Source organism: Streptomyces exfoliatus (assembly GCF_000725545.1).
Lineage (GTDB): Bacteria > Actinomycetota > Actinomycetes > Streptomycetales > Streptomycetaceae > Streptomyces > Streptomyces exfoliatus.
This window is the reverse complement of sequence record NZ_JNZP01000012.1, coordinates 115,343-173,013: the sequence shown is the minus strand read 5'-3', so window position 1 is coordinate 173,013 and position 57,671 is coordinate 115,343. Positions and strand designations below refer to the sequence as shown.

The following is a 57,671-nucleotide window of genomic DNA, read 5'->3' as shown; positions in this document are numbered from 1 at the left end:
GCAGGTTGTAGATGTGCGGCGGGATCCACGTACGCCAGTTGTTCGCGACGATGATGTCCGGGTCCGCCTCCTTGAGGCGGGCGAACAGCTCCTCGTCGTCGGGCCTGTTGCGGATGACGACCGGGACGCCGTGCTCCGTCGCGAGGTCGGCGACCGAGTCGCTCCAGATCTTCTCGTACGCGTGCTCGCTCTTGGGGTGCGTCACGACGAGCACCACATCGTGTTCGGAGTCCAGGAGCGCCCGGAGGGTGCGATGGCCCCAGGTCTGATAACCGAACATGACGACCCGCATCGGGTTTCCTCCTCGGAAGGCGACTGACCGTCAGAAGTAAAGCAAGCCTTACCTAACAGTGCAACTACCTTGATTCATGTGGCTGTTGGAATTGCCTGCACTTCGTCAGGTCCGATTTGTCCGGTCGACAGCGCCGTCGGATCAGGTTAGCTTTACCTAAGTTCTGCGCGGCTGCCGCGACGTCGGCGTGCCCGATGCCCGTTCCCCCTCAGCCTCTTTCCCGCACGATGGGAGTGACATGTCGCAGGTTCCTCCTGGTGACGCACCTCTGGTCCACGACCTCATAGGCATCGGCTTCGGGCCGTCCAATGTGGCCATGGCGATAGCGCTCAGCGAGCACAACGCCCGCGTCGGAAGGCAGGAAGCGGTCACCGCCCACTTCTTCGAGCGCCAGCCCCGGTTCGGCTGGCACCGCGGCATGCTGATCGACGACGCGACCATGCAGGTGTCCTTCCTCAAGGACCTGGTGACGCTGCGCAACCCGACCAGCGAATACAGCTTCCTCTGTTACCTGCAGAGCAAGGGCCGGCTGATCGACTTCGTCAACCACAAGAACCTCTTCCCGCTCCGCGTCGAGTTCCACGACTACTTCGAGTGGGCCGCGTCCAAGGTGGACGACATGGTCTCCTACGGCCACGAGATCATCTCCGTCGAACCGGTCGAGCGCGACGGCGTCGTGGAGTACCTGGACGTGACCGCCCGGTCCGGATCCGAGACCGTGGTGCACCGCGCCCGGAACCTCGTCCTCGGTACGGGACTTCGCCCTCGCATGCCGGAAGGCGTCGAGCGCAGCGACCGGGTCTGGCACAACTCCGACCTGCTCGCCAAGGTGGAGGGCCTCGAAGGCACCTCTCCCGAGCGCTTCGTCGTCGTCGGCGCCGGACAGAGCGCCGCAGAGAACGTGGCCTACCTGCACCGCAGGTTCCCCGCGGCCGAGATCTGCGCTGTCTTCTCCCGCTACGGCTACAGCCCCGCCGACGACAGCGCCTTCGCCAACCGGATCTTCGACCCGGACGCCGTCGACGAGTACTTCACGGCCCCCGACGACACCAAGCGCAAGCTGATGGAGTACCACGGGAACACCAACTACTCCGTGGTGGACATCGACCTCATCGACGACCTCTACCGCCAGGCGTACCAGGAGAAGGTCCTCGGCACCGAGCGGCTGCGCTTCATCAACATCTCCCGGCTCACCGGCGTCGAGGACGGCCCGGACAAGGTGCGCGCCTTCGTCACCTCGCTCGTCACCGGCGAGGAGAGCACTCTCGACGCCGACGTCGTCGTCTACGCCACCGGATACGACCCCGCCGAACCCCTCGGCCTCCTCGGCCCGGTCGCCGACCGCTGCCACCGCGACGACCAGGGACGGGTCCGCGTCGAACGGGACTACCGGCTCGCCACCGACCCCGAACTGCGCTGCGGCATCTACCTCCAGGGCGGCACCGAGCACACCCACGGCATCACCTCGTCCCTGCTTTCCAACACCGCGATCAGGGTCGGCGAGATCCTCGCCTCGGTCCTCGACCGGGCCCCTGCCACCTCCGCCGCCGAGGCCGCCACGACAGCCGGGGCGGTACGGCCGATGGCCGACGGCGTCGGCACGGCGCGATAGGGGGTGTCTTGCCGATCAGGCCGGGCTCGCGGCGTCCGGCACCGCGCCTCGCCGCGTTGTCGTCACTCCCCATGGCTCCGCCATGACTCCCTCCTCCGCCTTGCGATCCACGGCACCGAACGCCGCTCCCTGATCCGGCCTGATCGCCAAGACACCCCCTAGCGCCCCTCCGTCCCACCCCCCCCCACGCACGAACGCCACCCCCGGCCGGCCGGCGGCCCTGTCGTCCCGGCGGGCGTGGCACGCACTGTGAATCCCCCGAAAGGAACGTCCGTGTCCGCTGGTGCACGTCCCGCTCTGGCGCGGTTCGCCAGATCTGCCCCCCGTGTGGCCGTCGTCGCGGTGGCGGCACTCGCCCTCGCCGCCTGCGGCGGCGGGTCGGAGAAGTCCGAGTCGCCCGCCACCACCACCCCGACGGCATCGGCCGACGGCGGCGGCAAGCCCGCCGCGTTCCCCGTCACCGTCGAGCACAAGTACGGCTCCACGACGATCGACAAGGAGCCGAAGACCGTCGTCACCCTGGGCCTGTCCGACCAGGACGCGGTGCTCGCGCTCGGCGTCAAGCCGGCCGGCGCGGTCGACTGGTTCAAGGAGAAGCCGTACGGCAAGTGGCCCTGGGCCAAGGACAAGTGGGGATCCACCCAGCCGCAGATCGTGGGTGAGCGCGACGAGTACAACATCGAGAAGATCGCGGCGCTCAAGCCCGACCTCGTCATCGCCCAGTACTCGGGGATGAAGAAGGAGCAGTACGACACGCTCTCCAAGTTCACCAAGGTCGTCGCCCAGCCCAAGGACCACCCCGACTACGGGGCGCCCTGGCAGCTGATGACCCAGCAGATCGGCAAGGCGCTGGGCAAGGACGCCGAGGCCGGCAAACTGATCACGGACATCGACGCCCGCTTCAAGGCCGTCCGCGACAAGCACCCCGAGTTCGCCACCAAGACCCTGGCCGTCGCCGACAGCTTCGAGGCCGGCAAGTACTCGGCGTTCACGAAGACCGACCCCAAGTCGATCTTCTTCGCCGGACTGGGCTTCAAGCTGAAGCCGGAGATCGACACCCTGGCCAAGCCGGGCTGGAACGTCGCCGAACTCAGCGCCGAGAAGCTGAACGTCCTCGACGTCGACCGGCTCGTCTGGGTCACCTCCAGCACCGAGGCCAACGACCGCATCAAGGGCGAGCCGCTCTACAAGAAGCTGAAGGTCCACCAGGAGAAGCGCGACCTGTTCGTGCCCTACCAGGACCCGGACATCGGCGCCGCGTTCTCCTTCAACACCGTTCTCTCGATCCCCTACGCCATCGACGAGATCGAGCCCCTGCTCGCAGCCATCAAGTGACGACCACCGGCTGACGCGCCACCAGCCCGGAGCCGACCCGACCGACGGCGTGGCGGAACCTCGCCACGCCGTCGGCGTCATCCGGGCCGCCCCGCCACGCACCTCCAGGGAAAGGCCACTTCGTACGATGTTTGACGTCGAGTCGGACCGGGACACCTCCGGCCTCCCCGTCACCGGCGGGCAATCCGGCATCTGGCTGGCCCAGCAGATCGAACCGGACAGCTCCGCCTACAACATCGTCTTCGCGCTCCACCTCCGCGGCGCCGTCGACCTCGGCCGGCTCACCGCCGCCGTCCGCCGGGCCCTGGACGAGGCCGAGTGCCTCCACGTCGGCGTCACCCCCGGCGAGGACGGGCCGCGCCAGACCCCCCGTCCCGTCCCCTTCGACCTTCCCGTCGTGGACCTTCGCGCCACCGCCGACCCCGACGAGGCCGCCGCCGCGTGGATGGCCACCGACCGCGACCGGCCCGTCGACCTCGCCCGTGACCCGCTCTTCGCCCACGCCCTGCTGCGGCTCGCCGACGACCGCGTGCTGTGGTGCCAGCGGTACCACCACATCGTGACGGACGGCATGGGCGTCGCCCTGATCACCCGACGCGCCGGCGAGCTCTACTCGGCCGCCGACGCCGCGGACGGGGTCGCCGCACCCCTCGACCGGTCCCTGTCCCGTCTCGTCGCCGCCGACCGCGCGTACCGCGCGTCGGAGCGGCACGCCGCAGACCGGACGTGGTGGCTGGAGCGCATGGCGGGCAGGACCGAGCCCGTGCGGCTCGTCGACCGGGCCCCGGCCCCCATGACCCGACGGCTCCGGCGGACCACCGAACTGCCCCCGGTGACCGTCGAGCGGCTGACCGCCGCCGCCCGCGGCGCCGGGGTACGGCCGTCCCGGATCCTCGTCGCGGCCGTCGCCGCCCATCTGCACCGGGCGAGCGGCGAACAGGACCTCGTCCTCGGCCTGCCCGTCGCCGCCCGCGACGACGAGATCTCCGCGCGGGTCCCCGGCATGGTCTCCAACATCGTCCCGCTGCGCCTCACCGTCCGCCCCGGCACCACCGGCCGCGCCCTCGTGACACAGGTGCGCGACACGGTCGCCGACGCCGTCGCCCACGGGCGGTACCGCGCCGAGGACCTGGCCAGGGAACTGGGCCTGGTCGACGGCGTACCGGAGCTCGTCGGCCCGACCGTCAACATCCTGCCCCGCTCCGGGGACCTCCGGTTCGCGGACCACGAGGCCGAACTGCGCCCCGAGTGGCTCGGACCGGTCAGCGACCTGGCGTTCAGCTTCGCCGAGGGCGCGGCGGGCCGGGGTGTCACCCTCCACCTCGACGCCGACGCCGACGTCTGTGACGCGGCCACGCTCGCCGACCACGAACGGCGCTTCCTCGGCCTGCTCCACGCCTTCACCGAGGACCTCGACCGCCCCCTGGGCCGCATCGAGCTGACCTCGGACGCCGAACGCGCCCTCCTGCTCGACCGGTTCGGCACCGCACCCCGCGAGGTGCCCGAGCTGTCCTGGCCCGCCGCCTTCGAGCGCCAGGTCCGCCGGACCCCCGAGGCCGTCGCGCTCGTCTGCGAGGAGCGGGAACTGACGTACGCCGCACTCGACGACGCCGCCGACCGGCTCGCCCGCCTGCTCCGTTCCCGTGGCGTCGGCGCCGAGGACGTGGTGGGCGTCGCCCTGCCCCGCTCACCGGAACTCGTCGTCGCCCTGCTCGCCGTGATGAAGGCCGGCGCGGCCTATCTGCCGCTGGACGCCGACCACCCCCGGGACCGCATCGCCTACATGCTGACCGACGCCGGGGCGCGCACCGTCGTCACCGTGACCGAACTCGCCGGCGACCTGCCCGCGGCCGAGGGCGTCACCCTGCTGCGGCTCGACGCCCCGGACACCGTGGCCGCCCTCGCCGCCCCTGCCGACCCCGAGCCGCTGCCACCGGTCTCCCTGGACCAGGCCGCGTACGTCATCTACACCTCCGGCTCGACCGGCCGCCCGAAGGGCGTCGTCGTCCCGCACGACGGCGTCGGCAGCCTCATCGCCACGGCCACCGACCGGATCGGCGTCACCGCCGAGAGCCGCGTCGTGCAGTTCGCCTCCGTGGGCTTCGACGTCACGGTGTGGGACCTGATCATGTCGCTCTGCGTCGGGGGACGGATCATCGTCGTCCCCGCCGAGCGCCGCGTGGCGGGCCCCGCCCTCACCGAGTACATCGCGCGCCACCGCGCCACCCACATGATCCTGCCGCCCTCGCTCGTATCCGCCCTGCCGCAGGAGTGCGAACTCCCGCCCGGCGCGGTGCTCGTCGTCGGCACCGAGGCCGTCCCCGGCGAACTGATCGCCCGCTGGGACGGACGCCTCCGGGTCGTCGTCGCGTACGGCCTCACCGAGGCGAGCGTCAACTCCACGCTCTGGCTCGCCGACCCCGACCGGCCGGGCCCGGCCCCCATCGGACGCCCCGACCCCAACACCCGCGCCTACGTCCTCGACACGGCGCTCCGGCCCGTCCCCGTCGGCACGGAGGGCGAGCTGTACGTCGCCGGGCGCGGCCTCGCCCGGGGCTACCTCGGCCGCGAGGGGCTCACCTCGGAACGGTTCGTCGCCGACCCGTACGGCGCCCCCGGCACCCGGATGTACCGCACGGGGGACCGGGTCCGCTGGGGCGCCGACGGCAACCTGGAGTTCCTCGGCCGCGCCGACGGCCAGATCAAGATCCGCGGCCACCGCGTCGAGCCGGGCGAGATCGAGAGCGCCTTCATGGCCTGCCCGGGCATCGCCCAGGCCGCCGTCCTCGCCCGCGAGGACCACCGGGGCGTCAAGCGTCTCGTCGCGTACCTCGTCCCGGAGGCGGCGGAGACCCCCGCCGAGGCGGGCACGGGAACGAACGCGGGCACGGGAACGAACGCGGGTACGGGAACGAACACCGGCGCCGACGGCACTGACGCCGCCGTCACCGCCGCACGCGCGCGCGTGACGGACACCCTGCCCGACCACATGGTGCCCTCGGCCGTCGTCGTCCTCGACGGCCCGCTGCCGCTGACCCCCAACGGCAAGCTCGACGCCAAGGCCCTGCCCGAGCCCCGCTGGACGTCGATGACCGGCACCGACGCCCCGGGCACCCCCGCCGAGACCGCGCTCGCCGCCCTGTTCGCCGAGGTCCTCGGCCTGCCGGCGGTCGGCGTCCACGACAGCTTCTTCGAGCTGGGCGGTGACAGCATCGTCGCCATCCAGCTGGTCAACCGCGCCCGCGAGGCCGGACTCGCGATCACCCCGCGCGAGGTGTTCCGGAACCGGACCGTGGCGGCCCTCGCCAGAACCGCCCGCGAGGAGGTCGCCGCCCCGGCGCGACGGGTCGACCTCGACCCGGACGCGCTGCCCGTCTCGCCCCTCCAGGAAGGTTTCTTCTTCCACGCGGAGTACGACGACCGGTCCACCGACCTCTACCTCGTCCAGGAACTCCTCGACCTCGAGGGCCCCGTCGAACCGGACCGCCTCCGCGGCGCCCTGCAGGCGCTCCTCGACCGGCACCCGCTGCTGCGCGCCTCGTTCCGCCAGCTCCCCGGCGGCCAGGTCGTCCAGCGGCTCGCCGACCAGGCGACCCTCCCGTGGCGGGAGGCCGACACCGCCACGACCGCCCTGGACGACATCCTCCGCGCCGACCGTGCCGAAACGTTCGACCTCGCCCGTCCGCCCCTGCTGCGCGCCACCCTCATCAGGGACGGCCGACGGCACCGGCTGCTGCTCACCCTGCACCACATCGTCGCCGACGGCTGGTCCGTCGCCGTCCTGCTGCGCGAACTGACCGCCGCCCTCCGGGGCGCCGAACTGCCCGCGCCCCCGGCCCCCGAGCCGTACCTCTCCTGGCTGGCGGGCCGTGACCTGGACGCCGCCCGTGAGGCCTGGCGCCGGGCGCTCGACGGCCTCGCGGGCCCCACCCGGCTTCCCGCGCTCTCTCCCGGATACGACGCCGCCCCGGCACCCGCCCGTCCCGAGCACGTCGACACACGGCTGCCGCGGGACCTCGTCGACGCGCTGACCGGCTACGCCAGGAACCACGGGCTGACCCTGAGCAGCGTCTTCCACGGTCTGTGGGGTCTGCTGCTCGGCGGTCTCACCGGCGGTCGTGACGTCGTCTTCGGCACCACCGTGTCCGGCCGGACGACGGAGGTCCCGGGGCTCGACGCGGCCGTGGGCCTGTTCATCAACACCGTGCCCGCCCGGGTGACCCTCCGTCCGGGGGAGACGCTCACCGAACTCCTCCGCCGCGTCCAGGACGAGCACTCCGCGCTCCTCGACCACCAACACCTCGGACTCGCCGACATCCAGCGGACCACGGGCGGCGGCGAACTCTTCGACACGCTCGTGGTCTTCGAGAACCACCCGACCGACGACACCACGGCCGGGCAGGCGACCGACGCGCCGCTCATCACCGGCGTCGAGGTCTTCGACGCCGTCCACTACCCGCTCGCGCTCGTCGTCGAGCCCACCGACGCCGGACTGCTGCTGCGGTTCAAGCACGACGCCGCCCGCCTCGACCAGGTGGCGGTGGCCGTCCTCGCCCACCGCTTCACGGCCCTCCTGCGGACCGTGGTCGCCGACCCCGGCCGCGCCGTCGCCCGGACCGACCTGCTGTCCCCCCGCGAGCGCGCGCACCTCGACGAGCTCAACGCCACCGCGCACCCCGTCCCCGACGCGACCCTCGCCGGCCTCTTCGCCGCGTGGGCGGACCGCACCCCGGACGCGCCCGCCGTCGTCTTCGAGGACACCACCCTCAGCTACGCCGAACTCGACCGGCGGGCCGAGGCACTGGCCCGGCGGCTCCGGGCACACGGCGCGGGCCCCGAGCGGTACGTCGCCGTCGCCGTCCCGCGCTCGGCCGAACTGATGGTCGCGCTGCTCGGAGTCCTCAAGGCGGGCGCCGCCTACCTGCCCGTCGACCTGGACTACCCCGCCGACCGGGTGGCGTTCATGCTCGCCGACTCCGGGACGCGTCTCGTCGTGACGACCGCCGAAGCGGTCGGGCGGCTGCCCCGCGTAACGGATCTGCGGCACCTCGTCGTCGGCACGGAGGAGCACGAGAACACCGCTCCCGGCAGCCCCGACGGGGGTGACGCGGCGGCGCTCGACACCCCGCCCCGGCCGGCGGGGCCCGACCACCCGGCGTACCTCATCTACACCTCGGGCTCCACCGGCCGCCCCAAGGGCGTCGCCGTCACCCACCGGGCCGTCGTGAACCGGCTCGCCTGGATGCGGAGCGCGTACGGGCTGACCGCCGACGACCGCGTCCTGCAGAAGACCCCGTCCAGCTTCGACGTGTCGGTGTGGGAGTTCTTCTGGGCCCTGACCGAGGGCGCGACCGTCGTCCTCGCCCGCCCCGACGGCCACCGCGACCCGGCCTACCTGGCCCGCCTGATCGCCGACCGGCGCGTCACCACGACCCACTTCGTGCCGTCGATGCTGGCGGCCTTCGTACAGGTCATGGAGGCCGACGCAGGTACGGGTCCCGACTGGGCGGCGAGCCTGCGCCGGGTGTTCTGCAGCGGCGAGGCGCTCACCGGCGCCGACGCCCGCCGCTGGTGGGAGCTGACCTCCAGCCCGGGGCGCGCCCCCGTGCCGCTGCACAACCTGTACGGCCCGACCGAGGCGGCCGTCGACGTCACCTTCTTCCCGTACGAGGGCGGCACCGAGCCCGCCGTCCCGATCGGCCGGCCCGTCTGGAACACCCGCCTGTACGTGCTTGACCCGTTCCTCCGGCCGGTCCCGGAAGGGGTGCCGGGCGAGCTGTACCTCGCGGGCGTCCAGCTGGCCCGCGCCTACCACGACCGGCCCGGCCTCACCGCCGAACGCTTCGTGGCCGATCCGTTCGGGGGAGCGGGGGAGCGCATGTACCGCACCGGCGACCTGGTGCGCCGCCGCGCCGACGGGGCCGTCGAGTACCTCGGCCGCACCGACCGCCAGGTCAAGATCCGCGGCAACCGGATCGAGCTCGGCGAGATCGAGACCGCCCTCGCCGCACTGCCCGGCGTGGCCCGCGCGGCCGTCGTCGTCCGCGAAGGCGCCCTCGTCGGCTACGCCGTCCCGGCCCCCGGCGCCGCGCCCGCCCCCGACGACCTGCACGCGGCGCTCGGCGGGGCGCTGCCCGCCGCGATGGTGCCGAGCGCCGTCGTCGTCCTCGCCGAACTGCCGCTGACCCCCAGCGGCAAGCTCGACCAGAACGCCCTGCCCGCCCCCGGGGCCGCGCCCCGCGCCGGCGGTCGCGCACCCCGCGACGCACGCGAGCACGCCCTGTGCGAGATCTTCGACGAGGTCCTCGGCGTACCCGGGACGGGCGTCGACGACGACTTCTTCGTGCTCGGCGGCGACAGCCTCAGCTCGATCACCGTCGCCACGCGCGCGCGTGCCCGGGGGCTGACGCTCAGCCCCCGCGACGTGTTCGAGTGCCGCACGCCCGCCGCCCTCGCCGCCGCCGCGACCGTCCACGGGGACGCCGGAGCACCCCCGGCCCCCGACTCGCCCGAGACACCCGAGGTACCCGTGCACCCAGACGGAGTGACCGTCTCCGCCTCCGACGCCGGGCAGGCCGCCGCCGCCCTCCAGGCCGTCCTGACGCTCCAGCAGCAGTCCGGCGCCGCCGTCGACCCCGCCCTCAAGGCACTGCTCGACCAGCTGACCGCCGCCGCGCCGCCCGAGCCCCCGGCGCCGGAGCCCGCGGCCCCGCTCGGCGGGCTCGACCTCACCCCCGAGGAGACCGCGCGCGTCCACGCCGCGGCCGGGCTTCCCGTCGCGGACGTCTGGCCGCTCTCCCCGCTCCAGGAGGGCATGTACTTCCACGCCACCTACGACGCCGGCGACGCACTCGACGTCTACCAGTCGCAGGAGACCCTGGACCTCGACCGCCGGATCGACGCCGACCGGCTCCGCGCCGCCTGCCGGACCCTCCTCGACCGCAACACCGGGCTCCGTGCCGGGTTCACCAGCGACGGCCTGCCCCGCCCCGTCCAGTTCATCGCGGACGGCGCCGAGATCCCCCTCGTCGAGGCCGACCTGTCCGACCTGCCCGCCGAAGAACAGCGGACCAGGACCGAGGAACTGCTCGCCGCCGACCGCAGGCAGCGCTTCGACCTGTCCTCGGCGCCGCTCTGCCGGCTGCTCCTCATCCGGCTCGGCGACGGCCGGGACCGGCTCGTCGTCACCCACCACCTCATCCTGTGGGACGGCTGGTCCGCCTGGCTGTTCCTGGAGGAGCTGTTCACGCTGTACGAGCGGGCCGGTGACCCCACCGGCCTGCCGATGCCCGGCTCCTACCGCGACCACCTCGCCTGGCTCGACGCGCAGGACACCACGGTCGCCCTCGACGCCTGGCGCCGGGCGCTCGCCGGCTTCGACGAGCCGACGCTGCTCGCCCCCTCGGGACGCGACACCGGACCGGTCATACCGGTGGACATCGACGCGCTCCTCACCCAGGAGACCGGCGACCGGCTGCGTGCCGCCGCCCGCCGGCACGGGCTCACCCTCAACACCGTCCTCAACGTGGCCTGGGCGCTGGTGCTCTCGGCGATGACCGGCCGCAACGACATCGCCTTCGGCACGGCGGTATCCGGCCGCCCGGCGGACGTCCCGAACGTGGCCGGCATCATCGGCATGTTCCTCAACACGATCCCCGCCCGTGTCACCTTCACTCCGGACGAGCCCCTGCTCGACCTGCTGCGCCGCACACAGTCCGAGCGCGCCGCCGTCATGCCGTACGAGTACGTGGGCCTCGGCGCCCTGCAGCAGGAGTCCGGCCACCGCCGCCTCTTCGACACCCTGTTCGTGCTCCGCTCGGCCGACGGCGAGGACCGGGCCGCGGCGCTCCGCGAACGGCACGGCATCACCGGCGTGTCCAACGTGGACGGCACCCACTTCCCGCTCACCCTCATCGTGACGCCCGGAGCCCGGCTGCGGATCACCCTCGCCGCCAGGCCCGACCTCTTCGACGCCGAGGCCGCCGCCACGATCCTGGCCCGGTTCACCACGGTCCTCGACCGGCTCGGCACGGCCCTCGACGGGCCCACCGCCGGGGCCGCCAGGACCGTCGGCGTGGACCTGCTGCTCCCCGCCGAGCGCAGCGCCCTGGCCGACGGCCGGGAGGCCACACGCGAGCCGGTGCCGGACGAGACCGTCGCCGACATGCTCACGGCGCAGGTCGCCCGTACCCCTGACGCCGTCGCCCTCGTCTTCGGCGACCGCGCCCTCACCTACGCCGAGCTCGACGCCCAGGTCAACCGGCTCGCCCGGCTGCTGCTCGCCCGGGGCGCGGGCCCCGAGAAGGTCGTGGCGCTGGCGCTGCCCCGCTCCATCGAGATGGTCGCCGCGCTGTTCGCCGTCCTGCGGACCGGCGCCGCCTACCTGCCGCTCGACCTCGACCACCCCGCCGACCGGCTGCGCCTCATGGCAGAGGACACCGGCCCGCTCTGCCTGGTGTCCACGACCGCCGTCGCCCCGACGCTGCGGCGCGCCGACGGCCCCGTCGCCCCCGAACTCCTCCTCGACGACCCGGCCGTGACCGCGGAACTGGCCGCCCTGTCCGGCGACGAGGTCACCGACGCCGAACGGCCCGCTTTCGCCCACGGACTGCCGGACCGTCTGGACCACCCGGCGTACGTCATCTACACCTCCGGCTCCACCGGCCGCCCCAAGGGCGTCGTCACCCCGTACAGGGGACTGACGAACATGCAGCTCAACCACCAGAAGGAGATCTTCGACCCGGCCATCGCCTCGGCCGGCGGGCGACGCCTGCGCATCGCGCACACCGTCTCCTTCGCCTTCGACATGTCGTGGGAGGAACTCCTCTGGCTCGTCGAGGGCCACGAGGTCCACGTCTGCGACGAGGAGCTCCGCCGCGACGCGGAGGCACTGGTCGCCTACTGCGACGAGCACCGCGTCGACGTCGTCAACGTGACGCCCACCTACGCCCAGCTGCTCATCGAGGAAGGCCTCCTCGACCAGGACGACACCGCGGGCAGGCACCGGCCCTCGCTCGTCCTGCTCGGCGGCGAGGCCGTGTCCGACACCGTCTGGACCCAGCTGCGCCGCACCGAGGGCACGTACGGCTACAACCTCTACGGCCCCACCGAGTACACGATCAACACCCTCGGCGGCTCCACCACCGAGAGCGCCACGCCCACCGTCGGCAGGCCCATCCGCAACACCCGCGCCCACGTCCTCGACGCCATGCTGCGTCCCGTGCCGCCCGGCTGCCCCGGCGAGCTGTACATCGCGGGCACCGGCCTGGCCCGCGGCTACCACGACCGGGCCGCGCTGACCGCCGAACGCTTCGTCGCCGACCCGTTCGGCGCACCCGGCGAGCGCATGTACCGCACCGGGGACCTCGTACGGCAGCGCCCCGACGGCCTGCTCGACTTCCTCGGCCGCACCGACGACCAGGTCAAGATCCGCGGCTACCGCGTCGAACTCGGCGAGATCTCCACCGCCCTGACCACCCACCCCGAGGTGGCCCACGCCGCCGTCGTCGTCCACGAGACCGCCGGGACCAAGCGCCTCGTCGGCTACGTCGTACGGGAGGAGGCCGCCCCGGCCGACGACACGCTGCCCCAGCGGCTCCGCGACCACCTCAAGCCCCAGCTGCCCGACTACATGGTCCCGTCCGCCCTGGTCACCGTCGCGACCCTGCCGCTGACCGTCAACGGCAAGCTCGACGTCAAGGCCCTGCCCGCCCCCGATCTCACCGGCACGGGCATCAGCCGCGCCCCGCGCACGCCCCACGAGGAGACCTTGTGCGGGCTCTTCGCCGAGGTCCTCGGCCTCCCCGAGGGAAGCGTCGGCATCGACAGCGACTTCTTCGACCTCGGCGGGCACTCGCTCCTCGCGACCCGGCTCGTCAGCCGCGCCCGCACCGCCCTCGACGCCGAACTGGCGATCCGCGACCTGTTCGAGGCACCCACCGTCGCCGAACTCGTCGCCCGCGCGACCGCCTCGCACGGCGCCGCCCGTCCGGCGCTCGTCGCCGCGGAGCGCCCCGAGGAACTGCCGCTCTCCCACGCCCAGCAGCGCCTGTGGGTCATCCAGCAGATCGAGTGCACCTCGGCCGCGTACAACTTCCCGCTGGTCATGCGCCTGCACGGCCCCTTCGACCGGGAGGCGTGGCGCGCCGCCCTCGCCGACGTGACCGACCGTCACGAGGCCCTGCGCACCCTCTTCGCCGAGCGGGACGGCCAGGCGTACCAGCGGATCCTGCCCGCCGGATCGGCCGCCCCGGTCGTCGAGCACCTGCGCGCCACGGAGGACGAGGTGCCCGGCATCGTGGACACCGCCGTCCACCGGCCGTTCGACCTCGCCGCCGAACTGCCGCTGCGCGCCACCGTCGTGGAGGTGGCGCCCGACGAGCACGTCGTCGTGCTGCTGCTCCACCACATCACCACCGACGAGTGGTCCGACCGACCGTTCCTCCAGGACCTCACCACCGCCTACACGGCCCGCCTCGAAGGCGCCGCACCCGCCTGGGAGCCGCTGCCCGTCCAGTACGCCGACTACGCCCTCTGGCAGCAGCGGCTCCTCGGCGACCCGGCCGACCCGGACAGCCTCGCCGCCCGGCAGCTGGAGCACTGGCGGACCGCCCTGGCCGGCGCCCCCGAGGAACTCGACCTGCCCACCGACCGGCCGCGGCCCGCCCGCCCCACGTTCAGCGGCGCCGAACTCGACATCACCTTCGATCGCACGGTCCACGACGGTCTCAGGCGCCTCGCCCGGGACTCCGGCACCAGCATGTTCATGGTCGTGCACGCGGCCGTGGCCGCCCTGCTCCACCGCCTCGGCGCCGGCACCGACATCCCCCTCGGCGCCCCCATCGCGGGACGCGGCGACGAGGCCCTCGACGACCTCGTCGGCTTCTTCGTGAACACGCTCGTGCTCCGCACCGACCTCGCGGGCGACCCCAGCTTCACCGAACTCCTCGCCCGGGTCCGCGCGACCGACCTCGCCGCCTTCTCCCACGCCGACGTCCCCTTCGAGGCCGTCGTCGAGAAGCTCAACCCGACCCGCTCGCTCTCCAGGAACCCGCTGTTCCAGGTGATGGTCGGCCACCACGTCCGCACGGAAGGATCGCTGCGCCTGCCGGGGCTCAGGGCCCACTACCTGCCGCACCGGATCGGCACCGCCAAGTTCGACCTCGTGTTCAGCTTCACCGAGCACACCACCGCCGACGGCGCCGGCGACTCCCTCGGCTGCCGCCTGGAGTTCTCCACCGAACTCTTCGACCGGGAGACCGCCGAGCGCGTCGGCGACCGTCTCCGCAGGCTCGTCGGCGCCCTCGTCGAGGCCCCCGACCGGCCGTTGTCCGGCGCCACCATCCTCACCGACGAGGAGCACCGCCTCGTCCTCGACGGCTTCAACGGCCTGCCCCGCGAGGTCGACGAGGAGACCTTGCCCGCGCTCTTCGCCCGCCGGGTCGACGAGCACCCCGACGCGGTCGCCGTCGTCGACCGCTCCCGCCCGACGACGTACGCCCAGCTCGACGCCCGCGCCAACCGCCTCGCCCGGCTGCTCGCCGCCCACGGGGTCGGCGCCGAGAGCGTCGTCGGCGTGGCCGTCCCGCGCTCGGCGGACATGGTCGCCGCCGTCCTCGCCGCCCTGAAGCTCGGCGCCGCCTTCCTGCCGCTCGACCTCGTCCACCCCGGCGACCGCCTCAGCTACATGATCGAGAACTCGGGCGCGGCCGTCGTGGTCGGCACCGAGTCCGTCGCCGGCAAGATCCCGGACGTTCCCGGCGTCACCGTGCTGCTCCTCGACGCCCCCGACACGGGCGCCGCACTCGCCACGCTGCCCGGCACACCGCCGCCCGCCGCACCGGCCGCCCTCGACGGGGCCGCGTACGTGATCTACACCTCCGGCTCGACCGGCCGCCCCAAGGGCGTCGTCGTCCCGCACGAGGGCATCGCCAGCCTCGTCGCCACCGCCGTCGACCGGATGGGCCTCCGGCACGACAGCCACGTCCTGCAGTTCGCGTCCATCGGCTTCGACGTCTTCGTGTTCGAACTCGCCATGGCGCTCTGCCACGGCGGACGGCTCGTCCTCATCACCGACGAGGCCCGCGTCGCCGGACCCGCCCTCACCGACTTCCTCGCGGACCAGCGGATCACCCACATGATCCTGCCGCCGTCCCTGGTGTCGGCCCTTCCCGCCGAGTGCCGGCTGCCCGAGGGGTCGACCGTCCTGGTCGGCACCGAGACCGTGCCCCCGGACCTCTTCGAACGCTTCGGCGCCACCGCCGACCTGATCTGCGCGTACGGACTCACCGAGGCCACCGTCAACTCCACCCTGTGGCCCGCCCGCGAACACGGCGGACGCGCCACCGGCCGGGTGCCGATCGGCCGCCCGGACCCCAACACCCGCTGCTACGTCCTCGACGAGCACCTGCGCCCCGTGCCGCCCGGCGTGGTCGGTGAGCTGTACGTGGCCGGGCGCGGCCTCGCCCGCGGCTACCTCGGACAGCCCGCGCTCAGCTCGGAACGGTTCGTCGCCGACCCGTACGGCACACCCGGCAGCCGCATGTACCGCACCGGCGACCGAGCCCGCTGGCGCGCCGACGGGAACCTCGACTTCCTCGGCCGGGTCGACACCCAGGTGAAGATCCGCGGCTTCCGCATCGAACTGGGCGAGATCGAGGCCGCCCTCGCCGGACACCCGTCGGTCGCCCAGGCCGCCGTCCTGCCCGACCGCGCCGGCGACATCGTCCGCCTGGTGGGCTACGCCGTACCCGAGCCGGGCACCGGCACGGCAGGGGAACTCGACCCGCAGGCCCTGCGCGCCCACGTCGCCGCGCTGCTCCCCGAGTACATGGTCCCCGCCCTCGTCGTGCCGCTCGACGGCCCGCTGCCGCTCACTCCCAACGGCAAGCTCGACCACAAGGCGCTGCCCGCGCCCGACTGGTCGGCGATGACCGGGGACGCCCGTCCCGCGACGGAGACACAGGCCCGGATCGCCGCGCTGTTCCGCGAGATCCTCAGGCTCGACACGGTCGGCGTGCACGACAGCTTCTTCGCCCTCGGCGGCCACTCCATGGCCTCCATGCGGCTCCTCGGGCGCATCCGCGCCGAGTTCGGCGTCGAGCTGAGCATCCGCGACGTCTTCGACGCGCTGACGGTCGCCGGAATCGCCGGCAAGCTGGACGGCGCCTCCGCCGCACGGCCGCCGCTGCGCGCCGCCGAGGGCCCGGCCGCCGAAGGCACCGAGCCGCCTGCCGCCCCCGTACAGCGGTGGCAGTGGCAGGCGTACCGCCGGAGCCCCGGCTTCGACCACGCCCTGGTCCTGCGCTCGGCCGGCGGCCTCGACGAGGACGCCCTCACCGCCGCGCTCGCCGACGTCACCGCCCGGCACGAACCCCTGCGCACGGCCTTCGCCGTACGTACGGGAGACCTGGTCCGCCGGGCCGTCGCGGCCCCGGACCTGGCCGTGGAGCACTGCGCGGACCTGGACGCCCGGCTCGCCCAACTCGCCGCCACCGCACCGGACCTGGAGCGGGAGGCCCCGCTCCGGGCCCACCTGCTCACCGGCCCCGACGGGGCCCAGGCGGTCCTGCTCACCCCGCACTACCTGGCCGTCGACGAGTGGTCGGTCGTCCCGCTGTTCCGTGACCTCACCACGGCGTACGGCGCGCGCACGGCCGGCCGTGCGCCCGACTGGCGGCCGCTCCCCGTCACCTACGGCGACTACGCCCGCTGGGCGCGCGAGGTCCTCGGCGACCCCGCCGATCCCGACAGCAGGGGCGCCCGGCAACTGGCCTACTGGCGGCGGGCGCTGGAGGACGCGCCGCGGGAGCTCGCCCTGCCGGCGGAGCCGGGAGCGATCACCGGCCAGGGCGGCCGCCGGGCGGCGGGAGTCGTCGAGTTCGTCCTCGACGAGCGGCTCCACGCGGCCGTGGACCGGCTGGCGAGGGCCACCGGCACCAGCATGTTCATGGTGCTGCACGCGGCCCTCGCGGCCCTGCTCACCGCCCACGGATCCGGCACCGACCTGCCCATCGGCACCATGGTCGCGGGACGCGACGACGACCAGCTAGCCGACCTCGTCGGATGCTTCCTCAACACGGTCGTGCTGCGCACCGACACCGCGGGCGACCCCACCTTCACGGAGCTCCTGACCCGTGTACGGGAGACCACGCTGAGCGCCCTCGACCGGCAGGACGTCCCCTTCGACGAGGTGGTCCGCGCGGCCGGGCTGCGGCCGGAGGGCCCCCAGGTGATGGTGGTCCACCACGAACAGGCGGACCTCGAACGCCTTGAGGGCGGCATGGGCACGCTCGTGACCGTCCCGACCGGCGCGACCCGGGCCGACCTGACGCTCGGCTTCCACGAACCCCGGGGCGAAGGGCCCGTGCACTGCGGCCTGATCCACGCGACGGACCGGCTCGGCCCGGCGAAGGCCCGGGCGCTCGCGGAGGAGTTCCGGACCCTGCTGCGCGCGGTGACGGCCGACCCCGAGCAGCCCCTGTCCCGGCTGTCCCGCGTGACACACGGCTGACCACGCACTACGAATGACCACACATGACGCCCGACCACGCATGAGGAGTGAGAACGCATGAGCACGAACCCGTTCGAGGACCCGCAGGGCCGCTTCCTGGTTCTGGTCAACGACGAGAACCAGCACTCGCTGTGGCCGTCCTTCGCCGAGGTCCCCGCCGGATGGCGGACCGTGTTCGGCGAGGACACCCGTGAGGGCTGCCTGGCCTACGTGGAGAGCCACTGGACCGACCTGCGTCCGGCGAGCCTCATAGCCCGGCAGGACTGACCCACGGCAGCGGAAGGGGGGCGGCACGACGTGACGTCGTGCCGCCCCCCTTCGTATGCGCGGGAGCCTTCCTAGACGGTCGGCGCGACCGGCGCGTCCGCATCCGAGTCCGCCTGCGCGTCCGGGGCCTGGTGCGGCACCCTGTCGCCGGGATCCCTGCGGCTGGCGGACCAGGCCGCCCACAGGTCGGAGTACCGGCCGCCCGCGGCCACCAGCTCCTCGTGGGTGCCGGTCTCCACGACCCGGCCCTGGTCGAGCACGACGATCCGGTCGGCCGCGGCGGCCTGCGGCAGCCGGTGGGCGACGAGCAGCCCCGTACGGCCCTCCAGGGCGCGGGCGGCCGCCTCCTCCAGGACCCGCGCGCCGGCGCTCCCCGCGTCGGCGGTGGCCTCGTCGAGGATCGCGATGGGCGGATCCGCGAGCACGAGCCGGGCCAGGGCGAGATGCTGCGCCTGGGTGACCGTCAGCCGGTGCCCGCCCTCCCCGACGACCGTGTCCACGCCCTCGGGCAGCGCCAGCGCCCACTCGAGCGCCCCGACCCGGTCGAGCGCCGCCCGCAGGGCCTGGTCGTCGGCCTCGGGCCGGGCCAGGCGCAGATCGTCGGCGAGGGTCCCGGCGAAGACGTGCACCTCCTGGCTGATGAGCGCGACCGCGCGCCGGACCCCGGCCGGGCCGAGCTCCCCGGAGTCCACCCCACCCAGCCTGATCGAGCCGCCGGTGGGGGTGTGGACGCCCGCGACGAGCTTGGCCAGGGTGGTCTTTCCGGCCCCGCTCGCGCCCACGAGGGCGACCCGTTCCCCGCTCCGCACCCAGAGGTCGACCTCGTGCAGCACGGGGGCTCCGGAGCCGTACGCGTGGCTGAGCGCGGAGACCTCGACCGAGCCGTCCGCGAGGGCGTGGTGGTCGGCGGCCGGCCGCTCCGCCGGCAGGTTCGAGACCCCGACCAGGCGGGCGAAGCTGGCCCCCGCCGACTGGGCGTCGTCCAGGAGGAACAGGGTCGCGTTGATCGGGTTGAAGAGACTGTGGAAGTACAGCGCGGCGGCCGTGGCCGTACCGATGCTGACCGCACCCCGGTCGACCAGGACGAACCCGGTGCCGAGCATCGCGGCGAGCCCGATGAACTCGGCCAGGTTGAGCCGGGAGAAGAAGCCGGTGACGATGTGGATGCCCCGCAGTCCCAGGTCGCGCGCCGCCGCGGAGCGCCGCTCCAGGAGCTCGGTGTGCGTCCCGTTCAGGCGGAACGCCCGTACGGTCCGCACCCCGCCGACGCTGTCGAGCAGCTGGTGCTGCAACGCGCCCGTGGCGACCCGGTGTTCGCCGTACACGGGGGCCGCCCGGCGCAGGTACCAGCGCACCGACAGCACCTGGACGGGCGCGGCGAGCAGCGCCGCGAGCAGGAAGCGCCAGTCGAGGACGGCGAGTCCGACGAGGGTGAGCACGATCGTGAGGGCGGAGCGGCTGAACTCCGGCAGCGCCTGCCGCACCGACTTCCCGATCATCGACACGTCGCTGGTGACCCGGGATACGAGGTCGCCCGAACCGGCCGCCTCGACGCGGTCCAGCGGCAGCCGGAGCGCCCGCTCGATGAACTGCTCGCGCAGGGCGGCGAGTACGGTCTCGCCGAGCCGCGCCACGAGGGTGCTGCCGACGGTCGCGGCGGCGCCGCGCGCCACCGCGACCACGACGAGCAGGACCAGTGGCAGCGTCAGGGCGGGCGCGCCCTCCCGGTCCACCACGAGGTCGACGATGTGCCCGAGGAGGGGAGCGGTGAGCAGTCCGACGCCCGTGCCCGCGACCAGGACGGTGATCGCCCCCACGGCGAGGAGCCGGTGGCCGTGCAGCATGGCGCGGAGCGCCGCGAGGGACTCGGCCCCGGTGGCGGTCGGGAGGAGCACACGGTCGGGGCGGGTACCGCTCATGGACTGTTCCGTCCCTTTCGTGTCCGTCTCTCGCGTACGGCCTTCGGAGGCCTGAGCCGGGCCCTCGGACTTCGTCACGTCGGCGGTCGTCATGCCAGCACCGCCGCACGGTACGCCGCGTCGGCGGCGAGGAGTTCGGTGTGGTGCCCCGCGGCCCGTACGGTCCCGTCCTCCAGGACCACCACCCGGTCGGTCACCGCGAGGAGCGCGGGGCTCGTGGTGACCAGGACCGTGGTGCGGTCGCGGCGGATCTCGCGCAGCCGGGCGGCGATCCGTGACTCGGTGACGGTGTCCACGGCGGTCGTCGGGTCGTGCAGCACCAGGACGGGCCGGTCGGCGGCGAGCGCGCGGGCGAGCGCGACGCGCTGGCGCTGGCCGCCCGAGAGCGACCGCCCGCGTTCGGCGAGCAGGGTGTCGCCGCCGTCCGGCAGGAGCCGGGCGACGTCATCGGCAGCCGAGGCCCTGAGCGCCCGCTCGACCGACGTGGTGCCGCCGTCCGCCCCGGCCCGGACGTTGTCGAGCAGCGTGCTCTCGAACAGGTCCGCGTCATGGTGGGCGACCAGCACGACCCGGCGCAGCGCGTCGGGATCGAGCGAGGTCAGCGGTGTGCCGTCGAGTTCGATCGCGCCCTCGGCGGGGTCCGCCTCCCGGGCCAGACAGAAGAGGAGGTCACGGGCGGCCGCCGGGTCCTGGGCGACGATCCCGGTCAGGCTGCCGGCCGGGAGGTCGAGGTCGACGCCCCGTAGCGCGCCGAGCGTCACCCCGCGCAGGGCCAGTTGTCCCGCGGCCCGGTCGGCGGGCACCTCGTGCCCGGCCTCGACGGTGACGGGCGCGGCGAGCACCTCGGCGATCCGCCGGGCCGACGCACGGCCCTGGGCGAGTTCGGCGTTGACGTAGGTGAGGAGCTGGAAGGGGCCGAGGAGGAACTGCGCGAGGCCCACCGCGGCCACCAGGTCACCGACGCTGATGCTGCCGTCCATGGCGAGGTACGCGCCCACCACGGCGATCACGGCGATGAAGACGCCGGTGAGCGCGAGGACCGCGCCCTCGTGCCCGGCCCGGCTGCGGGCGGCCCGCAGCGCGGCGGCCAGCGAGTCCTGACTGGTGGTCCGGTAGCGGGCCACGGCCGCCGACTCCGCGCCCATGCCCTTGAGGACGCGCAGCCCCGAGACGAGGTCGGCGGCGACGCCCGAGGCGTGGGCGGCGCGCTCCTGCTCGGTCTCGCTGCGCCGTTCGAGCGGTCGGCTGATGCGGTGCCCGAGCCACAGGAGCGGGGGGATGCCGAGCAGGACGAGCAGGCCGAGCGGGACGGAGATGTCGAGGAGTGCGACGGCGCTGATCACCAGCGCGGCGACGGCCGACACCCCGTACGAGATGACGGTGGCCACCGAACCCACGCGGCGGGCGTCGTTGGTGGCGATGCTGGTCAGCGCGCCGGGGAGCCGGTCGGCGTCGGCGCCGCCCCGGGGGTCGAGCACCCGCGCGGCCAGATCGAGCCGCAGCCGGTGCGCGGCGATTTCGCCGGTGCCCTCGGTGATGCGGGCGCTGGTGCGGTAACAGGTCGACAGGACCAGGAAGAGCACGGCGAGCACGAGCAGCAGACGCAGCAGCTGCTCGGAGGAACCGGTCGCCACCGCCGTGTCGATGGCGGCGCCGATGACCACCGGCACCAGGGCCTCGCAGCCCTGATGGGTCATGCCGAGCAGGGAGGCCGCGATGACGCGGCGGCGCTGTCCTCTGATCGCTCGGCGGAGGACAAGTCCCCCCGTCAGTCCGCCCGTTGGCATGTGACTCCTTCACGGAGATGAGCGAATGGTTAGGTAAGCCTACTCTGACCGGAGGGCCTGGGGGCGGGCTCCGCGGCGAGTCGCGCGCGAAGCCGTGCGGGGGCTCGTCCGGGGCCCGCCGGGCGCGTTGACCGCTCGATTCGGTTCGGTTAGCCTCGCCTAAGTCGTGATCCGTCGGTCCGTGCGCCGTGGGGCTCTCGTCGTACATCTGAACCGCCGCCAGGGGGAGTTGTCGTTGTCCGTCGAATCCCGGGTGGTGTCGGGACAGCAGCCCCGTCCGCTGGAAGGGGCCTCCGATCCGGCCGCACCGCCTCCGACGGGCCGCACCGGCGCCGCGTTCCGCGGCTTAGGCCTGGTCCTCGCCCTCGCCGCACTGGTCCTGGTCGGACTCCTCAGCATCTGGGTGGGCACCCGGGGCATTCCCTTCACCGCCACCTGGAACGTCCTGTGGAACCCGGACGGTTCGGAGACCTCGGTGATCATCCACGACTACCGCATCCCCCGGACGGTCCTCGGCCTGCTCGTCGGCACGGCCCTCGGCCTGGCCGGGGCCCTGATGCAGGCCCTGACCCGCAACCCGCTCGCCGACCCCGGCATGCTCGGCGTCAACCTGGGCGCCTCCGCCGGCGTGGTCGTGGCCATCGCCTTCTTGGGCATCGCGGCGCCCCTCGGCTACGTGTGGTTCGCCCTCGCGGGCGCCGCCGCCGCGTCCGTCGGCGTCTTCCTCCTCGGCTCGTCCGGCCGGAAACTCGCCTCCCCCGAACGGCTCGTCGTCGCGGGCGCCGCCGTCACCGCCGTCCTGTACGCCTTCAACTGGGCGATCCTGCTGCTCAACCCGAGGGCCTTCGACCAGTTCCGCTTCTGGACCGTGGGCTCCCTCGCCGGCCGCTACCACGACATCGTCCTGATGTCCCTCCCCTTCATCGCCGTCGGCCTCGTCATCGCCCTCGTCCTCGCCCCGTCGCTCAACGCCCTGGCCATGGGCGACCAGATGGGCCGGGCCCTCGGGGTGAACGTCGGCCGGACCCGCGCCCTCGGCGCCGTCGCCGTGATGCTCCTGTGCGGGGCCGCCACCGCCGCCGCGGGACCCATCGGCTTCGTGGGCCTGGCCGTACCGCACATCGCCCGGTTCGTCGTCGGCCCCGACCAGCGCTGGGTGTTCGCGTACTCGATGCTGATCGCCCCCGTCCTGCTCATCGGCTCGGACGTCCTCGGCCGGGTGCTCGGCGCCCCCGGCGAGGTGCAGGTCGGCATCGTGACCGCCTTCATCGGCGCCCCCCTCTTCATCGCCCTGTGCCGCCGCCGAAAGCTGGTCATGTTGTGACTGCCGTACGGGAGGCGAAGGCCTCCGCGCCCGAACCGTCGCCCGGCTCCCGGCCCGGGCCCGCGACCGCCCGGGACCTGCCCCGTGTCGTCACCGGCCGGGTCGTCCGCACCCGATCCGGCGGTGTCTCGCTGCTCGTACGGCGCCGTACCGTCGCCGTCACCGCGGCCCTGCTCGTCGCGCTCGTCGCCGTCATGGGCGTCACCCTGACCACCGGCGACTTCGACCTGACCGTCACAGAGGTCCTCCAGGCCCTCACCGGCGACGGCACCGGGATCGCCGACTTCGTCGTCAACACCCTGCGCATGCCCCGGCTCGTGACCGCGCTGTGCGTCGGCGCGGCCCTCGCCGTGAGCGGCGCCATCCTGCAGAGCATCACGGGCAACCCGCTGGGCAGCCCGGACATCATCGGCTTCACCAACGGCTCCGCCGTGGGCGCCCTCGTCGTCATCGTCGTGCTGCACGGCAGCATGACCCAGATCGCGCTCGGCGCGCTGATCGGCGGCCTCGCCACGGCCCTCGCCGTCCACCTCCTCATGATCGGCCGGGGGATCCAGGGCTTCCGCCTCGTCGTCGTCGGCATCGGCGTCAGTGCCCTGCTCCTCGCCGTCAACTCGTACCTGATCACCAGGGCCACCTTCCAGGAAGCCCTGGAGGCGCAGGCCTGGCTGATCGGCAGCCTCGGAAACCGGCTCTGGACGCACGCCCACGCCATCGGCATCGCCGTCGCCGTCCTCCTGCCCCTCGCGCTCCTCCTCTCCCGCCGCCTCTCCATGGTCGAGATGGGCGACACCACCGCCATGGCCCTCGGCGTCGACGTGACCCGCACCTGCACCGTGCTCCTCGTCATCAGCGTCGCCCTGGCCGCGTTCGCCACCGCCGTGACCGGCCCCATCTGGTTCATCGCCCTGGCCGCGCCCCAGGTCGCCCGCAGGATCACCGGATCGTCCGGGCCCGCGCTGCTGCCGTCCGCCCTCATGGGCGCCGTCATGCTCGCCCTGAGCGACCTCGCCGTACAACGCCTCTTCGCCCCCGCACTGCTCCCGGTGGGCACGGCCACCGGCTGCGTCGGCGGCCTCTACCTCATCTGGCTACTGGTCACCGAGTCGCGAAAGAGCCGCGCATGACAGCAACGAACCGTTCGGCCCCCCGCCCCGCCACCCGCCTGCGCGCCGAGAACCTCACCCTCTCCTACGACCAGCGGACCGTGGCGACCGGCCTCGGCGTCGACATCCCCGACCATTCCTTCACCGTGATCATCGGGCCGAACGCCTGCGGCAAGTCCACGCTGCTCACCGCCCTCGCCCGGATGCTCAAGCCGCGCGCCGGCCAGGTCTACCTCGATGGCGCGGCCATCGCCTCGTACCGCTCCCGCGAGGTCGCCCGCCGGCTCGGACTGCTCCCGCAGTCCTCGACCGCCCCCGGCGGCATCACGGTGGGCGATCTGGTGGCCCGTGGCCGCTACCCCCACCAGGGCCTCCTGAAGCAGTGGTCCGCCGACGACGAGGCCGCAGTGGTCGAGGCGATGCGCCAGACCGGTGTGCTCGAACTCGCCGACCGCCCGGTCGACGACCTGTCCGGCGGCCAGCGCCAGCGCGTCTGGCTCGCCATGGTCCTCGCCCAGCAGACCTCGATCCTGCTCCTCGACGAACCGACCACGTTCCTGGACATCGCGCACCAGGTCGAGGTCCTCGACCTGTGCGCCGAACTCCACGCCCGCAAGGGCCACACGATCGTGGCGGTCCTCCACGACCTCAACCAGGCCTGCCGCTACGCCACCCACCTCATCGTGATGCGGCCCGGGGGAGTGATCGCGGCCGAGGGCGACCCCTCGACCGTCATGACCGCCGAACTGGTCGAGGACGTCTTCGGGCTGCCCTGCCGGATCATCGACGACCCGGAGACGGGAACGCCGCTGATGGTGCCCGCGGCACCCAAGCGATACCCGGTGGACGCGGACACCGATACGGACACCGATACGGACACTCCGAGCACCGTGATGGCCAAGACCTCCTGACCACGGCGGCAGCGACGAGCGACAGCGACCGACGACAGCTCAAGCGACCCGGGAACGGACTGCCCATGCTCTGTACGAGGCTGACGAACGCGCGCTTTCTCACCATGGACCCGGACCACCCGGTCGCCCACGACCTCGGCATCTGGCGGGGACGCGTCGTGGGCCTGGACGAGGCCGTCACCTCACTGCCCGCCCGCGAGGTCGTCGACCTCCAGGGAGCCACCGTGCTCCCCGGCTTCATCGACAGCCACGTCCACCTCGCCTGGGCGGGACTCAAGGCGAACACCCCGAGCATCGCGCCCTGCGAGCGCGTCGAGGACGTCCTCGCCGTCGTCGCGGACGCCGTCTCCCGGCATCCCGCGCCCGGCGCCTGGGTGGACATCGCGGGCTACGACCAGCGGGCCCTGGGTCGCCATCTCACCGCCGCCGAACTCGACCGGGTCGGCCAGGGCCGCAAGATCTTCCTCATGCACGACTCCGGGCACGCCTGCGTCGTCAACAGCGCCGTCCTCGACCTGCTCCCGGCCGAGGTCCCCCACGAGAAAGGCTTCCTCGCCGAGAGCGCCATGACCGCCGTACGGCGACTCCGGCTGCCGTACTCCCAGGACGAACTCGCCGACGCCATCGAGCGCGCCGGCCGCGCCTGCCTCACCGAAGGCATCACCGCCTGCGCCGAGGCGGGCATCGGCGGCGGCCTCCTCGGCCACAGCCCCGTGGAACTCGGTGCGTACCAACTCCTCAGGGACCGGGGCCGGCTGCCCCTGCGCGTCCAGCTCATGGCCGCGGGCGACACCCTCCGGCCGCGCGCCGCCCACCGCGACGACGGCATCCCGCGCGCCCTCGACCTCGGCCTGCGCACCGGCTTCGGCGACGACTGGCTCTCCCTCGGCGCCCTGAAGATCTACACCGACGGCGGCATGATGGCGCGTACGGCGGCGCTCACCGACCCGTACGAGGGCATGTCGCACACCGGACAGTTCCAGGACGACCCCGAGCGGATCGCGGACCTCGTCGTCGACGGCCACCTCGCCGGCTGGCAGCTCGCCGTCCACGCCATCGGGGACCGGGCCGCCGACCTCGCCCTGGACGCCCTGGAGCGGGCCCAGGAGCGCCGGCCCCGCCCCGACGCCCGGCACCGGATGGAGCACGCCGGCCTGATCCGCCCGGACCAGCTCCCGCGCTTCGCCCGGCTCGGCGTCAGCGCCGTGGTCCAGCCCAACTTCCTCCGCTACTTCGGCGACGACTACGCCGACGTCATGGGGGAGCGGCGGGCGCCGTGGATGTACCGGGGCCGGGGATTCCTCGACCACGGCGTCACGCTGGTCGGCAGCTCGGACCGGCCGGTGACGGACGGCTCGCCGCTGCGCGCGATCCAGTTCATGGTCGAACGCGCCTCCACGTCCGGCCGGCTGATCGGACCGGACGAGGGCGTCACGGTCGACGAGGCCCTCTACGCCTACACCGTCGCGGGTGCGTACGCCTGCCACTGGGACGACAGCGCGGGCAGTCTCACCCCGGGCAAGCGTGCCGACCTCGTGGTCCTCGGGGATGATCCCCGGCGGGTCGACACCGCACGGATCGGGGACATCGAGGTCGTGGCGACGTACGTCGACGGCCGCACCGAGAAGGGAACCCCGTGAGTACGGGAGAAGAGAAGGACCTCGCACCGTTCGCGGCCCTGTGGGCCGCCCCGGCGTCGCCGCCCCGGTGGGTGATCTGGCACCCGGACGCGGACACCATGGTCTTCGACACGGAGTCCAACGTGCCCGTGGACGTCGACGACGCGTCCCTGGACGAGGTCCTGCGCCGGATGCGCGAGGCCGGCGTACCGGAGAGCGCCGACTACCCGGGACGGGCGTGCGGATAGCGGCGCGCCCTGCGTGGCGGGCGGCGAGGCTTGCGTGGCGGGTGGCGGGGCCTGCGTGGCGGGTGGCGGGGCCTGCGTGGCGGGCGGCGGGGCCTGCCCGCCACCCGCGCTCCGCAGCTCCCGGTCCTTACGCGTCGCCGTCGAGGCTCGCGTCCAGGATCGCCGGGAGCGCCTCGACCAGTTCCCCGACCTGACGCGCCGAGACCGTGAGCGCCGGAGCCAGCCGTACGGTTCCGGGGCCGGCGGCGTTGACGAGGAACCCGGCCTCCTGCGCCGCCCCCTGGACCCGGGCGGCGACGGGCTCGGTCAGCACGACGCCGAGCAGCAGCCCGGCACCCCGTACCTCGTCCACCAGGGGGTGCTTCAGCGCCGCCACACCGTCCCGCAGGAGCTCACCCATGCGGGCGGCGTGCCCGAGGAGTCCCTCCGACGCGATGGTGTCGAGGACGGCCGAACCGGCCGCGCAGGCCACCGGGTTGCCGCCGAAGGTGGACCCGTGCTGCCCGGGGCCGAGCAGCTCCGCCGCCGCGCCGAACGCCACCGTGGCACCGATCGGGAGGCCGCCTCCCAGGCCCTTGGCCAGGGTCACCAGGTCCGGGTCCACGCCCGCCTCCGCCTGGTGCGCGAACCAGTGCCCGGTGCGGCCGATCCCGGTCTGCACCTCGTCGAGGACGAGGAGGCTTCCCGTCGCGCGGGTGATCGCGCGGGCGGCCCGCAGGTAGCCGTCGGGAGCGGGGATCACGCCCGCCTCCCCCTGTACGGGTTCGACGAACACCGCCGCGGTGTCCCGCGACACGGCCGCGCGCAGGGCCTCGACGTCCCCGAACGGCACGTGGGTCACCGCCCCGGGCAGCGGCAGGAACGGCTCGCGTTTCGCGGGCTGCCCCGTGAGCGCCAGGGCTCCCATGGTGCGGCCGTGGAAGGCACCCTCCATCGCGACGACGTGGGTCCTTCCGGTGCGGCGGGCCGCCTTGAAGGCCCCCTCCACCGCCTCCGCCCCGGAGTTGGAGAAGAACACCCGCCCCGGCCTGCCGAAGAGCCCGAGGAGCCGTTCGGCCAGCGCGACCGGCGGTTCGGCGACGAACAGGTTCGAGACGTGTCCGAGCCGTGCGATCTGGTCGGTGACGGCGGCGACCACGGCCGGATGGGCGTGTCCGAGAGTGTTGACCGCGATGCCGCCGGTGAAGTCCGTGTACGCGCGACCGGTCTCGTCCCGGACCGTGCAGCCCTCACCGCGGACCAGGGCCAGCGGGGGAGTGCCGTACGTGTCCATCATGACCGCCCGCCAGCGGTCCGTGAGCGGTGGAGCGGGCAGTGGGGCGGTCATACGCGGATCTCCCGGTCGTTCGTCGCGTCGTCCGCCGCGTCGTCAGTCGCGTCGTCCGCCGGGCCGTCGGTCGCGCCGTCCTTCGCGCCGTCGGGCAGGACCGTGGTGCCGGGGCTCTCCTCGGTGAGGACGCCCCGCAGGACGGCGTGCGGCGTCCGCCCGTCGAGGACGTGGACGCGCCCGACCCCGGACCGGACCGCACGCAGACAGCCCTCCATCTTCGGCAGCATCCCGCCCGTGAGCCCGGGGAGCAGCGCGTCCAGCTCGCCGGCCGTCAGACGGGGGATCACCTCGGTGCGGCGCGGCCAGTCCGCGCAGAGGCCCGGGACGTCCGTGAGCATCACGAGCCGGTCGGCGCCGAGGGCGACGGCCAGCGCCGACGCCGCGAGATCGGCGTTGACGTTGTAGATCTGCCCGTCCGCGCCGCGTGCGACGGGCGAGACGACCGGGATACGGCCCCCGGCCAGGAGGTCCCGTACGGTGTCGGGGGCCACAGCCACGATGTCGCCGACGAGACCGATGTCGACGGCCCGGCCGTCCACCCAGGCCGGGCGCCGCTCGGCGGTCAGGGTGTGGGCGTCCTCGCCCGACATGCCGACGGCGAAGGGCCCGTGGGCGTTGATGGCCCCCACCAGCTCCCGCTGCACGCGACCGGTGAGCACCATGCGGACCACGTCCATGGCCTCCGGCGTGGTCACCCGCATCCCCGCCTCGAACCTGACCTCCAGGGCGAGGCGGTCGAGCATCTCGCTGATCTGGGGGCCGCCGCCGTGCACGACGACCGGGTGCAGCCCGGCGTGCCACAGTTCGACGACGTCCTGCGCGAACGACCGCCGGAGCGCGGGGTCGATCAGGGTGCTGCCGCCGCACTTGAGGACGACGGTCCGGCCCTGCAGCTCCTCCGACCAGGGGACGTCCCTGGCGGTCACGTCCCCGGGGTCCACGGCGGACGCGCCCTCCACGCCGTCGGTGACGGTCGTCCTCATCCCCGTTCCTCCTCCGCTCATGAGCTGTAGGCGCTGTTCTCGTGCACGTACGCGGCCGTGAGGTCGTTGGTCCAGATCTCGGCCGACGCCTCTCCGGCGCGCAGGTCGACCGTGATCGTGACGCGGCGGCCCGTCAGGTCGACCTTCTCCCTCGGCTCCCCGGCCGCGCCGTCCCGGCAGACCCAGACCCCGTTGACGGCGACGTCCAGGTGGTCGGGGTCGAAGACCGCGTCGGTCGTGCCGATGGCCGAGAGCACCCGGCCCCAGTTCGGGTCCTCGCCGTGCAGGGCGCACTTGAGGAGGTTGTTCCTGGCCACCGAGCGGCCCACGGTCACGGCGTCCTCCTCGGAGGCGGCGCCGACGACCGCGATCTCGATCTCCTTCGACGCGCCCTCGGCGTCCGCGATCAGCTGCCGGGCCAGGTCGAGGCAGACGGCGTGCACGGCCTCGGTGAGGTCCGCGGCCGAAGGGGTGACACCGGACGCGCCCGAGGCGAGCAGGAGAACGGTGTCGTTCGTGGACATGCAGCCGTCGGAGTCGACCCGGTCGAACGTGGTGCGGACGGCCGTGCGCAGCGCGGTGTCGAGCAGCGGGGCGTCGGCCACGGCGTCGGTGGTGAGGACCACGAGCATGGTGGCGAGGCCGGGCGCGAGCATGCCGGCGCCCTTCGCCATGCCGCCGACGGTCCAGCCGGACCGGGACGCGACCGCCGTCTTGTGCACGGAGTCGGTCGTCCTGATGGCCACGGCCGCGTCCAGTCCCCCGTCGGACGTCAGCCGCGCCGCCGCGAGCGCGATGCCCGCCGTGACGCGGTCCATCGGCAGCGGGACACCGATGAGCCCGGTCGAGCAGACGGCCACGTCCTCCGGGGCGATCCCGACGGCCAGCGCGGTCCGTCCGGCCATCGTCCGTGCGTCGTCGGCTCCGGCCGCGCCCGTGCACGCGTTGGCGCCGCCGGAGTTCAGCACGACCGCGGAGACGGTTCCGCGCGCGAGGGCCTGCCGTGACCAGCGGACGGGCGCGGCCTGGATCCGGTTGGAGGTGAAGACGCCCGCGGCGGCCGGTGCGGGTCCCCTGTTCACCACCAGGGCGAGGTCGGGATCGCCGGACGTCTTGATGCCGGCGGACACCCCGCTGGCGAGGAATCCCCGGGCGGCGGTCACGGTCACGGAGCCACTCCATTCATGGGCAGGCCGAGCCCTTCGGGCAGGCCGAGGGCGACGTTCATGCTCTGCACCGCGCCACCGGCGGTGCCTTTCGTCAGGTTGTCGATCGCGCTCACGCAGAGGAGACGGCGGGCGGCCGGATCGACGGCCACCTGCACCTGCACCGTGTTGGATCCGAGCACCGAGGCCGTGGACGGCCACTGACCTGCCGGTAGCAGCCGGACGAACGGTTCGTCGGCGTAGGCGGCCTCGAACACCTCGCGGACCTCGTCCACCCCGCCGTCGGCGGCCACGTGCGGGCGGAGCCGGGCGGAGCAGGTGGCGAGGATGCCGCGGGCCATGGGGGCGAGGGTGGGCGTGAAGGAGACGGTCACGGGCTCGCCGGCCACGAGGGAGAGGTTCTGGGTCAGCTCGGGGGTGTGCCGGTGGCCGCCACCGACCCCGTACGGGCTCATGGAGCCCATCAGCTCGGAGCCGAGCAGGTGCGGTTTCGCGGCCCGCCCCGCCCCCGATGACCCGCTGGCCGCGACGACCACGACCTCGGGCTCCACCAGCCGGGCGGCGTGCGCGGGCCAGAGCGCCAAGGTGACCGCGGTCGGGTAGCAGCCGGGTACGGCGATCCGGGAGGTGCCCTTCAACTCGTCGCGGGCTCACGGCAGTTCGGGGAGTCCGTAGGGCCAGGTGCCGGCGTGGTCGCCGCCGTAGAAGCGTCGCCACTCGGCCGGGTCCCGTAAGCGGAAGTCCGCCCCGCAGTCCACGACCAGCACGTCGCCGCCCAGCTGCCGGGCCAGCGCCGCCGACTGCCCGTGAGGCAGGGCGAGGAACACCACGTCGTGCCCGCCGAGCGCCTCGGCCGACGTCTCCGTCAGGACGCGGTCGGCCAGGGAGGCCAGCTGGGGATGGGACCGTCCGAGGGTGCTTCCGGCGCTGCTGTGCGCGGCGAGCACGCCCACGTCGACGCCGGGATGGTTGGTCAGCAGGCGCAGGATCTCCCCGCCGGCATAGCCACTGGCTCCGGCCACCGCGACCCGTAAGGTCATGTTCTTCCGTCTCTCCTGATGAGTGGGGACGTGGGCGCACACCCGGGTCGGCACACCCCAGGTCGGCCGCAGTGGAACTTAACTTAGCCTAACCTAAGTATCAAGAGGGCGGAATCGCCGAAGCGTCGCGCGCCCCCAGGGCGAGCGACCGCAACTGCTCTTCAGGAGAGTCGAGTTGAGCGCGCGGCTCAGGCCTTCGAGCCCCAGGCCGCCGTCAGTCCGTCCAGCCAGGCGGGCGGAAGCTCGGCGGCGTCCCACTCCTCGTGCAGGGCCGAAGGCGCCGCCGCGAGGCGTTCCAGAACGGCGACGCTGGTGGGGGAGTGGACCAGGGAGTAGCGCCCGTGGACGGCGATCGGGGCACCGGGGCCGTACGCCGCGAACAACCGCTCCAGCCGCGCGTGGTGGGCCGCGGCGAACTCCGCGAGACGGCCCGGGTACCCGGCCCGCTCCCGGGGGCTCATCGTGCGCAGGACGGCGCCGAGCACCTGGTCGGTGACCTCCGGATCGAGCTCGGAGACCTCGGAGAACGACAGGTGGAGCGGGGTGACCGCCACCTTGGCCCGCTCCATCTCCGCCCTCCGGACGGGGGAGCGCTCGTCGGGGGCGGAGGCCGAAGGGCCGGCGGTGACGGCACGGACCAGGGCCTGCTCCGCGAGGGCGCCCAAGGCGTCCACGGCGTCCCGGGCGCCGTCGGACCAGCCGGACGCGTAGAGCGGCCCCTTCTCCTGAGGAGCGTCTCGCGGGCTGTCGCCGATCTCCTCGTGCGCCAGGGCGAGGGCTCCGGCCTCGACGAGTCCGATCAGCTCCTCGGCGTCACCGGTGTAGACCCCCGCGCGGGCGAGCAGCTGCAGCAGCGTGCTCTTCGCGTTGAGCACACTGGCCGCGTCGAGCCGCTGCCGTCCCTCGTCGGCGGTGTTCATGGGGGTCCTCCTCGTCGTACGGACTCGCGGTGCGGGCGTGCGGAACGCTCCGTCGGAGCCTACGCAACGCCCGTTCCCCGAGAGGCCGCCTCCCCCTCGTGTTCCCGATCCGGGCCGAGCGCCGGCCTGGCCGCACCGCGGGAGGGGTCAGGCCCGGTACACCCGCAACTCCGCCACCTCGTACGACATCTCCGACGTGTCGGGATCGGGCGCCGGGTGGTAGCGGCCCGCGCACACCGACAGGTTGACGATGAGATGGGCCCGCCAGGAACGTCCCACCCCGCGCCGGTCGTCGAAGACCCGTGCGCCGTTGACCCACCACACCACACTGCGCGCACCGAACTCGACCCGGAGGTCGACCCACGCCCCGGGCTGGACCGCCGGGTCCCGGAAGTACAGGTGGCGTCCCCGGACGCGGTTCGACAGTTCGAGGAGGTCGGGGTTGTCGGGGTGGTACTCGAAGACGTCGATCTCCTGTCCGCCGTCGAGCCAGGTCCAGATCGCCGGCCAGGCGCCCGCCTCCACCGGCAACCGCACCCGCGCTTCCAGGACGTCGCCCGCCCGGACGAGGAAGCCCTCGGGGCTGCCCTCCGTCGTGAGCAGCCCCGCGTCCCAGTTGCCGTCCGGCCGGCGGGTCGCCCGGAACACGCCGGTCCTGCTGTACGACGGGTCGGCCGTGAGGTGGTCGAGCTTGTTGTCGCCGGGGTTGGTCGGGCCGCCGTCGGGATACGCCCAGGACCGGCCCGCGGTCCACTGCTCGGCGGAGGAGAAGTCGGCGTCGAGGACGAGCGTCCCCGGACGCCGCGGGGGCGCACTCCGGTCCGCTCCACCGCGTCTCAGCAGCCGTTCGAAGAAGTCGGACAGCACGGCGCGCTCCTTTCTCGGGGGACGACGGGTCGGCCCGCGAACGATGCTGCCCACCCTCCGCCGCCCATACGCGGCAGATCGCCTATTGGCGACAAGTCGTCATGTGCGCCGCACGGCCGGCACCGAGGGCGGGGCGCGGCATGAGCACGGGTACGCGTCTCCCGGTCCGCGACGCGACGATCACCGGCCGGGCTCGTTGATCGTGCCGTGAACATCGACACCACTCCCCGACCGCGCCGACTCCTCGCCGCCGGCGTCACCGCCCTCCTGCTCGTGATCACCGGCGTCCAGAGCACCCACGCGAGCCCGCCCGGTCCCGGCTGCCCGGCGGCGGAGATCTTCGCGACGGACAACACCTCGGTCATCACCGACCCGGACGACCCCCGTCTCGAGACCCGCCTGACCCGGTTCGACCACGAGGTACGCGCGATCATCCGCGCCCACGGTGCCCGGCCGGCCGCCTCGACGCTCCTCGACGGCGTCTTCTGGTCCGCCGACCTGCGGCAGGCCACGTACGAGCGGTCGCGTGAGTTCGACGTCGACAGGGTGGGCCGCGACGGGCTCCACCACATCGCGGGCGTGATCGCCAAGGAGTACCACCAGGAGGCCGTGCTCACCTTCCGCTGTCTGCCGCGCACGTCCCCGGAGACCGACGCGGTCGAGATCGAGGTGCCCGGAGTGGAGGCGAGCGGCCTCCGTGAGGCGCTCGTCGCCGACCCCGAGGCCCGCGAGAAGCTCGGCGGCGGTTCGGTGACCCTCGACGGCAGGCTCGTCCTCGTCGCGCCGATCGCCGATCTGCCGCTGGCGCGGAGGTTCACGGCGGCACTGGGCGCCGACTGGGAGGAGGCCCAGGTGCGCTACGGCGACCGCGAGTTCGTGAGCTGAACCGGCGGTACGCGCGCGGGGAACGGCGATGGTCCGGCTCCGGCCCCGAGGGGAGCCGGAACCGGACCGAGGCTGCGGAGCTATCCGGCGTAGGTCTCGAACTCGGCGACCCGGGGGGTGCCGGACGAGCTGACGATCTGGAACGTGAGCTTCTGGAGGGTGGTGCGGGGGATGGTGATGACGCCGGCACCGCTGCCCGACGTCAGCACTGCACCGGTGTCGCCGTTGAGGACCTTCCAGGACCCGATGGCGCCCGTCGCCCCCGCCGCCTCACGGATCGCGAGGGAGGAGACGGTGGTGGCGGAGGCCCACTTGATCGACACCGATCCGGTCGTGCCGGCCGGCGACCAGTAGGTGCTCAGGTTCCCGTCCCGGACGTTGCCGTAGCTCGTACCGTCGGCCTTGCTCGAACCGTCGGAACCCGCCCCGATGCTGAGGTTGGTCCCGCCCGGCTGCGTCGGTCCGGGAGTGGGCGTGGTGGGACCCGGGGTGGGGGTGGTCTGCGTCGGACTCGGCGTCGGGGTCGTCTGCGTCGGGGTGGGGCTGGGCGTCTGCGGCGTGCAGCTGCCGTCCGACACCAGAAGCCCCTTGGCCGCGCCCGCCGTCCGGGCGACGACGTCCGGCACGCAGCCGGCGGAGTCGAGGGCGAAGGCGTACGGGATGGAGATCGTGGCGTTGGACTGCGGGTTCGGCCCCGCCGGGTTGTGGTCGGAGGTGCGCGCGGACCAGGCCACGTTGTCGAAGACGTTGCCACTGACCTGCCAGTAGCCGGCCGCGGTCGTGTAGAAGGTGCCGAGGACGTCCTTGGAGTCCTCGAAGTAGTTGTTGTCGACCTTGGCGTGCGCCCCCGCACGGGAGTTGATGCCGGACTCGTTGATCCGCCGGTAGTGGTTGTTGTACATGTGGGCGGTGCCGCCGCGCAGCAGGGGTGCGCGCGAGTCGATGTTGTCGTACAGGTTGTGGTGGTACGTGATGAAGCCGTTCGAGAGCTCGGTCTCGCTGGAGCCGACCAGGCCGCCGCGGCCGGAGTTGCGCAGGATGCTGTAGGACAGCGTCACGTACTTGGTGTCGTCCTTCATGTCGAAGAGGCCGTCGTAACCCTCCGACTCGCCGCCCGACGCCTCCAGGGTGACGTGGTCGACCCAGACGTTGCGGACGCTGCTCTCCATGCCGATGGCGTCGCCGCCGTTGGAGATGGGCGAGCCCGACTTCTTGACGTTCTTGACGGTGACGTTCTGGATGATGATGTTGCTGGACTCGCGTATGTGGATGCCGAGTTGGTCGAAGACGGCGCCGGCGCCGACTCCGACGAGAGTGACGTTGCTGATCTGCTTCAGCTCGATCACGCCGTCGGCGGTGTTGCAGCTGGTGCCCGACACCTTGGCGGTGTTGGCGTGGTTGACGGTCCCCTCGACCTGGATGATGAGGGGAGTGCTGCTGGTGGCGCGTCCGCACAGGGCCGCGTGGATCTGGGTTCCGGTGGTGGCCCGTACGGTCTGGCCGCCCGCGCCGCCGGTGGTCCCGCCGTTCTGTGTCGCGTAACCGGTGGCGCCGCCGGTCGCCGCCGATGCCTGGGGCATCGACAGGACCACGCCGGTCCCGGCCGCCAAAGCCATGGCTGCCGCTGCCGCGTGGAGTCGAAATGCGACTGGTCGCTTCATGCTCGCCGTCCTTCTTGTCTTCGAACGATGGGGGGGGTGGGGATTGACGTTCAGTCCAGAAGAAACCGCCCGTGGGCAGCCCTCGGTAAGGCCGCCCACAGACGGATGGAAAGCGCTTTCTGCCCGGGACAATAGGGTGACCCCAGGGGCGTGGCAATACTTCGCGCAGGGACTCCCGGAGGTGGCGCAGGAGGCGGAAGGGAGCGCTCCCACCCTCTTGCCGCCCGGGCCTTGATCACGTACTGTCCTTCGACGTGAACACCGGACCGGCGACTCGACGCCACACACAGACGGGCCATCCGGTGGACGACTGACCGCTCAGCGGGTGCCCCGGCGGCACCCCCGCGGTTCGGCGCGCGGACCTCCCCAGTGCTCGAGCACTGCGAGTCCACTTCCGTGTCGAATCAACAGAGCGAGGTCATCCACATGGCAGTCACGTTCAACCACACCATCATCGCCGCCAAGGACCGCCACGAATCGGCGACGTTCTTCCGGGAGTTGCTGGAACTCCCCGAGGCGCCCTCCTGGGGCCCCTTCGTCAACGTCCAGCTCGCCGACGGCGTCCTGATCCAGTTCGCCGAACCCCCGGTCGAGATCCAGATGCAGCACTACGCGTTCCTTGTCGACGAGGAGCTGTTCGACCGCGCCTACGGGCGGCTTCGCGACCAGGGCGTCGAGCACTGGGCCGACCCGCAGATGCGGCGCCCCGGCGAGACCAACACCGACCACGGTGGTCGCGGGGTCTACTTCAAGGACCCCGCCGGCCACGCGTTCGAGCTGATCACGCAGCCGTACCTCTAGAAGACAGCCGGCCGGGCACCCGAGAGGGTGTCCGGCCGGCCGTCGGCGAACGTCCATGGACGGTCAGGATCGGGTCACGACCGGTCAGCCGAGGAACTCGCCGTCCCGGGCCACCACCAGGCCCCCGTGCACCACCAGGTCCCGACGAGGCATGTCCACCACCACCTGCGGCAGGCATTCGCCCCGGACGAGGACGAAGTCGGCCGGGGCTCCGGCCGCGAAGTCGGCGCGCGCCAGGCCCATCACGTCCGAACCGCCGTGCGCGGCGACGTCGTAACAGTCCGTCAGTTCCTCGTCCAGGCGCACGTCCCGCACCCACCCGAGGATGTGCGCGCGGTGCATCATGTCGGCGTTGCCGAACGGGCTCCAGGAGTCGCGCACGCCGTCCGAACCGAGCCCGACCCGCACCCCGTGCTCGCGCAGCCGGGCGATCGGCAGGACCAGGGAGTCGGACGGTGCGACCGTGGTCAGGGTGATGTCCAGATCCCCCAGGTCCGCCGCGACCGCGCCGAGTTCACGGTCCGTCAGGCCCGGCAGGCAGAAGACGTGGCTGACCGTGACCTTCCCGGCGAGGGAGAGCGCACGCGTACGGTCGACGATGCCGCGCATGGCCCGCATGCCCTTCTCGCCCCGGTCGTGCAGATGGATGTCCACGCCGACGCCGTGGCGGTCCGCGATGCCGAAGACGATGTCCAGCTGCTCGTCGAGCGCCTCGTCGAAACCGATCGGGTCGATACCGCCGATCATGTCGACGAGACCTTCGCGCGCCGCCTCGTCGAGCAGCTCCGCCGTGCCCGGGGTGCGGATGACGCCGTGCTGGGGGAAGGCGACGATCTGCACGTCGAGCGCGTGGCGCAGCCGCTCACGGGCCTCGGCCACGCCCTCCACCCCGGCCAGTCCGTAGGCGGGCGCCACGTCGGCGTGGGCGCGCATCGCCCGGGTGCCCCGGGAGACGGCGTGGGACATCAGCCCGTACGCGCGCTCGCCGACGGGCCGGCGCTGGCTGCGGAACAGCTCGACGTCCTGGGCGACGTAGTCGGCGATGCCGCTCGCGGGCCGGCGCGACACCCAGGAGCCGCCCCAGGTCGTCTTGTCCGGGTGGATGTGGGCGTCCACGAGCGACGGCAGCGCGATCCGGCCGTCACCGTCGACGATCTCGGCGCCCCGGGGCGCCGGGCCGTCCGAGATCAGACCGTCGACGACGACGAGGTCCGTGGCCTTCGCCGCGCCGAACGGACGCACGTCGCGGAAGACCACGGTCCGCGCGCGACGCCGCGCGGCGGACCCGGACCCGGCGGCGGACGCGGTTCCGGCGGGGGACGCGGGTCCGGACGCGGAGGTCGCGGCCTGGGCCGGTACGGCCGTGGCGGCCGCCGTCGCCGTCGTGCCGGCGAGCGCGGCGGCACCGGCCAGCATCGTGCGGCGGGAGAGCGCGCCGGGGGAGGACGGGGACGGCTGCATGGAGTCTCCATTCGAGGGGACGGGAGTGTGCCAACGACGACGTCCCTGTTTTGTATACCAAGCTCGATGCGGCGGACAAGGATGTGGATCAAAGGATTCCAGAAGTACCGTCCACGTGCTGAAAGGGGAGGCGGGGAGAGGGGTGCCGATCGTCTTGGTATACGAAGGGCGTCAGGTGGCGCCGAAGAGCGAGCGCAGCGCGACGGCCCTGCTGTCCCGTACGTGCAGCAGGGTGCTCGCCGCGGCGGCCTCCGCGTCCCCGGCGGCGATGTGCCGGTACATCTCGGAGTGCTGCGCCCGCATGTGCGCGGGCTCCTCACGCAGGCCGAACACGAGCCGCAGCTGCCAGCTCAGCTGTTCCAGGGTGCGGGCGAGCAGCGGGTTGCCCGACATGGCCACGACGCACTCGTGGAACGCCGTGTGCGCGGCCACCTCGCGGGTCCCCTCGTCCGCCGCCGCGGCCGACTCGGCCTGGTGGAGCGTGGCCTCGAGGGCGCCGATGCCCCGGGTGTCGCCCGCCGCGCACGCGCGCGCCGCGAGCCGGGAGGCCTGGACCGCCAGCGGTTCCCACACCTCGTAGAGATGCTCCACGTCGGTGCGTTCGAGGCGGCGTACCCGCACACCGCTGTGCGGGAGCAGTTCGAGGAGCCCCTCGGTGACCAGCGCGCGGAGCGCCTCCCGTACCGGTACGCGGGACATGCCGAGCTCCTCGGCGACCTCCCGTTCGACGAGCCGGGCGCCCTGCGGGTACCGCCGGTCGACGATCCGCTGGAGCACGGCCTCCCGCGCGCGCGTACCGAGTGGCACGGGGAGGGACTCGCCGTCCGGACCGCCCGGTGTCGCGTCGGCGGCCGGTGCGCCGGCCGCGTCGGGACGGGGGGTCGCGTCCGGGTCCGACATCGCCGCGGCGGACTTCCTCGTGCCCCGCGCCCGAGCACCTCCGCCTCCGTCCCCGCCCCCGGCCGTCGAGCCGGTCCCGGTCCCGCGTCCGTCCACCACCTGTTCCGACCTCTTTCGTCCTCGTCCGCCCCGCGTTCGGGGTGCCCCGGGGCCGAGGATACGTCGACCCGCCGGAGGGCATCGGTCCGGCCGTGAAGGTCTGTTGGTCCCCGAAGTCCGGCCCTGTCTGTGGTACTGCCTTACCAGGACATCGTCACATGTGCGATGAAAAGCCGATTTCACATGGTTTCAGACGGTCGTACCACCGTGAAAGGTGCCATCTGTTGCAGGAAGATCAGAAACCGGACGTCCCCGAGGCGGGCGGCGAGCAGGGGGGCGGCAGAGTGGGGCGGGTGGTGACGGCTGACCTGCCCGGCCGCCCCGACCAGCACCGTCGTGCCCGTACGGACCGGATCGTGTTCGGGGTCACCGCCGTCCTCACGGTGGCCTTCGTCGTCTGGGGCGCCACGGCCACGGAGAGCCTGGAGAGCACGTCGAGCAGGCTCCTCGAAGGGCTGATCCGGGACGGCGGCTGGGCGTTCATGCTGGCCGCGTCCGGCTTCGTCGTCTTCGCCCTCTGGCTGGCCATCAGCCGCTACGGCCGGATCACCCTCGGCCAGGAGAACGAGGGCCCGGAGTTCCGGACGGTGTCGTGGATCGCCATGATGTTCAGCGCCGGCATGGGCATCGGCCTGATGTTCTACGGCGTGAGCGAACCCCTCGCGCATTACGGCGCCCCGCCGCCCGGCACCCACCCCGTCGACTCGGCGGAGCGGATGCAGACCGCCATGGCCACCACGCTGTTCCACTGGACGCTCCATCCGTGGGCCATCTACGCCGTCGTGGGGCTCGCCATCGCGTACTCCACGTTCCGCCGACGGCGCCGCCAGACCATCAGCGCCGTCTTCGTCCCGCTGATGGGCGAGCGGCGGGCCTACGGCGGGCCCGGCCGCGTCATCGACATCCTGGCCATCTTCGCCACGCTGTTCGGCTCCGCCGCCTCGCTGGGCCTCGGGGCGCTCCAGATCGGGAGCGGCGTCGAGGAGCTGGGCTGGCTGGAGAAGACCGGCACCGGGCTGCTCGTCGCGATCATCGCGGTCCTGACCGTGGCCTTCGTCGTCTCCGCCGTGTCCGGTGTGGCGAAGGGCATCCAGTGGCTCTCGAACATCAACATGGTGCTCGCGGGGGTGCTGGCCCTCTTCGTGTTCGTGGCGGGCCCCACCATCATCGTCCTCGACCTGCTGCCCACCTCGATCGCCGCGTACATCGGCGACCTGCCCCAGCTGGCCGGCCGTACCGAGGCGACCAGCGGCGCGAACATCCATGAGTGGCTCGGCGGCTGGACCGTCTTCTACTGGGCCTGGTGGATCTCGTGGACGCCCTTCGTCGGGATGTTCATCGCGAGGATCAGCCGGGGCCGGACCATCCGCCAGTTCGTCGGCGGAGTCATCCTGGTGCCCAGCACCGTCAGCCTGGTGTGGTTCGCGATCTTCGGCGGTACGGCGATGAAACTGAGCGAACAGGGCGACCTGGTGGGGGAGACGACCCCCGAGGGGCAGCTCTTCGCCGTGCTCCAGGAGTTCCCGATCTCCGGCGCCATGAGCCTCCTGGTGATGATCCTCGTGGGGATCTTCTTCGTGTCGGGCGCGGACGCGGCCTCGATCGTCATGGGCACGCTGTCCCAGCGCGGCGCCTTCGAACCCACCCGGCCCGTCGTCGTGTTCTGGGGCGTGCTGACCGGAGCGGTCGCCGCCATCATGCTCCTCATCGGCGACGGCCAGGGCGACGCCCTCGCGGGCCTGCAGAACCTCACGATCCTGGTCGCGGCGCCGTTCGTCCTGGTGATGATCGGGATGTGCGTGGCGCTGATGCGGGACCTGCGGAAGGACCCGCTCATCGTCCGGGGCGAGGTGGGCGTGGAGGTCGTCGAACTGGCCGTGATCGCGGGCCACGAGAAGTACGACGGCGATTTCGAACTGAGGATCGGCCCCGGCTCCCCGGACTCGGGAGGCTGAGCGCAGAGGGAGGTCGAGCGTGGAGGGAGGTCGAGCGCGGAGGGACGCTGAGCGCAGAGGTCCCGCTCACGCCCTTCCGGCCGCCTTCTGGCTCCGGCGGGACAGGGAGTCGACGACGACGGCGGCCAGCAGCACCGAGCCCGTGATCATGAACTGGACGGCGTTGCTGACGCCCATGATGTTCATGCCCGACTGGATGGAGCCGATCACCAGCGCACCGAGCAGGGCGGACCAGACCGAGCCGCGTCCGCCGAAGAGGCTCGTGCCGCCGATGACGGCGGCGGCGATGACGTTCATCAGGAGGTTGCCGCCGCCGGAGGTCTGGCTCGCGGACTGGATCTGGCCCGCCAGGAAGATGCCGCCGATCGCCGCCATGGTCCCGGCGATCGAGAAGACGGACATGCGGACGAACGGCACGCTGATGCCGGCCCGGCGCGCGCCCTCGATGTTGCCGCCGACCGCGAAGACCCGCCGGCCGTACGTGGTGCGCCGCAGCACGAAGTCCAGGAGCACCAGGAGGATGAGGAAGATCAGGAGCGCGAGCGGCAGCCCCTGGTACTGGTTGAGGATGTACGCGGCGGCGAAGGCGAGCGCGGCGATGACGACCGTACGCAGCACGATCTCGGCCACCGGACGGGACGGCACCCGGGCGGCCCTGCGGCGCCTTGCGTCCAGGAGCGAGGCCGTGAGGAACAGCCCGACCCCGACGGCCGCCGTCCCGTAGGCGGCGGCCGGACTGTGGTAGATCGTCGAGTAGAGCTTGGAGACGATGCTCTCGCTCGGGATGTTGACCGTGCCGCTGGTGCCGAGCACCTGGAGCATCAGGCCGTTCCAGGCGAGATTGCCCGCGAGGGTGACCACGAACGCCGGGACGCCGACCTTCGCGAAGAAGAAGCCCTGGATCAGGCCGACGACCGCGCCTCCCGCGATGGCGATCAGGAGCGCCAGCCACTCGTTCATGCCGTTCAGGACGTTGAGGACGGCGAAGATCGCGGCGCACAGACCGCTGACCGAGCCGACCGAGAGGTCGATCTCCCCGAGCAGCAGGACGAAGACGATTCCGACGGCGATCATGCCGGTGCCGACGATCTGCTGGCTGAGGTCGGAGAGGTTCTGGGCCGAGAGGAACGTGCTGTTCAGACTCCCGAAGACGGTCCAGATGATGATCACGGCGAGCACGACGGGCAGCGAGCCCAGTTCTCCGCTGCGCAGCTTGCGCCGGAACTCGCCCAGGTAGCCCTTGATGCCCTCCTCGCGGACGAGGAGGCGGGTGTCGACGGCGGGCAGGGCGCCCCGTGCCGGTTCCTGGCCGGCGCCGTCGCCCGTGCCGCCGCCGGTGTTCGCGGGGTCGGCGCGGCCTCGGTCGTGGCTCATCGCTCCTCCTCGCGCCTGCGGGCCTGACGGCGGGTGACCGCGCTGTCGGTGGCCCCGGTGATGGCGGAGATGATCTCCTCGGTGGTCGTGGAGCGCTTGTCGAAGAAGCCGTTGTTCCGGCCGAGCCGCATCACGGCGATCCGGTCGGCGACCGCCATCACGTCCACCATGTTGTGGCTGATCAGGATGGTCCCGAGACCCTGCTCGCGGAGCCGCTCGACCAGGTCGAGGACCTGGGCGGTCTGCTCCACGCCCAGCGCGGCGGTCGGCTCGTCCAGGATCACGACCTTCGGCGCGCCGATCAGGGAGCGGGCGATGGCGACCGTCTGCCGCTGACCGCCGGAGAGCGAGGCGACGGGGATGCGGACGCTCGGGATGCGGATGGACAGCGTGTCCAGGAGCTCGTGGGCCCGCTGGTCCATGCGGACCTCGTCGAGCACGCCGAAGCGGCGCAGCTCCCGGCCGAGGAACAGGTTGGCGACCACGTCGAGGTTGTCGCACAGGGCCAGGTCCTGGTAGACGGTGGCGATGCCGAGGTTCTGGGCGTCGTGCGGACGGTTGATGGAGACCGGCCTGCCCTCCCACGTGATGACGCCCTCGTCGGGCGGGTTCACCCCGGCGATCGCCTTGACGGCGGTGGACTTGCCGGCGCCGTTGTCGCCGACGAGCGCGACCACCTCACCGGGGTGTACGTCCAGGTCGAAGCCCTGGAGCGCCTGGACCGCGCCGAACCGTTTGGAGACGCCCCTCAGGGTGAGTACGGGTGACTCCGGCACAGGAACCGCCTCCTCGCCGCCGGGATGGAAGACCGCGCGGCTACTGGAGACCGGCCTCCTTGCAGGCCGCGGCGTACGTCGGGGTGCAGATCTCCTGGACCGTGTAGAGGCCGTCCTTCACGACGGTGTCCTTGATGTTGGTCTTGTCGACCACGACCGGTGTCAGCAGGTTGGCCGGGACCTTCTCGCCGCTGCCGCTGGTGACGGTGGTGGGCGTCAGGTCGGCCGGGAGCTCCTTGCCCTCGGCGAGGTTGACGGCCATCGTGGCCGCGATGTCGGCCTCCGGCTTGTACGGCTTCTCGACCGTGATCGTCTGGGTGCCGAGCAGGATCCGCTGGATCGCGTCGAGCTGGGCGTCCTGGCCGGTCAGGGGCACGTTCATGCCCGCGGCCTTGAGGGCGGTGGAGATGCCGGCGGCCAGTCCGTCGTTGGCCGAGTAGACGCCGACGATCTTGTCCTTGCCGAGGGCGCTGATGGCGCCGGACATCTGCTGGTTGGCGTTGTTCGGGTCCCAGTTCGGCGTGTCGTACTCCTTGCCGATCTTCACCTTGCCGTCCAGGACCGAGTGCGCCCCGGCCTTGAACTCCGCGGCGTTCGGGTCGGTCGGCGAGCCGTTGTGCATGACGATCTGGCCGCTCTCGGCCTTGTCGCCGAGCGCGTCGAGGAGCGCCTTGCCCTGCAGCTCACCCACCTTGCGGTTGTCGTACGAGACGTACGCGTCGACCGGGCCCTGCGCGAGACGGTCGTAGGCGACGACCTTCACGCCCGCGTCCCGGGCCTTCTCCACGGACGACTGGATCGACTTCGCGTCCACGGCGTCCAGGATGAGGACCTTGTCGCCCTTGGCGAGCGCCGTGTTCACCTGCTGTTGCTGGGTGGTGGCGCTCTCGGCGGCGTTGTAGTAGTCGATCTGGGCGTCCGGGGCCAGTTCCTTGATCTTGGCCTCTATGTACGGCCGGTCGAACTTCTCGTACCGCGTGGTCTTGCTCTCCGGAAGCAGGAGGCCGATCCTCACCTCGCCCTGAGCCGCCGACGCCGACTGGGTCGCCCCGCTGGTCGCCACCGCTCCCAGGCAGAGGGCCGTCGCTCCGGCCAGGGCTATCGCGCCGCGCAATGTACGGGTCATGGGAGGCTCCTTCCGTACGCTCCCGTCCCGCCGCCTCCGCGAGCCGCTGGGATCGAGGGCGTGCATGTGGCCATATATCGACATTAGCCTCAACCTGAGGACCGGCAAGCGGGTGACGCGGTCCCGGCCTCAAGGTCCTCAGTACACGTCCCGGACGTACCGCCTGTCAGCGGCCAGCTGCTTGACGTACACGCCCGCCGACTCCTCGTCCAGACCCCCGTGGGCGACGGCGATGTCGCGCAGCGCGCGGTCGACGTCCTTCGCCATCCGGGCCGCGTCCCCGCACACGTAGAAGTGCGCGCCGTCCCTGAGCCAGGACCACAGCTGCGGTCCGTGCTCCCGCATCCGGTCCTGTACGTAGACCTTGGCGCGCTGGTCGCGGGAGAAGGCCGTGTCCAGGCGCTCCAGGGTGCCGTCTGCCAGGAAGGCCGCGAGCTCCTCCTCGTAGTAGAAGTCGGTGGCGCGGTGCTGCTCGCCGAAGAACAGCCAGTTCGGCGCCCGGTGGCCGAGTGCCCGGCGCTCTTCGAGGAAGCCGAGGAAGGGCGCCACGCCCGTGCCGGGGCCGACCATCACCATCGGCGTCGTGGGATCCGCCGGAGGCCGGAACCGGGGCGCGCGCTGCACGAACACCGGTACCTCGGCGCCGGGTTCGGCATCGGCGAGGAACGGTGAGCAGACGCCCTTGCGGGGACGGCCGTGACGGTTCTCGTAGCGGACGACGGAGACGGTCAGGGACACCCGGTGCGGGTCGGTGAGCGGGCTGGAGGAGATCGAGTACAGACGCGGCTTGAGCCGGCCCAGGACCTCCGCCCACTGCTGCGCGGCGGCGCGGACGGGGTGCTCGGCGAGGACGTCCACGGCCTGTCGGCCCCAGGTCCACTGGGCGAGCCCGTCCCGGTTGTCGGGCCGCAGGAGCCTCTTCAGGTCCCGGTCGCCCGTCTGTTCGGTGACGAAGTCGAGGAGGCCGGGGGAGACCCGGGTGATGTCGAGGTGGCGGTGCAGCGCCTCGCCGAAGGGAACCCGGCCGAGGCCGGGGAGCTCGACCTCCGCGCCCGCGTCGAGACCGGTGACGCCCAGCCACTCGGCCACGAGCTCGGGGCAGTTCACGGGCCGCACTCCGAGGGCGTCCCCGCTCTCGTAGCCGAGCGGCGTCCCGGTCCCGCTCGTGTCGAAGGTGAACCGGCGGACCTCCTTGCCCGCGCCCGGCAGGCTGAGCAGCCGGTTCCCGACGAGCCGGGCGGGCGTGGCGGCGGGCGCGGAGCGTCGGGCGGGGGTCGGGGAGACGGGGCTCGGCGCCGCCGGGGGAGCCGGTGGGGCGTCGGCGAGCCCGGCGAGGACCTGGTCGAGCCAGGCGAGGGCGGACGTCTCGAAGTCGGGTTCGCAGTCGGTACGGGGAGCGAGGCGGACGCCCCCGAGTTCGTCGAGTCGACGGTCGAGGCGCCGTCCGTGCCCGCAGAAGTCGCCGTACGAGGAGTCCCCGAGCGCGAGTACGGCATAGCGGCGCCCGTCCAGACGGGGGGTGTCGGGTGCGGCGAGCGCGTCCCAGAACCCGGAGCCGTTGTCGGGCGCGTCCCCGTCCCCGAACGTGCTGGTGATCAGCAGCAGATCGGCGGCGGGCGGCAGCGTCCCGAGGTCGGTCTCGTCCATGCCCGCGAGCGCCGCCCGGTGGCCTGCCGAGAGCAGCCGCTCGGCGGTGGCGGCGGCGAAGTCCTCGGCGTTGCCGGTCTGCGAGGCCCACAGCACGACGACCTCCCGGCCCGTCGCGCGGGTGCCACCGGTCGCGGGGGCCTGGGGCGCGCGGGAGTACAGGCCGGCCAGGACCCCGTTCACCCAGCGGGCGTGGTCCGCGCGGAACGGCGCGCCGTCCGGCAGGACGGGCACGCCCGGCGCGCCCGTCTCCAGGCCGGCGAGGAAGCCGACGAGGTACTGCCGCTCCTCGGCGGTCAGGACGGGCGGCGGGGCCGGTGCGAGCCCGAAGGCGGCGGCGTGCCCGGCCGTCGGGCCGCCGCTCGGGATCACCACCCCGGTCGTCAGGGGGGTGGCCTGCGCGGGTGCCACGGAGGCGGGGGCGAGAGCCGCCGGGACCGCCGACTTCGTCAGGGCCACCGCGCACACCTTGAGCTCGGGCTGGAAGGAGAGGGGATCGACGGCGTCGTTGGTGACGGCGTTGACGCACAGCTCCGCGCCGAACAGGTCGTTCCAGTGGAAGGGGGCGAAGCAGCCGCCCGGCGCGACCCGGTCGGTGACCACCGCGGGGAGTACGGCCCTGCCGCGCCGCGAGGCGATCTCCACGGGGTCACCCTCCGCGATGCCGAGCCGCAGGGCGTCCTCCGGATGCAGTTCGACGAACGGCGCCGGGTTCAGTTTGTTGAGCTTGGCGACCTTCCCGGTCTTGGTGAGGGTGTGCCACTGGTGCTGGAGACGGCCGGTGTTGAGGAGGAACGGATAGGCGTCGTCGGGCATCTCGGCGGGGTCGATGTGTGGCCGGGCGTGGAAGACGGCCCGGCCGCTCGCCGTGGGGAAGACGGGCCCGGTGCCGTCGTCGGCCACGTACCGGATCGGGTTGCGGGCGGGGCCTCCGGCCGCTGCGGGCCACTGGACGGGGGTGTCCCGCAGCCGCTCGTACGAGACCCCGCCGAGGTCGTAGCCGGTCTTCGGGTTCCCCGCGCGCCTGATCTCCTCGAAGACCTCCTCGGCGCTGTCATACGTGAACGCCTTCTCGTACCCCATCGCGCAGGCGATCCGGGCGATGATCCGCCAGTCGGCGACGGCCTCGCCGGGCGGGTCGACGGCCGGCCGGGTGAGGGTGAGACCGCGTTCGCTGTTGATGAGGACGCCCTCCGTCTCGGTCCAGAGGGCGGCGGGCAGGACGACGTCCGCGTACGCGTTGGTCTCGGTGTCGGCGAACGCGTCCTGGGTGATGACGAGTTCGGCGGCCCGCAGGCCCTCGACGACGGTGGCGCGGTTGCCGACCGAGGCGACCGGGTTGGTGCAGATGATCCAGCAGGCCTTGATCTCCCCGTCCGCCATGCGCCGGAAGAGGTCGACGGTGCCCTGCCCGGAGCCGTCCGCGCGGATCGTGCCGGGCGGCAGGTCCCAGAGTTCCTCGGTGAAGGCCCGGTCCTCGGCGACCAGGACCGAGCGCTGTCCGGGGAGGCCGGGTCCCATGTAGCCCATCTCGCGCCCGCCCATGGCGTTGGGCTGGCCGGTCAGGGAGAAGGGGCCCGAGCCGGGGCGGCAGATCGCGCCGGTCGCCAGGTGCAGGTTGACCAGGGCGTTGGTGTTCCAGGTGCCGTGGGTGGACTGGTTGAGGCCCATGGTCCAGCAGCTGGTCCACTCGGCCGCCGTGCCGATCCACTCGGCGGCGGTACGGATGTCGTCCTCGGGTATGCCGGTGATACGCGCGACCTCGGCCGGCGGGTAGTCGGCGAGGAAGGCCGGCATCGCCTCCCAGCCCTCCGTGTGCGCGGCCACGAAGCCGGGGTCCGTGTGCCCGTTCTCGTGCAGCAGGTGCAGCAGTCCGTTGAGGAGCGCGAGGTCCGTGCCGGGCCTGATCCGCAGGAAGAGGTCGGCCTTGTCGGCGGTGGCGGTACGCCGGGGGTCGACGACGATCAGCTTCGCCCCTGCCTTGACCCGCTCCATCATGCGGAGGAACAGGATGGGGTGGCAGTCGGCCATGTTCGAGCCGATGACGAGGAAGGCGTCGGCCTTGTCGAGGTCGTCGTAGGAGCCGGGCGGGCCGTCGGCACCGAGGGAGAGCTTGTAGCCGGTGCCGGCGCTCGCCATGCAGAGCCGCGAGTTGGACTCGATCTGGTTGGTGCCGATGAAGCCCTTGGCCAGCTTGTTCGCGAGGTACTGCGCCTCCAGGCTCATCTGCCCTGAGACGTACAGCGCGACGGCGTCGGGCCCGTGCTCGTCGACGATCGCCCGCAGCCGGCGGGCGGTCTCCGCGACGGCGCGGTCGGTGCCGGTGGCGACGGGGGCGGCGCCGCGCTCCTCGCGGACGAGCGCGGTGGCCAGGCGACCGGGGGCGGCGAGCAGGTCGGCGGTGGTGGCGCCCTTGGTGCAGAGCCGTCCCCGGTTGGCGGGGTGGTCCTTGTCGCCCGTCGCCCTGAGGACCGTACGCCGTCCGTCGGGCCCCGCGCCGATGTCGAGGAGCAGTCCGCAGCCCACACCGCAGTACGAGCAGACGGTCCGCACCTGATCGGCCGTACCGGCCCGGGGGGCCGGCGTGTCCTGTGGGGTCACCGGGGCGCCTCTCTGTGGAACCGTTCGAGCCCCGACCGTACGAAATGCCCGTTACACCTGTGTCAACCAGGCCGATCATGGTCCGTAACGCCGGTCACACAGCGGCCGCCGGCACCCTGTGAGGCCCCCGGCCACGCGGGCGTCCCGCCGGGCGCCGTCCGTGCGCCTTCCCGGCGGTCACCGAGTCGCGACCCTTCACATATCGGGACAAGATGACATTTCGTGGCGCGCCGTTGCGACAGGAGACGGGTATGGCAGAGCTGATCGTCATCGGATACGACGACCCGGAGGTGGCCGGACAGGCCTTCGCCACGGTCCAGGACCTGCAGCGGGACTACGTGGTGCACCTGAACGGGCTCGCCGTCGTCTCCGTGGACTCCGACGGCGGGACCCACGTCGACACCAGCAGTCGGATCGTCGGCGTCTCCGCCGCATCCGGGGCCCTGTGGGGAACGATCTTCGGCATCCTCTTCCTGCTGCCAGGCGTGGGACTCCTCACCGGAGCCGCCCTCGGCGGGCTCGTCGGCAAGCTGAGCAAGTCCGGAGTCGACGAACGGTTCCGCCGGCAGGTGGAGGACCTTCTCAAGCCCGGGTCGGCCGCCGTCGTGATCATGGCCTCGAAGATCACCGACGACAAGTTCACCGTGGCCATGCGGCCGCACGGCGGCACCGTCCTCAAGACCTCGCTCAGCGACGAGGACGAGAAGGAGCTCACCGACCAGCTCGCCGGCACCGGGTGACCGGCCCCGCCCGCAGATCCGCCCCGCAGCACCGCCGGAACCCGCCAGGAAGGCATCCTCATGGACCCCGTCCTCAGCAGTGACGTGCTCGCGAAACTGCGACAGCCCCGCCCCTATCCCGCGGTGTCCCTCCTGATGCCCACGCACCGCCGCGAACCGGACAACGCCCAGGACCCCGTACGCCTGCGCAACCTCGTGGCCGCGGCCGAGAAGGCGATCCACGACGATCCGGCGGTGACCCGCGAGCGGCGCGCCGACGTCCTCGACCAGCTGCGTCGGGCGGTGGCCGAGATCGACCTCGCGCACGCCGAGGACGGCCTGGTGATCTTCGTCGCCCCGGGGGAGCACTACGTGTGGTCGGTGGCGAGGACCGTCCCCGAACGCGTCGTCCTCGCCGACACCTTCCTCACCCGGAACCTCGTCGCCGCCCAAGCCGCCGAACAACCCTCCTGGACCCTCACGGTGGCGGCCGACCGGGTCTCCCTGTGGAGCGGCGGACCCGAGCGGGTCACCGAACACACCGGAGACGGCTTCCCGTTCACCCGCGACCTCGACGACCCGGACGCCGAACGCGAGGAACGCGTCGGAGACCTCCCCAGCACCTATCAGGACGAGGCCACCCGCCGCTTCCTGCGCGAGGCGCACCAGGCGCTGCGCGCGGTCCTCGCCTCGCGGCCACGGCCGCTGTACGTGGTCGGTGAACCCGCCGCCCTCGCGCTCCTTGACGACACCGGCCCGCTCCTGCCCGGCACGACACCCGTCCGGCGCGGCGGGCTCGCGCGGGGACCCGCGCCGGCGGTGTGGGAGGCCGTCGAGCCCGCCCGTACCGCCCGTGAGGCCGCGGCGGCGACCACGGTCGTGGCCGAGCTCGACGCCGCCCGCGGCCGGCGTGAGTTCGCCGGCGGGATCGACGAGGTGTGGCAGGCCGTGAAGGAGGGCCGGATCCGGCTGCTCGCGGTCGAGGACCACTACCGGACCGTCGTCCGCGACCACGGCGGCCATCTCGAACCCGCGGAGCCCTCCGAGGCCGAGGCACGGGACGACATGGTCGACGAGATCGTCGAGCGGGCCCTCGACACCGGGGCCGAGGTCCAGTTCGTACGGGACGACACCCTGCTGGACATGGACCGCATCGCCGGCGTCCTGCGCTACTGACCACACCGCGGCACGAAAGTCGAGAAGACGAGAAGACGAGAAGACGAGAAGACGAGAAGAGGACGCATCCTGTGAAACCCACATCGGTGGGCGCGCGGCGGTCGGCCCGCGCCCGGGCGATGAGCGCGGCGGCCGCCGTCGTCGTCACCGCCCTCGGCGCGGTCGGCCTCGTGTCCTGTGACACCGGGAACGACGACACCGGCGCCCCCGCCCGCAGCCCACGCCCCACGGCACCCGACACGGCAGGCTTCTCGGGCGAACCGCCGTCCGCGCTCGCCTCGTCGGCCGCGGAGGCAGTCGAGTCCGCTCGCGCGTCCGCCTCGTCGGCGGCGGCCTCCGCTTCCGCGCGGGAGGCGTCGCGCAAGGCGTCCATCGGGACGGAGATCGAGCGTTCGCGCCAGGCGGCCGAGGACGCCCTGAAGGGCGTCGAGGGCCGCGGCAACGCGCTGGGCGAGGTCGCGATGACCGGCAAGCCCCGGGCGGACACCGCGGGCTTCCTGACCGTCCTCCTGACCATCACCAACAAGACGGACGACGAGGCCTCCTACGCAGCGCAGGTCGACTTCCTCGACTCGTCGGGCAAGGTCGTCGAGACCCAGTTCGCCGGTGCCGAGGACCTCGAACCGGGCGAGCGCGCACAGCCGTTGGTCATCAGCAGACAGCCCACCGAGCCGGTTCTCACCGCCAAGCTCGTCAAAGCGCAGCGGTACTGACACAGGAGGAGAGCGAGATGTCCGAACTCATCGTGCTCGGCTACGCCGATCGCGCCGTCGCGAACCGGGCCTTCGCCACGGTCCAGGAGCTCGAACGCGGCCATGTGGTCGAACTGACCGGCATCGCCGTCGTCACCGTGGACGCCGACGGCGAGACGCACGTGGACACCCCGGCCAGGAGAGAGGGACAGGTGGCCCTCTCGGCCACCGCAGGAGCCCTCTGGGGGATGGTCTTCGGCATGATCGTCCTCACGCCGGGGATCGGCGTCCTGGGTGCCGCCGTCGGAGGGCTCATCGGCAAACTGAACCAGATGGGCGTCGACAACAAGTTCCGGGACAAGGTCCGATCACTGTTGGAACCGGGCTCGTCGGCCGTCGTGATCATGGCGTCGAAGGTCATCGAGGACAAGTTCGCCGCCGCCCTGGAGCCGTTCGGCGGCACCGTGCTCACGACCTCGCTCTCCGAGGAGAGCGAACGGGAACTCGCCGAGCAGCTCGCGGGCCCCGGGGCGACGGGCTGATCCGGCCGACCGCGACGCCGAACCGGCCACCCCCTCCACGGGGGTGGCCGGTTCCGTAGGTGCGAGAGGCGTCAGAACTCGACCGCGTCGCGGATCAGCGGGCAGGTCATGCAGTGGCCGCCGCCGCGCCCCCGCCCGAGTTCGGCACCGACGATGGTGATGACCTCGACACCCGCCTCGCGCAGCAGCGCGTTGGTCTGGGTGTTGCGGTCGTACGTGAAGACCACCCCCGGTTCCAGGGCGACGGCGTTGTTGCCGCTGTCCCACTGCTGCCGTTCGGAGGCGTACACGTCGCCGCCGGTCTCGATCACCCGGAGCTGGGGAAGGCCGAGGCCCTTGGCGACCACGTCGACGAACCGGGTGTCGCCCTCGTCGGTGATCTCGACACCGGGCGCCTTGTCGCCGGGCCGCAGGGAGAAGGTGTGGACCGCGTCCATGATCTTCGGGTAGAGCGTGACGATGTCGCGGTCGGCGAAGGTGAAGACGGTGTCCAGGTGCATCGCGGAGCGCAGCTTCGGCATGCCGGCGACGATGACGTGCTCGGCGGCGCCGCTGCGGAACAGGGAGGCCGCGACCTGGGTGATGGCCTGGCGGGAGGTGCGTTCGCTCATGCCCATGAGGACGACGCCGTTGCCCACCGGCATGATGTCGCCACCCTCGAAGGTGGCCTGGCCCCAGTCCTGTTCGGGGTCGCCCCACCAGACGGTGGCGTCCCTGTAGTCGGGGTGGAAGGTGTAGACGGCCTTCATGAGCAGGGTCTCGCCGTGCCGGGCGGGCCAGTACAGCGGATTGAGGGTCACCCCGCCGTACAGCCAGCAGGTGGTGTCGCGGGTGTAGAGCGTGTTCGGCAGCGGCGGCATCAGGTACTCGCGGGCCCCGGTGGCCTCGCGGGCGAGGGACACGTATCCGGAGCGGAACGCGTCGGGCAGGTCGGCGGTGGACAGGCCGCCGATGAGGTACTCGGCCAGCTCGCGCGGCGCGAGGGAGTCGAGGAAGGCGCGGGTGTCGTCGATCAGTCCGAGGCCGACCTCGTTGGCGACGATCTTGCGGTCGAGGAGCCAGGCTCTGGCCTCGGGGATCGCCATGGTCTCGGCGAGCAGCTGGTGGAGCTCCACGACCTCGACGCCCCGCCGGGTCAGCTCGCCGACGAAGTCGGCGTGGTCGCGCTGGGCGTTCTCCACCCACATCACGTCGTCGAAGAGCAGGTCGTCCGAGTTCGTCGGGGTCAGCCGCCGGTGGGCGAGCCCCGGGGAGCAGACGAGGACCTTGCGGAGCCGTCCGACCTCGGAGTACACGCCGAGCGCCGGCGTGGCGGAAGCGTCGTTGCTGGTCATGCGGGGCCTTTCGGGACGGGGGAGCGGGGGCGGGGGCCGGGAGTGGGCGGAGGGGGCTCAGAGGCTGATCCAGCCGGCCGAGAGGGCCACGACCCCCAGGACGGCGCCGGCGACCGAGACCGCGAGGATCACCAGTTCGCGCGGGGTGAAGAGCTGTCTGCCCTGCTCGCGCCTGGCCTTGACGAAGAGGTAGGTCGCGGGGGCGTAGATGATGAAGGAGACGAGAACGAACTTGGGCCCGGCCGCGAACAGCAGGAACGCCGTGTACACCGTGGCGAGGACGCCCACGACCAGCTCCCGGCGGGTACTCGTCCCCGCCACCCCCTCCTGCCGGGGTCTCAGGGCGATCTTCACGGCGAACGCGGCGGCCAGGAGGAACGGGATCAGGCTGAGCGAGCTGGTCAGGTCCAGGGCGAAGTTGAACGCGTCGTCCGAGAAGGCGGTGACGACCAGGACGACCTGACTCAGGGAGGTCGTCATCAGCAGGGCGGGGACGGGCACGTCGTCACCGCTGGAGCGTCCCAGGAAGCGGGGCATGTCCTTGTCCTTGGCCGCCACGAAGAGCACCTCGGCGGCCATGAGGGTCCAGGCGAGGTAGGCGCCGAGGACGGAGACGATGAGGCCGACGCTGACGAAGACCTGGCCCCAGGTGCCGACGGCGGCCTCCAGGACGCCCGCCATGGAGGGCTGGCGCAGCTCCGCGATCTCGCTCATCGGCATGATGCCGTACGACACGATGGTCACCGAGGCGAAGACGGAGAACACGCTGAGGAAGCCGAGGACGGTCGCCCGCCCCACGTCCTCGCGGCGCTTGGCGTGTCGGGAGTACACGCTGGCGCCCTCGACGCCGAGGAAGACGAAGACGGTGGCGAGCATGGTGCCGCGGACCTGGTTGAAGAGCGAGCCCGCGTAGTCCTCGCCGCCGAAGTTGTCGGCGAAGACGGACGGCTCGAAGTAGAACAGCGCGATGATGACGAAGACGATGATGGGCACGACCTTGGCCACGGTCACGATCCGGTTGATCGCGGCGGCCTCCTTCACCCCCCGCCGGATGAGCAGGAAGAACGCCCACAGTCCGGCCGAGGACAGCACGATGGCGAGGGCGGTGTCGCCCTCGCCGAGCGCCGGTGCGATGGCACCGATCGTCGACATGATGAGCACCCAGTACGTCACGTTGCCGACGCAGGCGCTCGCCCAGTAGCCGAAGGCCGAGAAGAAGCCCAGGTACTCGCCGAATCCGGCCTTCGCGTACGCGTAGACACCAGCGTCCAGGTCCGGGCGGCGCACCGCGAGCGTCTGGAAGACGAACGCGAGCATCAGCATGCCGAAACCGGCGATCGCCCAGGCGATCAGCGCGCCCGCGACACCCGTCTCCTGGGCGAAGCGCCGGGGCAGCGAGAAGACGCCGGCTCCCACCATGGACCCGACGACCATCGCGGTCAGTGTGACGAGCGTCAGTTTGGCCGTGGGTGGTGATCCCGTAGCGGCGGTGTCCGTACGGGTGTCGGCGTTCGGCATGTCCTGCCTCTCGGTCGGCTGGAAGCCGAATCTAGCCCGATTAGTCACATATTTCGCCGCAGAGACCGCTTTACACCCTATGGGCTCAGCTGAACTGGCGCCCCGGCGGAGAGGACCCGACCATGGCGCAGCCGCCGGGTGCGGCCTCTCGGCCATGCCGTCCGAATGTCGCCGTTCGCATGGTTAAACCTCACTTGGACCAAGATCGCCGTTTCGAGCTAATGCCCCCGATCTGATGCGGCATGCCCGGCGGACCGGCCATTACTGTTCCCACCGGATCCGGACGGATCCCAGAGGGCGATCCCTCCACCTCTTCTCGTTCCCTCCCCTTTCTCCTCTTCACTGACCGGCGCACCCGTGCGTCGCCGGTCACCACCCCCCTGCGAAGGTGAGCAAGACCCATGACCGTCGACATCGGCCCCGACGTACAGCCCGATACGCCGAAGCAGTCCAGCCTCAGCACCGCCGCCGCCCGGAACCTCGCCACCACGACCAAGTCCGCCCCGCAGATGCAGGAGATCAGCTCCCGCTGGCTGCTGCGGATGCTCCCCTGGGTGGAGACCAAGGGCGGCGCCTACCGCGTCAACCGCCGGCTGAGCTACACCGTCGGTGACGGGCACATCGAGTTCGTGCAGGACGGTGCCCACGTCCGGGTGATCCCGCGCGAGCTCGGCGAACTCGCCCTGCTGCGCGGCTTCGAGGACGAGGAGGTGCTGAACGTGCTCGCCGGGCGGTGCGTCCAGCGTGACTTCAGCGCCGGCGAGGTCCTGGTCGTGCGCGGCGAGCCCGCCGAGCAGATCTACCTGATCGCGCACGGCCGGATCAACCAGACCTCCGTGGGCAAGTACGGGGACGAGGTGGCGGTGGCGGTGCTCGCCGACGGCGACCGGTTCGGTGAGAACGCCCTTCTGGACGCCGACGCCCGATGGGACTACACCGCCACCGCCGAGACCTCGGGCACGCTGCTCACCCTCTCCCGCGCCGAGTTCGCCGCCGTCATGAGCTCGGCACCGGCCCTCCAGGCCCACATCCACGAGTTCAGCGCGCTCCCGCTCCAGCGGCAGAACCGGCACGGCGAGGCCGAGATCGCGATGTCGGCCGGCCACACCGGCGAGGTCGAGCTGCCCGGCGCCTTCGTCGACTACGAGCTCAAGCCGCGCGAGTACGAACTCTCCGTCGCGCAGACCGTGCTGAGGGTCCACACCAGGGTCGCCGACCTCTACAACGGCCCGATGAACCAGACCGAGGAGCAGCTCAGGCTGACGATCGAGGCGCTCCGCGAGCGCCAGGAGCACGAGCTCATCAACAACCGGGAGTTCGGCCTGCTCCACAACGCCGACTTCAAGCAGCGCATCCAGACCCACTCCGGCCCGCCCACCCCGGACGACCTCGACGAGCTCCTCTGCCGCCGCCGCGGCACCAAGCTCTTCCTCGCCCACCCGCGGACGATCGCGGCGATCGGGCGCGAGTGGAACGCCCACGGGCTCTACCCGGACACCGTCGAGCTCGACGGCCACCGCGTGCTGGGCTGGCGGGGAGTGCCGATCCTGCCCTGCAACAAGATCCCCATCAGCAAGGAGAACACCAGCTCGATCCTCGCCATGCGCCTCGGCGAGGACAACCAGGGCGTCATCGGTCTGCGCCAGACCGGGCTGCCCGAGGAGTACGAGCCGGGCCTCTCGGTGCGCTTCATGGGCATCAGCGAGCAGGCGATCATGTCGTACCTCGTCACCACGTACTACTCCGCCGCCATCCTCGTGCCCAACGCGCTCGGCGTCCTGGAGAACGTGCAGATCGCCCGCAGGCGCGACTAGGCCCTCTCGTTTGGATCACGCCGGGTTCGCGGGCCCTGGCACCGCACCTCGCCGCGTTGTCGTCGGTTGCCATGGCTCCCTCCTCCGCCCCGCGAAGCGTCCCCTGGGCCCTGCGGGCCCGGGGAGGCCCCATGCACCAGACCCCGCTCCCTGATCCTGCCTGATCCAAACGAAAGACCCCAGCCGCGCCGGCCGCCGCCCAGTCCATCTCTCACCAAGGAGTCACGGATGCCCGAACCCGGGCTTTCCCCTCTGCAGTCGAGCCTGCCCGCAGCCGCCGGTCACTCCGACCCGGGGTGGATCCTGGGCGGTCCCAGCGGGCTCGGCACGACCAGCCTGTCCCTGGCACCGCGCCCGGAGGCGCCGGAGCCTCCGGCCCCCGCGGCGCCGATGGAGGGGCGGCCGATTCCCGGCCTCTACTTCCACCCCGTACCGGAACCCGACCCGGTACGGGTGGACGAGGTCAGCCGCCGGATCAAGTCCTGGGCCCTGGACGAGGTCCAGCTCTACCCCGACGACTGGGAGGGCGAGTTCGACGGCTTCTCCGTCGGGCGCTACATGGTCGCCTGTCACCCGGACGCCCCGAGCATCGAGCACCTGATGGTCGCCACCCGCCTGATGGTCGCCGAGAACGCCGTCGACGACTGCTACTGCGAGGACCACGGCGGTTCGCCCATCGGACTCGGCGGCCGCCTGCTCCTCGCGCACACCGCGCTCGACCCGCTGCACACGACGCGGGAGTACCAGCCCGCGTGGGCGGAGTCGCTGGGGGCGGACGCCCCGCGGCGCGCCTACCGCTCCGCCATGGACTACTTCGTCCGGCAGTCCACCCCCTCCCAGGCCGACCGGTTCCGGCACGACATGGCCCGACTGCACCTGGGGTACCTCGCCGAGGCCGCCTGGTCGGAGACGGACCACGTCCCGGAGGTCTGGGAGTACCTGGCGATGCGGCAGTTCAACAACTTCCGCCCCTGCCCCACCATCACGGACACCGTCGGCGGCTACGAGCTCCCGGCGGACCTGCACGCCCAGCCGGCCATGCAGCGGGTCCTCGCCCTCGCCGGGAACGCCACCACCATCGTGAACGACCTCTACTCGTACACGAAGGAACTCGCCGGCCCCGGAAAGCACCTGAACCTCCCCGTGGTGATCGCCGAACGCGAGGGCGTCTCCGACAAGGAGGGCTACCTGAAGGCCGTCGAGGTCCACAACGACCTCATGCGCGACTTCGAAGCCGCCGCCGCCGACCTCGCCGCCGCCTGCCCCGTCCCGACCGTGCTGCGCTTCCTGCGCGGCGTGGCCGTGTGGGTCGACGGCAACCACTACTGGCACCAGACCAACACCTATCGCTA

35 protein-coding genes and 2 pseudogenes (2 of these 37 running past the window's edge) are annotated in these 57,671 nt (G+C 72.5%); 18 read left to right on the top strand and 19 right to left on the bottom strand.

Features of this window, described 5'->3' with window-relative positions:
- On the bottom strand, positions 1-292 hold the beginning of the coding sequence (locus IO20_RS0114955) for a methionyl-tRNA formyltransferase (protein WP_030545418.1). 656 nt of this gene lie to the left of the window's left edge; 292 of the gene's 948 nt are visible here — the first part of the coding sequence; it begins with the start codon at positions 290-292; its stop codon lies off the left edge, out of view.
- Positions 293-530: 238 nt separating this feature from the next.
- Here IO20_RS0114955 and IO20_RS0114950 point away from each other — a divergent pair, with 238 nt between their 5' ends.
- From IO20_RS0114950 to IO20_RS0114935, 4 genes are all read left to right on the top strand, one after another.
- Complete coding sequence (locus tag IO20_RS0114950) at positions 531-1,904, top strand: lysine N(6)-hydroxylase/L-ornithine N(5)-oxygenase family protein (RefSeq protein WP_030545416.1); 1,374 nt, start codon at positions 531-533, stop codon at positions 1,902-1,904.
- 327 nt (positions 1,905-2,231) lie between these two features.
- Positions 2,232-3,239, top strand: a complete 1,008-nt coding sequence (locus IO20_RS0114945) for an iron-siderophore ABC transporter substrate-binding protein (RefSeq protein WP_030545414.1) — start codon at positions 2,232-2,234, stop codon at positions 3,237-3,239.
- Positions 3,240-3,366: 127 nt separating this feature from the next.
- Entirely contained in the window at positions 3,367-17,751 is a 14,385-nt protein-coding gene (locus IO20_RS0114940) for a non-ribosomal peptide synthetase (protein WP_030545412.1), read from the top strand.
- Between the two features lie 57 nt (positions 17,752-17,808).
- Positions 17,809-18,018 (top strand): MbtH family protein, encoded by a 210-nt coding sequence (locus IO20_RS0114935; protein WP_030208860.1) that lies wholly within the window; start codon positions 17,809-17,811, stop codon positions 18,016-18,018.
- A gap of 71 nt (positions 18,019-18,089) precedes the next feature.
- Here IO20_RS0114935 and IO20_RS0114930 read toward each other — a convergent pair whose 3' ends face one another.
- Positions 18,090-19,937: an ABC transporter ATP-binding protein gene (locus IO20_RS0114930; protein WP_107062865.1), complete on the bottom strand. Its 1,848-nt coding sequence runs from the start codon at positions 19,935-19,937 to the stop codon at positions 18,090-18,092.
- 89 nt (positions 19,938-20,026) lie between these two features.
- A complete protein-coding gene (locus IO20_RS0114925) occupies positions 20,027-21,724 on the bottom strand; it encodes an ABC transporter ATP-binding protein (protein ID WP_030545408.1) in 1,698 nt (565 codons plus the stop codon).
- Between the two features lie 229 nt (positions 21,725-21,953).
- On the opposite strand from IO20_RS0114925, the gene IO20_RS0114920 reads away from it, so the two are divergent.
- The 3 genes from IO20_RS0114920 to IO20_RS0114910 are packed head-to-tail and all read left to right on the top strand — an operon-like array spanning position 21,954 to position 25,065.
- On the top strand, positions 21,954-23,048 hold the full coding sequence (locus IO20_RS0114920; RefSeq protein ID WP_030545406.1) for a FecCD family ABC transporter permease: 1,095 nt from the start codon (positions 21,954-21,956) through the stop codon (positions 23,046-23,048).
- Positions 23,045-24,175: a FecCD family ABC transporter permease gene (locus IO20_RS0114915; protein ID WP_030545404.1), complete on the top strand. Its 1,131-nt coding sequence runs from the start codon at positions 23,045-23,047 to the stop codon at positions 24,173-24,175. Before IO20_RS0114920 ends, IO20_RS0114915 begins: the two co-directional genes overlap by 4 nt.
- Positions 24,172-25,065 (top strand): ABC transporter ATP-binding protein, encoded by an 894-nt coding sequence (locus IO20_RS0114910; protein ID WP_030545401.1) that lies wholly within the window; start codon positions 24,172-24,174, stop codon positions 25,063-25,065. The genes IO20_RS0114915 and IO20_RS0114910 overlap by 4 nt, the downstream gene beginning before the upstream one ends.
- On the opposite strand, the pseudogene IO20_RS42345 reads toward IO20_RS0114910, so the two are convergent.
- A pseudogene (locus tag IO20_RS42345) lies at positions 25,017-25,184 on the bottom strand (hypothetical protein); the annotation flags it as partial. The gene IO20_RS0114910 and the pseudogene IO20_RS42345 sit on opposite strands and share 49 nt — an antisense overlap.
- Between IO20_RS42345 and IO20_RS0114905 the strand changes: the two are divergent.
- Together IO20_RS0114905 and IO20_RS0114900 are read left to right on the top strand one after the other, a co-directional pair.
- The gene (locus IO20_RS0114905; protein ID WP_030545399.1) at positions 25,131-26,705 is read left to right on the top strand and encodes an amidohydrolase; all 1,575 of its coding nucleotides are present in this window, start codon (positions 25,131-25,133) and stop codon (positions 26,703-26,705) included. The pseudogene IO20_RS42345 and the gene IO20_RS0114905 sit on opposite strands and share 54 nt — an antisense overlap.
- Positions 26,702-26,932: a hypothetical protein gene (locus tag IO20_RS0114900; RefSeq protein WP_030545397.1), complete on the top strand. Its 231-nt coding sequence runs from the start codon at positions 26,702-26,704 to the stop codon at positions 26,930-26,932. The genes IO20_RS0114905 and IO20_RS0114900 overlap by 4 nt, the downstream gene beginning before the upstream one ends.
- A 127-nt stretch (positions 26,933-27,059) precedes the next feature.
- On the opposite strand, the gene IO20_RS0114895 is transcribed toward IO20_RS0114900, so the two are convergent.
- The 6 genes and pseudogenes from IO20_RS0114895 to IO20_RS0114870 all read right to left on the bottom strand — a co-directional run bounded on the left by IO20_RS0114895 (position 27,060) and on the right by IO20_RS0114870 (position 33,211).
- A complete protein-coding gene (locus IO20_RS0114895; protein WP_030545396.1) occupies positions 27,060-28,259 on the bottom strand; it encodes an acetylornithine transaminase in 1,200 nt (399 codons plus the stop codon).
- On the bottom strand, positions 28,256-29,245 hold the full coding sequence (argB, locus tag IO20_RS0114890) for an acetylglutamate kinase (protein WP_245684954.1): 990 nt from the start codon (positions 29,243-29,245) through the stop codon (positions 28,256-28,258). The genes IO20_RS0114895 and argB overlap by 4 nt, the downstream gene beginning before the upstream one ends.
- Positions 29,246-29,262: 17 nt before the next feature.
- Entirely contained in the window at positions 29,263-30,414 is a 1,152-nt protein-coding gene (gene argJ, locus IO20_RS0114885) for a bifunctional glutamate N-acetyltransferase/amino-acid acetyltransferase ArgJ (RefSeq protein WP_030545392.1), read from the bottom strand.
- Positions 30,411-31,451: pseudogene (gene argC / locus IO20_RS36585) on the bottom strand (N-acetyl-gamma-glutamyl-phosphate reductase). Before argC ends, argJ begins: the two are co-directional and overlap by 4 nt.
- 188 nt (positions 31,452-31,639) lie before the next feature.
- Positions 31,640-32,371, bottom strand: coding sequence for a hypothetical protein (locus tag IO20_RS0114875; protein WP_030545390.1), 732 nt, complete (start codon positions 32,369-32,371; stop codon positions 31,640-31,642).
- A gap of 147 nt (positions 32,372-32,518) precedes the next feature.
- A complete protein-coding gene (locus IO20_RS0114870; protein WP_030545388.1) occupies positions 32,519-33,211 on the bottom strand; it encodes a beta-glucanase in 693 nt (230 codons plus the stop codon).
- A gap of 234 nt (positions 33,212-33,445) precedes the next feature.
- On the opposite strand from IO20_RS0114870, the gene IO20_RS0114865 reads away from it, so the two are divergent.
- Positions 33,446-34,123 carry a hypothetical protein gene (locus IO20_RS0114865; RefSeq protein WP_030545386.1) on the top strand — a complete coding sequence of 226 codons (678 nt, stop codon included), beginning with the start codon at positions 33,446-33,448 and terminating at the stop codon, positions 34,121-34,123.
- Positions 34,124-34,203: 80 nt separating this feature from the next.
- Here IO20_RS0114865 and IO20_RS0114860 read toward each other — a convergent pair whose 3' ends face one another.
- Positions 34,204-35,784 carry a pectate lyase family protein gene (locus IO20_RS0114860; protein ID WP_030545384.1) on the bottom strand — a complete coding sequence of 527 codons (1,581 nt, stop codon included), beginning with the start codon at positions 35,782-35,784 and terminating at the stop codon, positions 34,204-34,206.
- Positions 35,785-36,210: 426 nt separating this feature from the next.
- Here IO20_RS0114860 and IO20_RS0114855 point away from each other — a divergent pair, with 426 nt between their 5' ends.
- Positions 36,211-36,585 (top strand): VOC family protein, encoded by a 375-nt coding sequence (locus IO20_RS0114855; RefSeq protein WP_030545382.1) that lies wholly within the window; start codon positions 36,211-36,213, stop codon positions 36,583-36,585.
- Positions 36,586-36,669: 84 nt separating this feature from the next.
- On the opposite strand, the gene IO20_RS0114850 is transcribed toward IO20_RS0114855, so the two are convergent.
- On the bottom strand, positions 36,670-38,046 hold the full coding sequence (locus IO20_RS0114850; RefSeq protein ID WP_030545381.1) for an amidohydrolase family protein: 1,377 nt from the start codon (positions 38,044-38,046) through the stop codon (positions 36,670-36,672).
- Between the two features lie 171 nt (positions 38,047-38,217).
- Positions 38,218-38,946, bottom strand: a complete 729-nt coding sequence (locus IO20_RS0114845; protein ID WP_030545379.1) for a GntR family transcriptional regulator — start codon at positions 38,944-38,946, stop codon at positions 38,218-38,220.
- A gap of 323 nt (positions 38,947-39,269) precedes the next feature.
- Here IO20_RS0114845 and IO20_RS0114840 point away from each other — a divergent pair, with 323 nt between their 5' ends.
- A complete protein-coding gene (locus IO20_RS0114840) occupies positions 39,270-41,000 on the top strand; it encodes a BCCT family transporter (protein ID WP_397792866.1) in 1,731 nt (576 codons plus the stop codon).
- Between the two features lie 66 nt (positions 41,001-41,066).
- Here IO20_RS0114840 and IO20_RS0114835 read toward each other — a convergent pair whose 3' ends face one another.
- The 4 genes from IO20_RS0114835 to IO20_RS0114820 all read right to left on the bottom strand — a co-directional run bounded on the left by IO20_RS0114835 (position 41,067) and on the right by IO20_RS0114820 (position 48,476).
- Positions 41,067-42,374 carry a sugar ABC transporter permease gene (locus tag IO20_RS0114835; protein WP_030545375.1) on the bottom strand — a complete coding sequence of 436 codons (1,308 nt, stop codon included), beginning with the start codon at positions 42,372-42,374 and terminating at the stop codon, positions 41,067-41,069.
- Positions 42,371-43,150: an ATP-binding cassette domain-containing protein gene (locus IO20_RS0114830; RefSeq protein ID WP_030545372.1), complete on the bottom strand. Its 780-nt coding sequence runs from the start codon at positions 43,148-43,150 to the stop codon at positions 42,371-42,373. Before IO20_RS0114830 ends, IO20_RS0114835 begins: the two co-directional genes overlap by 4 nt.
- Positions 43,151-43,190: 40 nt before the next feature.
- A complete protein-coding gene (locus IO20_RS0114825) occupies positions 43,191-44,276 on the bottom strand; it encodes a sugar ABC transporter substrate-binding protein (protein WP_030545371.1) in 1,086 nt (361 codons plus the stop codon).
- A gap of 138 nt (positions 44,277-44,414) precedes the next feature.
- Positions 44,415-48,476: a bifunctional nitrate reductase/sulfite reductase flavoprotein subunit alpha gene (locus IO20_RS0114820; protein WP_078945775.1), complete on the bottom strand. Its 4,062-nt coding sequence runs from the start codon at positions 48,474-48,476 to the stop codon at positions 44,415-44,417.
- A 299-nt stretch (positions 48,477-48,775) separates the two neighbouring features.
- Here IO20_RS0114820 and IO20_RS0114815 point away from each other — a divergent pair, with 299 nt between their 5' ends.
- From IO20_RS0114815 to IO20_RS0114800, 4 genes are all read left to right on the top strand, one after another.
- Positions 48,776-49,264 (top strand): DUF1269 domain-containing protein, encoded by a 489-nt coding sequence (locus IO20_RS0114815; RefSeq protein WP_030545367.1) that lies wholly within the window; start codon positions 48,776-48,778, stop codon positions 49,262-49,264.
- 60 nt (positions 49,265-49,324) lie between these two features.
- On the top strand, positions 49,325-50,419 hold the full coding sequence (locus IO20_RS0114810) for a baeRF3 domain-containing protein (RefSeq protein ID WP_030545365.1): 1,095 nt from the start codon (positions 49,325-49,327) through the stop codon (positions 50,417-50,419).
- A 119-nt stretch (positions 50,420-50,538) separates the two neighbouring features.
- Positions 50,539-51,132 (top strand): FxLYD domain-containing protein, encoded by a 594-nt coding sequence (locus tag IO20_RS0114805; RefSeq protein WP_030545363.1) that lies wholly within the window; start codon positions 50,539-50,541, stop codon positions 51,130-51,132.
- Between the two features lie 17 nt (positions 51,133-51,149).
- A complete protein-coding gene (locus IO20_RS0114800; protein ID WP_030545361.1) occupies positions 51,150-51,653 on the top strand; it encodes a DUF1269 domain-containing protein in 504 nt (167 codons plus the stop codon).
- 71 nt (positions 51,654-51,724) lie between these two features.
- On the opposite strand, the gene IO20_RS0114795 is transcribed toward IO20_RS0114800, so the two are convergent.
- Positions 51,725-52,987 (bottom strand): arginine deiminase, encoded by a 1,263-nt coding sequence (locus IO20_RS0114795; RefSeq protein WP_030545359.1) that lies wholly within the window; start codon positions 52,985-52,987, stop codon positions 51,725-51,727.
- Positions 52,988-53,044: 57 nt separating this feature from the next.
- The gene (locus IO20_RS0114790) at positions 53,045-54,505 is read right to left on the bottom strand and encodes a basic amino acid/polyamine antiporter (protein WP_030545357.1); all 1,461 of its coding nucleotides are present in this window, start codon (positions 54,503-54,505) and stop codon (positions 53,045-53,047) included.
- A gap of 401 nt (positions 54,506-54,906) precedes the next feature.
- Between IO20_RS0114790 and IO20_RS0114785 the strand changes: the two genes are divergently transcribed.
- Positions 54,907-56,319 carry a family 2B encapsulin nanocompartment shell protein gene (locus IO20_RS0114785; protein WP_030545355.1) on the top strand — a complete coding sequence of 471 codons (1,413 nt, stop codon included), beginning with the start codon at positions 54,907-54,909 and terminating at the stop codon, positions 56,317-56,319.
- A gap of 228 nt (positions 56,320-56,547) precedes the next feature.
- On the top strand, positions 56,548-57,671 hold the 5' portion of the coding sequence (locus IO20_RS0114780; RefSeq protein ID WP_030545353.1) for a family 2 encapsulin nanocompartment cargo protein terpene cyclase. Its footprint extends 22 nt past the window's final position; only the first 1,124 of its 1,146 coding nucleotides appear in the window; its start codon is at positions 56,548-56,550; its stop codon lies beyond the right edge, outside the window.

Bases quoted from the DNA above. Each gene is read 5' to 3' on its own strand.
- IO20_RS0114930 (WP_107062865.1), bottom strand. From the start codon at position 19,937: ATGAGCGGTACCCGCCCCGACCGTGTGCTCCTCCCGACCGCCACCGGG.
- IO20_RS0114905 (WP_030545399.1), top strand. From the start codon at position 25,131: ATGCTCTGTACGAGGCTGACGAACGCGCGCTTTCTCACCATGGACCCG.
- IO20_RS0114835 (WP_030545375.1), bottom strand. From the start codon at position 42,374: ATGAGCCACGACCGAGGCCGCGCCGACCCCGCGAACACCGGCGGCGGC.
- IO20_RS0114925 (WP_030545408.1), bottom strand. From the start codon at position 21,724: ATGCCAACGGGCGGACTGACGGGGGGACTTGTCCTCCGCCGAGCGATC.
- IO20_RS0114850 (WP_030545381.1), bottom strand. From the start codon at position 38,046: ATGCAGCCGTCCCCGTCCTCCCCCGGCGCGCTCTCCCGCCGCACGATG.
- IO20_RS0114805 (WP_030545363.1), top strand. From the start codon at position 50,539: ATGAGCGCGGCGGCCGCCGTCGTCGTCACCGCCCTCGGCGCGGTCGGC.
- IO20_RS0114810 (WP_030545365.1), top strand. From the start codon at position 49,325: ATGGACCCCGTCCTCAGCAGTGACGTGCTCGCGAAACTGCGACAGCCC.
- IO20_RS0114875 (WP_030545390.1), bottom strand. From the start codon at position 32,371: ATGAACACCGCCGACGAGGGACGGCAGCGGCTCGACGCGGCCAGTGTG.
- IO20_RS0114855 (WP_030545382.1), top strand. From the start codon at position 36,211: ATGGCAGTCACGTTCAACCACACCATCATCGCCGCCAAGGACCGCCAC.
- IO20_RS0114940 (WP_030545412.1), top strand. From the start codon at position 3,367: ATGTTTGACGTCGAGTCGGACCGGGACACCTCCGGCCTCCCCGTCACC.
- IO20_RS0114785 (WP_030545355.1), top strand. From the start codon at position 54,907: ATGACCGTCGACATCGGCCCCGACGTACAGCCCGATACGCCGAAGCAG.
- IO20_RS0114860 (WP_030545384.1), bottom strand. From the start codon at position 35,784: ATGAAGCGACCAGTCGCATTTCGACTCCACGCGGCAGCGGCAGCCATG.
- IO20_RS0114910 (WP_030545401.1), top strand. From the start codon at position 24,172: ATGACAGCAACGAACCGTTCGGCCCCCCGCCCCGCCACCCGCCTGCGC.
- IO20_RS0114825 (WP_030545371.1), bottom strand. From the start codon at position 44,276: ATGACCCGTACATTGCGCGGCGCGATAGCCCTGGCCGGAGCGACGGCC.
- IO20_RS0114795 (WP_030545359.1), bottom strand. From the start codon at position 52,987: ATGACCAGCAACGACGCTTCCGCCACGCCGGCGCTCGGCGTGTACTCC.
- IO20_RS0114950 (WP_030545416.1), top strand. From the start codon at position 531: ATGTCGCAGGTTCCTCCTGGTGACGCACCTCTGGTCCACGACCTCATA.
- IO20_RS0114845 (WP_030545379.1), bottom strand. From the start codon at position 38,946: ATGTCGGACCCGGACGCGACCCCCCGTCCCGACGCGGCCGGCGCACCG.
- IO20_RS0114895 (WP_030545396.1), bottom strand. From the start codon at position 28,259: ATGACCGCCCCACTGCCCGCTCCACCGCTCACGGACCGCTGGCGGGCG.
- IO20_RS0114800 (WP_030545361.1), top strand. From the start codon at position 51,150: ATGTCCGAACTCATCGTGCTCGGCTACGCCGATCGCGCCGTCGCGAAC.
- IO20_RS0114935 (WP_030208860.1), top strand. From the start codon at position 17,809: ATGAGCACGAACCCGTTCGAGGACCCGCAGGGCCGCTTCCTGGTTCTG.
- IO20_RS0114790 (WP_030545357.1), bottom strand. From the start codon at position 54,505: ATGCCGAACGCCGACACCCGTACGGACACCGCCGCTACGGGATCACCA.
- argB (WP_245684954.1), bottom strand. From the start codon at position 29,245: ATGAGGACGACCGTCACCGACGGCGTGGAGGGCGCGTCCGCCGTGGAC.
- IO20_RS0114815 (WP_030545367.1), top strand. From the start codon at position 48,776: ATGGCAGAGCTGATCGTCATCGGATACGACGACCCGGAGGTGGCCGGA.